This window comes from Pseudomonas sp. PD9R (assembly GCF_019200975.1).
GTDB lineage: Bacteria > Pseudomonadota > Gammaproteobacteria > Pseudomonadales > Pseudomonadaceae > Aquipseudomonas.
Window position 1 is genome coordinate 288,357 of record NZ_JAHTMR010000004.1, and the last position, 57,671, is coordinate 346,027.

General features: G+C 53.0%; 43 protein-coding genes and 1 pseudogene (2 of these 44 cut by a window edge). 23 read left to right on the plus strand and 21 right to left on the minus strand.

Going from position 1 to position 57,671, the window contains the following annotated elements:
• A protein-coding gene (locus tag KUF73_RS11410) for an AAA family ATPase (protein ID WP_218438143.1) crosses the window boundary here: on the plus strand, positions 1-1,850 show its 3' portion. Its footprint begins 406 nt before the window's first position; only the last 1,850 of its 2,256 coding nucleotides appear in the window; its start codon lies beyond the left edge, outside the window; it ends in the stop codon at positions 1,848-1,850.
• Positions 1,847-4,234 (plus strand): UvrD-helicase domain-containing protein, encoded by a 2,388-nt coding sequence (locus KUF73_RS31680; RefSeq protein ID WP_371135448.1) that lies wholly within the window; start codon positions 1,847-1,849, stop codon positions 4,232-4,234. The genes KUF73_RS11410 and KUF73_RS31680 overlap by 4 nt, the downstream gene beginning before the upstream one ends.
• Before the next feature lie 241 nt (positions 4,235-4,475).
• Here KUF73_RS31680 and KUF73_RS11425 read toward each other — a convergent pair whose 3' ends face one another.
• The 6 genes from KUF73_RS11425 to KUF73_RS11450 all read right to left on the minus strand — a co-directional run bounded on the left by KUF73_RS11425 (position 4,476) and on the right by KUF73_RS11450 (position 9,887).
• The gene (locus KUF73_RS11425; protein ID WP_218438144.1) at positions 4,476-5,240 is read right to left on the minus strand and encodes an SDR family oxidoreductase; all 765 of its coding nucleotides are present in this window, start codon (positions 5,238-5,240) and stop codon (positions 4,476-4,478) included.
• Positions 5,241-5,268: 28 nt separating this feature from the next.
• Positions 5,269-6,105 carry an aldo/keto reductase gene (locus KUF73_RS11430; RefSeq protein WP_218438145.1) on the minus strand — a complete coding sequence of 279 codons (837 nt, stop codon included), beginning with the start codon at positions 6,103-6,105 and terminating at the stop codon, positions 5,269-5,271.
• A 31-nt stretch (positions 6,106-6,136) separates the two neighbouring features.
• Entirely contained in the window at positions 6,137-7,078 is a 942-nt protein-coding gene (locus tag KUF73_RS11435; RefSeq protein WP_218438146.1) for a nuclear transport factor 2 family protein, read from the minus strand.
• Between the two features lie 42 nt (positions 7,079-7,120).
• Entirely contained in the window at positions 7,121-8,314 is a 1,194-nt protein-coding gene (locus KUF73_RS11440) for an MFS transporter (RefSeq protein ID WP_256345579.1), read from the minus strand.
• Positions 8,311-9,306, minus strand: coding sequence for a TIGR03571 family LLM class oxidoreductase (locus tag KUF73_RS11445; RefSeq protein ID WP_218438147.1), 996 nt, complete (start codon positions 9,304-9,306; stop codon positions 8,311-8,313). The genes KUF73_RS11440 and KUF73_RS11445 overlap by 4 nt, the downstream gene beginning before the upstream one ends.
• Before the next feature lie 119 nt (positions 9,307-9,425).
• A complete protein-coding gene (locus KUF73_RS11450) occupies positions 9,426-9,887 on the minus strand; it encodes a nuclear transport factor 2 family protein (protein ID WP_218438148.1) in 462 nt (153 codons plus the stop codon).
• 58 nt (positions 9,888-9,945) lie between these two features.
• Between KUF73_RS11450 and KUF73_RS11455 the strand changes: the two genes are divergently transcribed.
• The 6 genes from KUF73_RS11455 to KUF73_RS11480 all read left to right on the plus strand — a co-directional run bounded on the left by KUF73_RS11455 (position 9,946) and on the right by KUF73_RS11480 (position 16,876).
• Positions 9,946-10,836, plus strand: a complete 891-nt coding sequence (locus KUF73_RS11455) for a LysR family transcriptional regulator (protein ID WP_218438149.1) — start codon at positions 9,946-9,948, stop codon at positions 10,834-10,836.
• Positions 10,837-10,939: 103 nt separating this feature from the next.
• A complete protein-coding gene (locus KUF73_RS11460) occupies positions 10,940-11,758 on the plus strand; it encodes an Asp/Glu racemase (RefSeq protein WP_305516103.1) in 819 nt (272 codons plus the stop codon).
• Between the two features lie 60 nt (positions 11,759-11,818).
• Positions 11,819-12,565 carry an SDR family oxidoreductase gene (locus KUF73_RS11465; protein ID WP_218438150.1) on the plus strand — a complete coding sequence of 249 codons (747 nt, stop codon included), beginning with the start codon at positions 11,819-11,821 and terminating at the stop codon, positions 12,563-12,565.
• Positions 12,566-12,919: 354 nt separating this feature from the next.
• Positions 12,920-14,599 (plus strand): GMC family oxidoreductase, encoded by a 1,680-nt coding sequence (locus KUF73_RS11470; RefSeq protein ID WP_218438151.1) that lies wholly within the window; start codon positions 12,920-12,922, stop codon positions 14,597-14,599.
• Positions 14,600-14,756: 157 nt separating this feature from the next.
• The gene (locus tag KUF73_RS11475) at positions 14,757-15,722 is read left to right on the plus strand and encodes a PDR/VanB family oxidoreductase (RefSeq protein ID WP_218438152.1); all 966 of its coding nucleotides are present in this window, start codon (positions 14,757-14,759) and stop codon (positions 15,720-15,722) included.
• Positions 15,723-15,811: 89 nt separating this feature from the next.
• A complete protein-coding gene (locus KUF73_RS11480) occupies positions 15,812-16,876 on the plus strand; it encodes an aromatic ring-hydroxylating dioxygenase subunit alpha (RefSeq protein ID WP_218438153.1) in 1,065 nt (354 codons plus the stop codon).
• A gap of 105 nt (positions 16,877-16,981) precedes the next feature.
• Here the strand turns inward: KUF73_RS11480 and KUF73_RS11485 are convergent, their stop codons facing one another.
• The 4 genes from KUF73_RS11485 to KUF73_RS11500 form a co-directional block, all read right to left on the minus strand.
• Positions 16,982-17,308: a LysR family transcriptional regulator gene (locus KUF73_RS11485; protein ID WP_218438154.1), complete on the minus strand. Its 327-nt coding sequence runs from the start codon at positions 17,306-17,308 to the stop codon at positions 16,982-16,984.
• Positions 17,309-17,391: 83 nt separating this feature from the next.
• A complete protein-coding gene (locus KUF73_RS11490) occupies positions 17,392-18,840 on the minus strand; it encodes an aldehyde dehydrogenase family protein (protein ID WP_256345581.1) in 1,449 nt (482 codons plus the stop codon).
• A 40-nt stretch (positions 18,841-18,880) separates the two neighbouring features.
• Entirely contained in the window at positions 18,881-19,660 is a 780-nt protein-coding gene (locus tag KUF73_RS11495) for a class II aldolase/adducin family protein (RefSeq protein WP_218438156.1), read from the minus strand.
• 228 nt (positions 19,661-19,888) lie between these two features.
• The gene (locus KUF73_RS11500) at positions 19,889-20,881 is read right to left on the minus strand and encodes a LysR family transcriptional regulator (RefSeq protein ID WP_256345582.1); all 993 of its coding nucleotides are present in this window, start codon (positions 20,879-20,881) and stop codon (positions 19,889-19,891) included.
• Between the two features lie 175 nt (positions 20,882-21,056).
• On the opposite strand from KUF73_RS11500, the gene KUF73_RS11505 reads away from it, so the two are divergent.
• From KUF73_RS11505 to KUF73_RS11515, 3 genes are all read left to right on the plus strand, one after another.
• On the plus strand, positions 21,057-22,016 hold the full coding sequence (locus tag KUF73_RS11505) for an MBL fold metallo-hydrolase (RefSeq protein ID WP_218438157.1): 960 nt from the start codon (positions 21,057-21,059) through the stop codon (positions 22,014-22,016).
• A 267-nt stretch (positions 22,017-22,283) separates the two neighbouring features.
• Positions 22,284-23,603 (plus strand): OprD family porin, encoded by a 1,320-nt coding sequence (locus KUF73_RS11510; protein ID WP_218438158.1) that lies wholly within the window; start codon positions 22,284-22,286, stop codon positions 23,601-23,603.
• Positions 23,604-23,937: 334 nt separating this feature from the next.
• Positions 23,938-25,287 carry a hypothetical protein gene (locus KUF73_RS11515; RefSeq protein WP_218438159.1) on the plus strand — a complete coding sequence of 450 codons (1,350 nt, stop codon included), beginning with the start codon at positions 23,938-23,940 and terminating at the stop codon, positions 25,285-25,287.
• Positions 25,288-25,909: 622 nt separating this feature from the next.
• On the opposite strand, the gene KUF73_RS11520 is transcribed toward KUF73_RS11515, so the two are convergent.
• The 3 genes from KUF73_RS11520 to KUF73_RS11530 all read right to left on the minus strand — a co-directional run bounded on the left by KUF73_RS11520 (position 25,910) and on the right by KUF73_RS11530 (position 32,320).
• Positions 25,910-27,148, minus strand: coding sequence for a hypothetical protein (locus KUF73_RS11520; protein ID WP_218438160.1), 1,239 nt, complete (start codon positions 27,146-27,148; stop codon positions 25,910-25,912).
• Positions 27,149-27,441: 293 nt separating this feature from the next.
• A complete protein-coding gene (locus tag KUF73_RS11525; RefSeq protein ID WP_218438161.1) occupies positions 27,442-28,752 on the minus strand; it encodes a hypothetical protein in 1,311 nt (436 codons plus the stop codon).
• Positions 28,742-32,320, minus strand: a complete 3,579-nt coding sequence (locus KUF73_RS11530) for a S8 family serine peptidase (RefSeq protein WP_218438162.1) — start codon at positions 32,318-32,320, stop codon at positions 28,742-28,744. Before KUF73_RS11530 ends, KUF73_RS11525 begins: the two co-directional genes overlap by 11 nt.
• A gap of 284 nt (positions 32,321-32,604) precedes the next feature.
• On the opposite strand from KUF73_RS11530, the gene KUF73_RS11535 reads away from it, so the two are divergent.
• Positions 32,605-32,991, plus strand: a complete 387-nt coding sequence (locus tag KUF73_RS11535; protein WP_218438163.1) for a hypothetical protein — start codon at positions 32,605-32,607, stop codon at positions 32,989-32,991.
• 124 nt (positions 32,992-33,115) lie between these two features.
• Here KUF73_RS11535 and KUF73_RS11540 read toward each other — a convergent pair whose 3' ends face one another.
• Complete coding sequence (locus tag KUF73_RS11540) at positions 33,116-34,621, minus strand: hypothetical protein (protein ID WP_218438164.1); 1,506 nt, start codon at positions 34,619-34,621, stop codon at positions 33,116-33,118.
• A 223-nt stretch (positions 34,622-34,844) separates the two neighbouring features.
• Here KUF73_RS11540 and KUF73_RS11545 point away from each other — a divergent pair, with 223 nt between their 5' ends.
• Together KUF73_RS11545 and KUF73_RS11550 are read left to right on the plus strand one after the other, a co-directional pair.
• Positions 34,845-36,002, plus strand: a complete 1,158-nt coding sequence (locus tag KUF73_RS11545) for a DUF2235 domain-containing protein (RefSeq protein ID WP_218438165.1) — start codon at positions 34,845-34,847, stop codon at positions 36,000-36,002.
• Positions 36,003-36,290: 288 nt separating this feature from the next.
• On the plus strand, positions 36,291-37,007 hold the full coding sequence (locus KUF73_RS11550; RefSeq protein ID WP_218438166.1) for a hypothetical protein: 717 nt from the start codon (positions 36,291-36,293) through the stop codon (positions 37,005-37,007).
• 96 nt (positions 37,008-37,103) lie between these two features.
• Here KUF73_RS11550 and KUF73_RS11555 read toward each other — a convergent pair whose 3' ends face one another.
• A complete protein-coding gene (locus tag KUF73_RS11555; protein ID WP_218438167.1) occupies positions 37,104-38,042 on the minus strand; it encodes a LysR substrate-binding domain-containing protein in 939 nt (312 codons plus the stop codon).
• Positions 38,043-38,216: 174 nt separating this feature from the next.
• On the opposite strand from KUF73_RS11555, the gene gtdA reads away from it, so the two are divergent.
• The 5 genes from gtdA to KUF73_RS11580 all read left to right on the plus strand — a co-directional run bounded on the left by gtdA (position 38,217) and on the right by KUF73_RS11580 (position 43,342).
• Positions 38,217-39,266: a gentisate 1,2-dioxygenase gene (gtdA, locus tag KUF73_RS11560; protein WP_218438168.1), complete on the plus strand. Its 1,050-nt coding sequence runs from the start codon at positions 38,217-38,219 to the stop codon at positions 39,264-39,266.
• Positions 39,267-39,295: 29 nt separating this feature from the next.
• Entirely contained in the window at positions 39,296-39,991 is a 696-nt protein-coding gene (locus tag KUF73_RS11565) for a fumarylacetoacetate hydrolase family protein (protein ID WP_218438169.1), read from the plus strand.
• Positions 39,992-40,073: 82 nt separating this feature from the next.
• Positions 40,074-41,453 (plus strand): aromatic acid/H+ symport family MFS transporter, encoded by a 1,380-nt coding sequence (locus tag KUF73_RS11570; RefSeq protein WP_218438170.1) that lies wholly within the window; start codon positions 40,074-40,076, stop codon positions 41,451-41,453.
• Between the two features lie 27 nt (positions 41,454-41,480).
• Entirely contained in the window at positions 41,481-42,122 is a 642-nt protein-coding gene (gene maiA / locus KUF73_RS11575; RefSeq protein WP_218438171.1) for a maleylacetoacetate isomerase, read from the plus strand.
• Between the two features lie 23 nt (positions 42,123-42,145).
• Positions 42,146-43,342 (plus strand): 3-hydroxybenzoate 6-monooxygenase, encoded by a 1,197-nt coding sequence (locus KUF73_RS11580; RefSeq protein ID WP_218438172.1) that lies wholly within the window; start codon positions 42,146-42,148, stop codon positions 43,340-43,342.
• Between the two features lie 935 nt (positions 43,343-44,277).
• Here the strand turns inward: KUF73_RS11580 and KUF73_RS31685 are convergent.
• Both KUF73_RS31685 and KUF73_RS31690 read right to left on the minus strand, forming a co-directional pair.
• Positions 44,278-44,541: pseudogene (locus tag KUF73_RS31685) on the minus strand (transposase); the annotation flags it as partial.
• Positions 44,542-44,752: 211 nt separating this feature from the next.
• Positions 44,753-45,181, minus strand: coding sequence for a DUF6088 family protein (locus tag KUF73_RS31690; RefSeq protein ID WP_371135449.1), 429 nt, complete (start codon positions 45,179-45,181; stop codon positions 44,753-44,755).
• A gap of 1,597 nt (positions 45,182-46,778) precedes the next feature.
• Between KUF73_RS31690 and KUF73_RS11590 the strand changes: the two genes are divergently transcribed.
• The gene (locus KUF73_RS11590) at positions 46,779-47,777 is read left to right on the plus strand and encodes an integrase (protein ID WP_256345583.1); all 999 of its coding nucleotides are present in this window, start codon (positions 46,779-46,781) and stop codon (positions 47,775-47,777) included.
• 572 nt (positions 47,778-48,349) lie between these two features.
• On the opposite strand, the gene KUF73_RS11595 is transcribed toward KUF73_RS11590, so the two are convergent.
• Positions 48,350-48,853 carry a hypothetical protein gene (locus KUF73_RS11595; protein ID WP_218438174.1) on the minus strand — a complete coding sequence of 168 codons (504 nt, stop codon included), beginning with the start codon at positions 48,851-48,853 and terminating at the stop codon, positions 48,350-48,352.
• 966 nt (positions 48,854-49,819) lie between these two features.
• Positions 49,820-50,893, minus strand: coding sequence for a DNA-binding protein (locus tag KUF73_RS11600; RefSeq protein WP_256345585.1), 1,074 nt, complete (start codon positions 50,891-50,893; stop codon positions 49,820-49,822).
• A gap of 140 nt (positions 50,894-51,033) precedes the next feature.
• On the opposite strand from KUF73_RS11600, the gene KUF73_RS11605 reads away from it, so the two are divergent.
• From KUF73_RS11605 to KUF73_RS11615, 3 genes are all read left to right on the plus strand, one after another.
• A complete protein-coding gene (locus tag KUF73_RS11605; RefSeq protein ID WP_218438175.1) occupies positions 51,034-51,981 on the plus strand; it encodes a site-specific integrase in 948 nt (315 codons plus the stop codon).
• A gap of 203 nt (positions 51,982-52,184) precedes the next feature.
• Positions 52,185-53,333, plus strand: a complete 1,149-nt coding sequence (locus KUF73_RS11610) for a hypothetical protein (protein ID WP_218438176.1) — start codon at positions 52,185-52,187, stop codon at positions 53,331-53,333.
• 261 nt (positions 53,334-53,594) lie between these two features.
• On the plus strand, positions 53,595-55,199 hold the full coding sequence (locus tag KUF73_RS11615) for an LA2681 family HEPN domain-containing protein (protein WP_218438177.1): 1,605 nt from the start codon (positions 53,595-53,597) through the stop codon (positions 55,197-55,199).
• 50 nt (positions 55,200-55,249) lie between these two features.
• On the opposite strand, the gene KUF73_RS11620 is transcribed toward KUF73_RS11615, so the two are convergent.
• Positions 55,250-57,013, minus strand: coding sequence for a UvrD-helicase domain-containing protein (locus KUF73_RS11620; protein WP_218438178.1), 1,764 nt, complete (start codon positions 57,011-57,013; stop codon positions 55,250-55,252).
• A gap of 43 nt (positions 57,014-57,056) precedes the next feature.
• Positions 57,057-57,671, minus strand: the 3' end of a protein-coding gene (locus KUF73_RS11625) for an ATP-dependent endonuclease (RefSeq protein WP_218438179.1). Its footprint extends 1,290 nt past the window's final position; 615 of the gene's 1,905 nt are visible here — the last part of the coding sequence; its start codon lies beyond the right edge, outside the window — the gene reads right to left on this strand; the stop codon is at positions 57,057-57,059.

The window sequence follows — 57,671 nt, forward strand, 5'->3', positions numbered from 1 at the left end:
CCTCTCTCCAGTGGGCAGGAGGGCCGGTTGGTATCCGTTTACGTCTAGAGCCCGCATCCAGCATTGATGACTTACAGAAGCTCGCTTGGCGCTACCGTGAAGCCCGCCAACTCATTCGGACCTTGGATGCAGCTGCGAGGCCGTGGCCAACGGACCTGCTGGATTACTGGCTACGATTTCCTGGAGATCTGAGCCACGTTGTTTTGTATCGCCTGGATCCGGCAAAAGGACCGCTATCAGCAAATCCTCCAGGCAAGCCGCAGGCACTATCCACCCACGCGATGCCAATCGAACGCGTGCACCTCGCTCCGTTAATTAAGGTCAATTTTATTGCCGCACAGCGAGGTCTTGGCTCCGAGGAGGCTGATGCACGACCCGGATCCGACCCGCACCGTGTTGGGCTGTTCTCGAACCAGATGCTCCAGTATGCCCGCCGACATCTGAACAGCTCTACTCCTGGCGCTGGACATCACCCGGAATTGGTTTTGGCGGTTGCCAACGCCCAGGGCGCTCTCGATGAAAAGATTCGAACAGCCCTGGAACCATCGATCAAGGATGTCAGGAAGCTAGGTTACCCAGGCCTTCATGACCCGCAGGAGATCCACTTCCGGACACGTATCCAAACGGCGGATTTGCTCGATCACAGCACCGCTGTTCAGTACCGGCTAGATGGCCAGCCCAATGAGTTCCTTCCTGAGCATGCGATCGGCCTTGGCTATCAGAATCTCCAGTCCCTCAGTTACCAATTGGTGTCCTTCCGTGAGACCCGGCTGGCACCCGAAAAGGGAGCACCAGCAGCGGTGCATCTTGTGCTTATAGAGGAGCCAGAAGCGCATCTTCATGTTCAGGTTCAGCGAATTTTCCCCAAAAGAGCCCTTGAGCTAATTACTCCCAAGGAAACTACTGACGTTCACCTGTCCAGCCAGATTTTGCTCAGCACCCATTCAAGTCACATGGCCCACGCTGGAAGCTTCAATCGACTCCGATATGTTCGTCGTGTCCAGGCTATTACACCTGGTGAAATGCCCAGCGCTGAGGTAATCAACTTGGCCGATGCCTTCGGCACCGACACCGATACACGTACGTTTGCAGAGAGATATTTCCAAGTACAGCATACCGATCTGCTCTTTGCCGATGCCGCAATCTTCGTTGAAGGGACAGCTGAGCGGATGCTCGTGCCGTTTTTCATCGAGCGCGACTATCAGGAGTTAAATAGCCGTTACTTATCCTTCCTCGGGGTTGGCGGCAGTCATGCCCATAGGCTCAAACCACTTGTAGAGAGACTGGGTATCCCCACACTGGTGATCACGGACATTGATCCCGTCAGTGAAGCGAAAAGTGAAAAAGGTAAGACAATCTGGGTTGCGACGGCGATCTCCGATTCAGCAGCACTTTTGTCGGGGAATGACACCCTAACTCAATGGCATCCTCAGCTGACAGACTTTTCGGGCTATGCCCAACTCGCTCAAGATAAGAAAGTTTGGACCAGCCCAAAAGGCAGTCGAGTTTTGTTTGCCTGGCAGGTCCCGGTCCCGGCTGACGGCCCGTGGCCAAGTTCTTTCGAAGACTCCTTCATCCTCTCCAATCTTGACTGGTTCAAATCCAAAAACGACGCGAAGGGAGCTCTTGGAAGAGCTGCACGCGAAGCTAAGGAACATTCCGATCCCAAGGTTTTGAACGAGAACCTACACAAAATGCTCCGCGGTTCGTTCAACAAAGGTGATTTCGCTGCAACGCTATTTGAACACCTGTCTTTAGGTGAGCCGCTTACGTGTCCGAGCTATATCGCCGACGCACTCGCATGGCTCGAGGCGGAGCTAACTCCCGCCCCGACAGGGGAACAGCCATGACGCTGCAGGAGGGAAATGATAGGGATGCGGGGGTCGTCGATGAGATCACCGGTTACCTGGCCTCAATACAGCCTCGCAGCTTCTTTCTGTTCGCGGGCGCCGGTTCTGGTAAAACACGAACACTTGTTGAGACCCTACGCCGGCTTACTGGTGTTGAGCCTCACGATTCTGGAGCTCGATTTGCCGCTCAACTTCGGTCTCATGGGCAATCAATCCGTGTAATTACCTACACCAGAAATGCGGTTGCCGTGATTAACGGTCGGCTTGGAGAGAACGACCTTACGACTGTATCCACCATTCATGGTTTCTGCTGGAGTCTGATTGCTGGATTCGACGACGATATCCGAGAAGCAATGCTTGGCATCAATGCGCAGGGTCTAGAGGAGGCAAAACAGACTGCTGCAGGGCGCGCGCGAGGGCCAACACCTAAGGACGAGCGTACGATCCAGGAGCTCCAAGAGAAAGCCGAAACTATCAAAACTATTCCCCGGTTTATCTATCACCCAGACCGTAACACGTATGGCGAAGGAGCCCTGCAACATGCTCAGGTTATTGCCATAGCGGAATGGCTGCTTGCGGAGCGTCCGACCCTAAGGCGTGTATTGGCTGATCGACATCCAGTGATTCTGATCGACGAATCCCAAGACACCATGAAGGGTATGCTTGGTGCCCTTTTGAGGATAGCTGAAGAAACCCCAAAAATGCTTGCCCTGGGGTTTCTCGGTGATCACCGTCAGCGCATTTACCTTGATGGCCATCAAGACTTGCCCGGCTTGATCCCCAATGAATGGGCTCGCCCGGCATTGCAGATGAATCACCGAAGCCAAAAGCGAATTGTGGACTTAATCAACCAGATTTGGGAAACCGAAATGGATGGTCGAACACAACCGACTACGGGAGTTAGACAGCATCCACGAACAGAAAAGAATGCTGGAACAGTACGTATATTCGTGGGCGACACAAATCTGTCCGCGGACGAAAAGATTCGAGGGGAAGCTCGTTGCGCTGAGGAGATGGCTGAGGTTTCAAGCCATCGCGAATGGTGTAACCCACGTCGCGGCTATCAGGTGTTGGCTCTTGAGCACAAGCTTGCTGCCCGACGCGGTGGCTTTCTTGATGTCTTCAATGCGCTTTTGCTCATAGATCCAGACTCTACTTCCCCGCAAGGAAGTGGGGAAAACACTGGACCTGCGGCGGTGCGAATACTGCTACGCGAAGCCATGACACTTGCAGCTTGCTTTGATGATCAACGGGATATCGATGAGTTCTCCGTCATTGAGGTACTCCACCAATTTGATCGACTACGTGAGCTATCAACGGACACCGAAACCCAGAAAGAACAGCTGGCAAAGCTGAGCAATGCGGTTAAGCAGTTCGCAGTTCTATGTGCCAAAACCGAAGCTACCGTAAGGGAAATCCTTGAACCAATTATCAGCGCTGAATTGTTCAAGATAGATGATCGGCTTGCCGCAGCCTTTCGAGACACTGGTCCTCCTCCTGAAGCACCTGGCCGTGGTACCACCGAAGCTTCCGAAGACAGAAAACGACGTGGTTGGCACGCTTTATTCAAGGCGCGTTGGTGTGAAGTTGGACGTTATCGGAATTACTTGGAAGGGAACTCCAATCTGTCGACTCATCAGGTAGTTAAGGGATCCGAGTTCGAGCATGTATTGGTTGTAATGGATGATCAGGAGGCCGCGGGCTCCTTATTCTCATATGACAAGGTGTTCAGGGCGGAGCCCTTGAATGCCACCGACATAGGGAACGTAAAGAGCAACAAGGAAACCTCCATTGACCGCACATTACGCTTGTTGTACGTCACCTGCAGCCGAGCACGCGAAAGTCTTGCTCTGGTGCTCTGGTCATCAAATCCTCAGCGGGCACTTGAGGAAATCAAAGCAGGTGGCTGGTTCACGGCGTCAGAGATCAAAGCCGTTCCAGATGAGATTCCAGGTGTCAAAACCGCAGACATAGCAGAACTGATGGTGCCTGCAGCATTTGTGCTGCACCGATCTTTCTCCGAGTCTGATCGAACAGGCCTGAGCCGTGAGCAGATTTGGGAGGCGAACGATCGAGGGCTGATCAAATGCTGGGAAATTGGCCGCAGCCTGGCCCGTAAAGACCCTCATTTGGTGGCGCAATGCAAAGCTGGGACTCTGCCCATGCTGAACTGGAAAGGCGGGGTTTCTCGAGTAACAAAGAAAAAGCAAAAGTTTGGTTCTTTGCGGTACCTGGCTCAGTGGCAGGGGATTCGCGGCGATGATTTGAACATTACCTTGAATGCAGAATTCTCTCTTACCTGTAACGCAACCGGCATCGTTGTCACCTTCACGTCGGACTGGACCAAATTGGCTAATCAATCGAGCGGTTCAGAAGAGGAATAGCCGACGACTTACGTCTCCAACTTACACAGCGCTGACGAGAAAGCGCTCGTGCAAGGAGCAGGGGGCGGAGTAATCCGATTGCAAAAAGAAGTGCCGACGTTACCGTCGGCACTAGGTGTTGCGATGCATTACGTTGCATTTGTACATCGAACTACGATGTTGTGCTCGTGGCGGTCCACTAGCTCCATATCCAGCAATGCAGTCAAGGTAGAAGTGACAACTGAGCGCAAACGTTACGTCATCACCAGACTGAATCCCCACGCAGCGCCACATCGGCACCACCGTCGATGAAGATTGTCTGACCGGTCATATGACCATTCTTCTCGCTGGCCAGAAACGCCAGCAATTCTGCCGCCGCGATAGGTTCATAAGGCCCTTTCAATGGCATTGGGCAGCCGGCGTTGATCCGATCCTTGGTGGCCTGGTCTTCGAATAGGCGTGACAGTAATTCCGTCTTGACCAGACCGGGGGCAATGGCGTTCAAGGGAATCCCTGCGCCTGCCCATTCAGTGTTCAGTGCCACACGGCGAATCCAGCGTGACAGTGCCTGCTTGGTACTGGCGTAGGCGTAAGGCGCTTCTTCAGCACGGGCCAGAGCCTGAGGTTCGGTGCCGTCCAGCATCGCGTCCACTAGTTGCTGATCGAAGGCGTGAATCGACACGATGGACGATACCGCTACCGCACGAGGCTCTTTTGACTTGAGTAGTAATGGTCGCAAGCCTTCCAGCGTAGCCAGTGCGCCATAGTAATTGATCGCAACGGTGGCAGGTCCGGCGATGTCGACACCGGCTACTGCCAGTACTCCGTCGATGACGCCTTCGCTGAGCTCGGTAGCTTTATCGATCAGAATTTGACGACCTTCGGCAGTGGCAAGATCCGCAATGATCTCTGCATCGCGAATGTCGGCACCAATAACGCGATGCCCTTGGGATTCGAGTAGCTGTCTGGTGGTGCGGCCAATGCCGGACGCAGTACCGGTGATGACATAGGTTCTAGGGATGGACATGAAAACCTCTACTGACAGGGAAAATAAATCAGGCACCCAGCTCGAAATTGTCGGGATCTGGCCCGAGCCGTCCGGTCTGCGGAATATTGGAGATTTGCCGCAAGTCTTCGGCATTCAATTCGAAATTGAAGACGTCGATGTTCGCCGCAATGCGCTCGGCGTTGGTCGAGCGCGGGATAACCACATGACCGCTTTGCAAATGCCAACGCAGGATCACCTGTACGGTGCTCTTGCCGAGTCTGGCGGCGATGCGCGCCAGTGCCGGCTCATGGAGCAGCGCTCCACCTTGACCCAAAGGGCTCCAGGATTCGGTGGCGATGCCAAGCTGCCGGGAGAACTCCACCAGTGGCGCTTGAACGAAGTCCGGGTGGATCTCGATCTGGTTCACGGACGGTGTGACGCCGGTTTCACCGATAACGCGCTGCAGGTGTTCCTGATGGAAGTTGGATACGCCGATCGACCGCACACGACCTTCATCGCGTAGACGCACCATGGCTTTCCAGCTGTCCAGGTAGGCATCTTTCTTCGGCAACGGCCAATGGATCAGGAACAGATCCAGTGTTTGCAAACCAAGGCGTTTCAGGCTTTCGTCGAACGCATGCAAGGTCTGATCGAAGCCGTGATCGGCGTTCCAAAGCTTGGTGGTGATGAAGATGTCCTTGCGGGGTATTTCGCTTTCAGCGACAGCGCGACCCACCCCAGTTTCATTGCCGTAGATCACGGCCGTATCAATATGCCGATAGCCCGCCAGCAAGGCAGCTTTTGATGATGCGTAAGCCTGTTTGTCGTCGAGTTGCCAGACGCCCAGTCCCAATTGGGGGATCTGGACACCATCGTTCAGAGTGATCAGAGGAGCGTGCGTCATTGGAGTGTCCTGATTATCAAAAATTAAGGCGTCACATGTGGGGAGGGCTGGTAATCCAGCCTTCGACGTATTCGAACCAGAAAATGCGCCAGCTTTGGTTTTCCCGGCGCAACTCGATACGGTAATGGGCACCGAAAAGCGGTAGACCTTCGGCGGTCGTGGGGCGCTGAGCAATCACTCGGCCCAACAGCATCTGTGCCTGGTCACCATTGATGTCGATCCGCAATGGCACGCAAAAGTGCTGCATCCACGGCCATGCCTGTCGGAAATCCTTGAGCTGGCCCATGACCTCATGTCGACCTTTGAGATCGCCGATAGGAGGAAATGCGCCGGCGATGTCTTCAGTCAGGGTGTCGCGCATTTGCCCGAAGTCGGCCTGGTCCATGGCCCAGATGTAGCGCATGAAAACCTCGGCGACTTCATCCTGAGCAGAACCAGCGACTTTGGCCGCCGGCAGACGCACCCATGGTGAGTCCAGTTCGTTGACCAGATGAGGCGCTTTGTCGCCTTCGTCCCAGAAGCGTCGTGGTCGTGGCAGGTTCCACCGTGGGACGAGTGAGCGATCCCCGTCCAGCCAACTGAAAGACAGCTGCAGGCGTGTGAATAGCCAGCCACGGTCAGTAGCTCTCAGTTCACCCACCACTAACGCACCGAACAACAGCGCTGCTGTCGATGATTCGGACGTTGCTACGTGTCCGTACAAGTAGGCGCCAAGGACTGCGCGATTCTCGTCGAAACCTACGTAATGGTTTGTGGACGCGATTTTGATCTTGTGCGGGTGAGACCCATCCAGAGCGAGCACTTCAGCAACGGCGTTGGAACCGATCAGCGAGCCATGGGCACTGCTGGAAAACGTTGCATTAAGTTCGAATACGTTGGCTATGTGGTACGAGTCTCCGCTCGCCCAGACTGTGAGGAAGTGCTCAAACATCTCAAGGATGTTTATGCGCAGGGATGAGGCAACACTATTCATGGGAGCTCCAGGGAGAACGATATTGAGTGGGTTTTCTTGTCGTCAAGTGAGCGACGTTCGTGCCTGGCGAGCTTCCCGCCTGCTGGAGTGCGCCCCGTAAAAGGTGGCCTTGAAGGCAATCAGAAGCGTTGCCAGAACGCAGAACATCACGCCTAGCCACAGGGCTGCCGGCAACCCCAAACGCTCAATCGCCCAGCCGCCAAGACTTGAACCCAGCATCACTCCGATGTTGGCCGCAGTAATGAAAAGACTGGTGGAAAAGTCTGGCGCTTCCCTTGAAACCGAGCGCAGCCAGATCTGGCTGCTGATAAGCCCACAAGTGTGGGAGGCGCCCCAAAACAACATGATCATTGCCATGCCGGGTAGCCATTGACTGGCAAGTGCGAACAACAACAGATAAGCGACCGCTAACATCAGAGGTTGCAGCAAAGTCGCTTGAATGAGGTGGCTATCCAGTAACTTACCAATCCCAAGATTGCTCGCTACGCCACCGACTCCGAACACGACCAGCATCAGGCTGATCGCATGTGGACTGAGCCCGACCTGACGCTGCAAATATTCCGCGGCGTAGCTGTACACCGCGAACAGTGCTGTGAATGTCAGAACACCGGAAATCAGGTTCAACCACAACGCGGGTTTACGAAGAATCATCAACTGTTCGCCATACCCCGGTAGTTCCCCGGTTGGAGATGACGGGAGCAATATCAGCACGCCAAGACCCGCGAAAAAGCACACCGCTGCGCAAAACAGATAAGCCGCTTCATAACCGAACGTATTGGCGACCGCACTCATGGCCGGCACCCCCAGGATCAACCCCAAGGTTGCTCCTAGCACTGCTCGTGAAACGGCGTGTCCAGCTCGCTCAGGCGGATAAAGAGCGATCGCCGATGCAAGAGCAGCGGCGTAGAACATCGGATGAAAAATCGCGGACACCACGCGCAAACTCAACAGCAGGTCAAAGCTGTAGGTGAATGCGGAAAACAGGCTGCATATTGCAAAAGCGAAGAGCGAAACAACGACTATGTTTTTATGTCGCAACCGCGAAGAAACCAGTACTAATCCGGGACCCAGCACGGCTACCGTTAACGCAAACACCCCCATTAACAGACCCGCACGCGATGTCGAGATAGCGAAACGTTCCATGATCATGGGCAAAATACCGACCACACCGAACTCCAGGGTATACAGGCCGAACAACCCTAAAACGATGAAACCAATAGCCTTCACCGTTTTCATCGAGCTGACTCCGCTAAGCGCTGGGTGTGTGCAGGAAATAGCGGCAGGACATACCGACCCAACTCATCAAAAATGTCTTCAGGTCGACGTCGAGTCGGCTTGAGATTGAGCACCAGATGAGTAACACCGGCTTGCTCTTGTCTTTGCCAGAGTTCGATCAGCGCGTGGCGCCCGCCACGTAACACCCGACCGGGCTCTATCGGAGCATCAGGGTCGGGATCGAGATCGAACCAACAGCCATAGCCATACGGCTTATAGCCACGCTCTGCGCAGGCATCGCGCCATTGCGGAATGACATCGGTCATCCCTTGCGGGTCAAAACCGTGCCAAATCCAGGCATCGACATTCGCGGCAAGCCATTCAAGCGTTTGCCCGGCTCGGCCGGTAGCAATGTAGGGAAATCGTTTGGCAACAGGCTTTGGAATCAAGTCCAGGCTACCGTTCATGCTTCCGTGCAGTTGTGAGCGATAGCTCGGAAAGCTGTCTTCGCTGACGGTATGAATAATCTCCAGCGCTTCACGAAAACGACTTGCGCGCTGACTGAATGCTTGCCCGAACGCGGGATATTCTTCAGGTCGGTCACCGGAGGCAAGGCCCAGAAGGAAACGTCCACCGAGCAATTGATCGACACTGGCTGCCTGCTTGGCAACGATGAGTGGATCACGCAATGGTGCGACGATACCGGCAGTCCCGATGGCGATATTACGAGTCATGGCGCTTAACCATCCCGCATAAACCATCGGGTCGAGAATCTGGCCAACATCACCAAATGTCGGGTCGTAAAACGGCACGTCTCGAAGCCACAGAGCGGCAATACCCACATCATCAGCCAGCTTGGCCATGCTCGCGTGGTTAGCCATCGTGGGCCCTGCGCTATCCGGGTAACCCTCCAGTGGCGCGACGAAGCCAATGCTCAAGTGACCCGGTTTAAACACGCGGGAGAATCCCGGGTGATTGGCGAGCGCTTCTGGGAGTGCGAGTGACGAATTCATGCACTTTTCTCTAGGCGTTGGGGATTGCCAGGCTCAATTCAGGAACGGAGTGAGCCTGATATGCTTTGTTTAGATGCGGTGGCTGATTGAATGAACGACAGTTCGACCGCAAGCAGGTGTCAGCTCTGCGGCAGCGATGTAGTTTGATGACCCAGTAGCCGCCACGTGCCGGACTCCTTGCGCCAGACCACGAGGAGTAAGGTGTGCAAATGCCTGAGCACTCCACCCACGGTGGCGTCCATCTCAATAGTGCCGGTGGCCATGAATGCATCCTCACCCAAGGCGCTGACCTTTTTCAGTTGCAGTGCCGCGCTGTGGTAAATGAATGCACCATCGCGAAACTTTTTCAGGTAGCTGGCTTTGTCATCGGTAAAACCGCTGGAGTGGACGTAAACGACGTCTTCGGACAGCAGTTCTGCAAATGTATTGACGTCAGCGTCAATCATAAGACCTAATCGTCCGTTTTCCAGTTCAGTGGCGAGCTCGAACAGTAGGGTATCGGCAGCTTGATTCACGTGGCGTGTCTCCGGTGCTGAAAAAGTGATGTAGACCGGCGTGTAACCTAACCGGGTGACCGCCATAGAAAAATCGGCTAGGTGTCCCTTTACAACGGACCTCTATGTCATCAATGGAGGATTGATGGAAAGTTTGAGTGCGATTGGGGTGTTCGTGCAGGCCGCTGAAATTCGCAGTTTTGTGGCGGCGGGCAGGGCCTTGGGGATTTCGGCCTCAGCAGTGAGCAAGAGCATTTCCCGGCTCGAGGAAAAACTGGGGGTGCGCTTATTTCATCGCAGCACACGCAACATCACGTTGACGGCTGAAGGTGCATTGTTTCTGGACCGCTGCAGGCGCGTGATCGCAGAACTGGACGCCGCGGGCGATGAACTTCAGCAAACGTCCTCGACACCGCGTGGCAGTTTGCGTGTGAGCCTGCCCATGATCGGCGGGCACTTTCTGCCGGTGTTTGCAGAATTCCAGACGCTTTACCCCGAAATTCAATTGGATCTTGATTTCACTGATCGGTTGGTGGACGTCATCGGCGAAGGGTTTGATGCAGTGATTCGTAGCGGGGCCCCGAAGGACTCCAGCCTGTCCTCACGCTGTCTGGGTCGTTATCGAATGGTTGCAGTTGGTGCTCCCGCGTACTTTGCCATGCATGGAAAACCGGTAACTCCGCGAGACCTTCTGGAACATAGCTGTATTCATTTTCGCTTTCCCCAAACCGGCAAGCTGCAAAGTTGGTCGATTTGGGATGGCATGGAAGAGCAGGGAATGGACCTGCCCAAGTCAATTATCTGTAACTCTGTCGAGGGGAGGGTCTGTTTCGCCCTTAAAGGATTGGGCATCACTTACGCCGCGGATTTCATGGTGAAAGACGCGTTGTTGGCCGGGGAGCTGACCACTGTTCTGGATGAACACACTCTGGAAACCAGCGTTTTTAACCTGCTGTGGCCATCTGGGCGTTTCGTTCCGCCCAAGCTTCGTGTGTTGATTGATTTCCTCAGCAGCAAAATTCCATTTCTCTACTGAATGAGCCTTGTGTCGACATGTCAGCTTTTTATTTGACACAAACGTCAAATTTGATAGATTGATTTGACAATACTGTCGATAGATTCACGTTTCGGAGAGATTCATGACACTCATACGCCCTTTTCGCATTGGTCAGATTGTTCCGAGCTCCAACACCACCATGGAGACTGAGATTCCCGCCATGCTGCATGCGCGGGAAGCCATACTCCCCGAGCGATTTACCTTCCACTCCAGCCGTATGCGCATGCACAAAGTGACCAAGGAAGAGTTGGCCGCAATGAACAAGGAGGCGCTGCGCTGTGCTGCCGAGCTGTCGGACGCGCGTATGGATGTGATGAGCACGGCGTGCCTGGTCGCGATCATGGCAAGCGGTCGTGGGTATCACCGACAAACCGAGCGTGAGCTATTGGAAATTGCTCGTGCGAATCATTGCCTGGCAACCGTCATGACCTCTGCCGGTGCGCTGATCGAGGGCCTGAAGATCATGGGCGCGAAGCGTATCTCGCTGATGGCGCCTTACATATGTTCCTTGACGGAGTTGGTGGTGGATTACATTCAGAGCGAGGGTATTGAAGTTATTGATTCGCTCAGCTTTGAAATCCCCGACAACCTTGAGGTGGGTCAGCGTGATCCTATGCAACTTCTCAATGACGTGACGCGGTTGAACACTCAAGGCGCTGATGTAATCGTCGCTTCGGCATGCGTGCAGATGCCCTCACTTCCCGCCATACAAGCGATTGAAGACATGATGGGTATCCCGACAGTTTCTACTGCCGTATGCACGGTAAGGCGCATGCTGGATCATCTGAATCTTGATGCAATCGTGCCGAACGCCGGTTCGCTTCTCAGCGGAGTCTATCCACGGATTCCTTTTGAGCAGATTGACAGTCGCCATTCATCTTCCATTGTTGAATTGGGCTAACGTGCCCGGACGTGCAGGTTTTTACTGTTTCGACCAATAGTTGACTATAAAGGCGGAAAGATGACGGCGAAGACGATTCTTATCACGGGCGCCAGTCGCGGGATCGGCCGCGCCGTCGCGATTCTGGCAGCACAGAAGGGCTGGTCTGTCATCGTTAACTATCTTCACAACGATGTTGCTGCGCAGCGAGTTGTGGATATGGTGAGAACGCTTGGCGCTAAATCCATCAAAATCCAGGGTGATGTAGCCCGTGAAGACGATGTCATCAGAGTGTTCCGGGAAGCCTCCACGCTTGGCCCTCTGGATGGCGTCGTCATTAACGCGGGCATCGTCGCTCCACCCCTTGCGCTTGTAGATATGACGCTCGAACGACTGCAACGAATGTTCGACGTTAACGTGCTCGGCGCCTATTTATGTGCCCGTGAAGCGGCACGACAGATGATCAAAAGCCGAGGCGGAAATGGCGGCTCCATCGTGCTGGTTTCGTCGATCGCGGCGGTGTCGGGCTCCCCAAATGAATTCATTGATTACGCAGGCTCGAAAGGCGCTATAGACACGTTGACCAAGGGGCTTGCCAAGGAACTCGGTCCGCAAGGCGTTCGAGTGAATGCTGTGCGTCCCGGCCTGATCGACACCGAAATTCATGCCAACGCAGGCCAACCGGATCGCGCCAGGAGAAGAGGGCTGAATACCCCTTTGGGCCGGCCTGGTTGTGCGGAGGAAGTGGCTGAAGCCATTATCTGGCTCCTCAGCGACCTGTCTTCGTACAACACTGGAACGCTCCTCGATGTGACGGGGGGCGTCTGACTGCTCTGATGGGCAGGGAAGGCGCCGATGACTGATTGCAAATAAGGGTGTTGGTAACGAAACAAATAGGTGAATGGCTATGAAAGGGGCGATTTATATCTATTAGAAGATCGCTTAATCGTTACTCAGAATTGGAGGCAACAAAAACAAATGTTGAGCAGTGGTGGATGACCACGATTCAGCAAATTTCTGGGAGAACGTTATGTGTCTTCAAAACGCGAGCACCGGCCAGAATCGGTCGCGCAGCTTGGATCTTGCCCATTTTTTCACTGCTACCGCTTTGACTTGGAGGGTGTCTGGTGACGTGTCTGCCTCGATGACGCTTGAGCCTTTGCCAGTCGTGGAGGCAGCGCTGTGAAGACTGAGGAATTTGACTACGTCATCGTCGGTGCCGGCTCCGCTGGTTGCACACTGGCTTATCGTCTGGGAGAAAATCCCGCGTTGCGGATTCTGGTTCTGGAGGCGGGTGGGGAAGACCGTTCTTCAGTCATCAAAACCCCTTTACTGTGGGGACTGATTCTTAAAAATCGCTTGTTTGATTGGGGCTATTTTTCAGAACCCGAGGCCGCGATGGATAACCGCCGGGTTGAATGCGCCAGAGGCAAGGTCGTAGGTGGCAGTTCGTCGATCAATGGCATGGCCTATGGGCGTGGCGCTCGTGAGGACTACGACTTCTGGGCTGACGGTCTTGGACTCCCTGGTTGGTCTTATGACGACGTGCTTCCCTACTTCAAGCGTTCAGAGTCCTGGGAAGGAGGGGAAAGCGAGTTACGGGGTGGAAAAGGTCCGCTGACTGTAATGAATCTGAACTTTGAAGACCCGCTGGTAGGCGGCTTTCTCAGGGCGACCGAACGGTGTGGCTATCACTCCAACCCTGATTACAACGGCAGTTCTGTCGAAGGCTTCGGTCCTATGCAGGCAACGATTCGCAACGGTAAGCGTTGCAGTGCCGCCGTTGCGTATCTGCGTCCGGCGCTGGCGCGCCAGAACGTCACACTGATTACGGAGGCATTGGTCAGCAGGGTCGTACTCGACCAGTCGCCGTCACCCAAGGCCACCGGTGTGGAGTACACCTGCAATGGCGAGCGATTCCTCGCGAACGTGCGTCACGAAGTGATCCTGGCTGGTGGTGTGATCAACTCTCCACAATTGCTCATGCTCTCCGGGATTGGCGATCCGGTCGCACTGGCAGAACACGGAATCAAGGCGCGAGTGTCATTGCCAGGCGTAGGGCAGAATTTGCACGATCATGTGGTGTTTGATTTACGTTTCAACCGACTGAAGACAGGCACCTTGCATCGAATGATGCGATACGACCGCATCGCTCTGGATGTTGCAAAGAACTTTCTTTTTGGCAACGGTTTTTCCGGAAAAATACCGGCCGCCGCGGTCGGCTTGATCCGCACTCAAAGCCAATTGGATCTCCCGGACGCTCAGTTGATTCTCGCGGCGGGGCCGATGACCGCAGCCCCTTATTTCCATCCATTCGTTAAGCCGTATCGTGACGGCTTCGGGATAAAAGGGGTGTTCCTCACCCCCGAGAGCCGTGGGCGAGTCAGGCTTGCCAGCGCGGACCCGGCAGCGCCGATGTTGATCGAGCAGAACTTCCTGGTCACGGAGAATGATCGCCGTTCAGTGCGTGAAATGTTCAAGCGCATGCGTGAAATAGCCGCCCAGCCCTACCTCCAGGCATTTGTCGAGCAAGAAGTATGGCCTGGTGCGAACTGCAACAGCGATGACGAAATTGATGCGTTCATTCGGCGAACCGCCATTACGCTCCATCACCCTGTAGGCACTTGCAAGATGGGCTCGGATGACGACCCGATGGCCGTACTTGATGAGCAGATGCGAGTGCGAGGCGTACAGGGGCTCCGTGTGGTTGATGGCTCATCCATTCCACGGGTCATGCGTGCCGCTACCAATGCACCCATCATCATGATGGCTGAGAAGGTGAGTGACTTGATTGTTGGAAAAGAGCTGCCAGCCGTTGCTGGCAAGGCAAAGTCGTCAATGCCGTCCGCGGCGAGCGTTTAGTCCGGCCAGCACCCAATGGCGCCGCCTTCGGGCTGGGCTTGCTCGTTTGCAAGTCTGCGTGCGAAGGCGATGAAACTTAAATTTTCTGTGTTCTTGCACTTGCCTGTCGTCAGGTGGCACGAAAAGTTATCAAGCACACTCTGAGGCGTTTATGTTTATGCAAACATCCGAGCCCACGCTGACTGTGAAAGTAGCACGTCGTAGTGAGGAGACTGAGCGGGTTATATCACTAGAACTGGTCACCCTTACAGGTGAGCCATTGCCTTCTTTTGAAGCCGGTGCACATGTTGAGGTTAATGTCAGGGCAGGTGTTAATCGGCATTACTCACTGTGTAATGATCCGCGTAATCATGATCGTTATGTTTTGGGTGTATTACGCGAAACTGCTTCCCGGGGTGGATCTGAAACCATTCATGAAGAGTTTGATGTTGGTACAACTTTCAGCATTAGCCCGCCTCGAAATAACTTCGGGCTGGATGAGTCGGCAGGGCATTCGATTTTATTTGGCGGCGGTATCGGAATTACCCCTTTAATCGCGATGGCGTGGCATCTACATGCCCAAGGTGCATCGTTTGAAATGCATTACTGCGCCCGTGATCAGGTGAGTGCCGCGTTTTATGATCAGCTCAAGCAGACGCCTTTCGCAGCCCATGTCACTGGCCATTTCGATGAGGGCAACCCCAGCAAGTTCTGTAATTTCTCCGCCGTGCTGGATGCACGCGCCCCGGATCGCCATGTGTATGTGTGTGGACCTGCCGGGTTCATGGAAGCTGTTGTCAACACGGCAAAGGGCCAGGGATGGGCAGGTGACAATATTCATGTTGAGCATTTCGGTGCCCAGATAGATACCTCGGGAACAGGTTTCACCGTACACACCAAAAAAACCCGTCTCTCGCTTCAGGTGCCACCCGATAAAACCATCGCAGAAGTTCTGATTGCGGCTGGAGTCAATGTACCAATGTCCTGTGAACAAGGCGTGTGTGGAACGTGTTTGACGAAAGTGTTGGAGGGGGCGCCAGATCATAGAGATTTGTTTTTGACCGATGCTGAAAAGACTAATAACGACCAAATGACGGTGTGCTGCTCTCGCTCACATTCCCGTGAGTTGGTGCTGGATATCTGATACGTGCCACCGCGATAAAAAATAATTGTTCTGATGCCTGATTGTATTAATTGATCTTCGTATTATTCAAATAAGAAAAGGAGAGGTTCATGAAGTTTCTCTACAACGCTTGGTACCCGGCCGGATGGGCCACCGATATCGAAACAGGGAAGATGGTTGCTAAAACATTCCTTAATCAACGCATTGTGATGTTTCGAGACAGTCAGGGTGTGGTCAAGGCCCTGGAAGACCGCTGCCCTCATCGTTTCGTCCCTCTGCATCTGGGCGAATTGAAAGGCGATACGATTCAATGCGCTTACCACGGGCTCACGTTTGACTGCTCCGGCGCGTGTGTGCTGAACCCGCACGGGAACGGTGCGATTCCCAAGGCGGCAAAAGTTCGCAGTTACCCGATGGCTGAGGTCTACGGTCTGGTATGGATCTGGATGGGCGACGCGGACAAGGCAGACCAGGCACTCATCTCTGATTTCACCGAGCTTGATCCGGTGAAGAAATTCGTCGGTAAGAGTTACCTGTTGGTCAATGCGAACTACGTATTGGAAAACGACAACATCATGGACCTCAGCCATATCGAGTTTCTTCACAAAGCCTCACTGGGCAGCAGTAAGGTTTCCGAAGGGAAGATCGATGTGGTTCAGGTCGGTGACACGGTTCACTCCATGCGATCCACGAGCGCAGAAAAGCTCACTGCCGATTTGGAAAGAATGCGTGGAATTCCGCCCGGGCAATTGGTCGATCGATGGCTGGATGTTCGCTGGAATGCGCCAGCCAGTATGTTGTTGACGACGGGCTTTACCTATACCGGGAGACCAAAGGAGGAGGGACGTGAATTATTCTCGACTCACCTGTTCACGCCCGAAACGGAGTCGACTACCCATTATTGGTTTGGCATCGCCTTTCCTCGCTCCATGGGGCCGGAAGGGGAAACGTTAGCTGAGCAGAACATCAAGTGGCTGATTCAACCCTTCTCCAAAGAAGACATGCCGATGCTGGAAGCGCAGCAGCAGACAATCGGTGATCGGGATTTCTGGTCGTTAAATCCCGTGCTTCTGCCGAGCGATGGTGGAGCAGTGAGGGCTCGTCGAGTCCTGGACAGGCTTATCAAAGAAGAGCAGGAAAGTTTGGGTTTGGTGGCGAGTACCGAGCTGTCCTGAGCATGGATAACTGATATTGCCTTGAATACAGCCCTTTGGAATGAATGTTCCAAAGGGCTTTTTATTGGTGGGTCGAATACTATCTGTACGCGAAGCATGAGCACTTCAGTGCGTGGTGCACTGGTCTTCACCTGCTTCGGGACAGGGCTGGCTATTTTCTTTACAGATGGCGTTTTCAATACTGTTCATGGCAGGCGCCAGGACCTCTGCCAATGCCAGGGCTTTGGCTGTTGGGCGCATCTGTTTACCTTCCCGGATAAAGAGGGGGTCGTTGAAGTGTTTTCTCAATCGCACAAGCGCGCCGCTGACTGCAGGTTGACCCAGCCCCAGGCGTTGCGCAGATTTGGAAACATTGCACTCGTTGTACATCACCAAAAAAGTGACCAGCAAGTTCAGGTTGAAGTCGGCCAATGCAAGTTTGTGTGTGTTCATGGTCGTTGAGAGATCACCTCGGAAACAATCGGCGTCGGACGTTCTTCTGCCGCGCAGCCGTGGGGCTGCACGGAAAAAATCAGTCAAAGTAAAATGTTGATGACTTTGGTTTCAAGGTAGCTGCGTAACTCCTCGACGCCTTCTTCGCGATCGACACCGCTGTTTTTAAACCCGCCCCACGGCACCCCGATGTAATGTGCATTGCTGCCATTGATGAAGATGCTGCCAACCCTCAGGCGTTTGGCCGTGTTGAGTGCGGTTTTAATATCGTTGGTCCAGATGGCCGCTGACAGTCCGAACGTGGTGTCGTTTGCCATGGCAATGACTTGGTCGAGATCACGCCATTTGGACACCGACAAAATGGGCCCGAAAACCTCTTCTTTCCATAAGCGCATGTCTGGCGACACGTCGGCATAGACCGTTGGCTCAACCCAGAAGCCTTTTGCAAACTCCGCGGATTGCGGACGTTTGCCCCCCGTCATCAGTCGCGCGCCGGCAGTCTGCTGCGGGTCCAGAAAGCTCATGACATGGTCCCAGCTCTTTTTCGAGTTTATGGGGCCCATGCCGGTGCTGGTGAGCATTGGATCACCGAGCTTGATCGCACTGACTCTCTGCACGATTCGGTCGAGTACCGCTTCGTAGATATCCTCATGGATCAATACGCGAGAATTCGAACCACAGGATTGCCCCTGCCAGTCGAAGTTCATGCCCCGCACAGCACTGTCGGCTACTGCGTCCAAATCCACATCCGGGAAGATGATCATTGGATTTTTGCCACCCAGTTCCAAGGTGACATGTTTCACCCCCGACTCTGCGGCATTGCGTTGAATGGCTTGACCGGTCGGCACAGAGCCAATCAAGGCAATACGCTTCACGTCTGGGTGGCGCACGAGTGCATCGCCTACCGTGGCACCTGGACCGTTCACAATGTTGAAGACACCTCGGGGGAGTACTTCTTTTGCAATCTCACCCAGGATAAGAACGGAAAGGGCACTGGTTTCAGGCGGTTTGACGACAACTGCGTTTCCGGCAACCAATGCCGCTGCGGTTCGTGCGACAGAGAACATCGCAGGGTGGTTGTAAGCTGCAATTCTTGCTACCACGCCGTAAGGTTCGTGAACGGTCATGTGCAGATGCTGGCGAGTAGAGGGGATGGTTTCACCCTTCATACTGTAGGCCAAACCGGCGTAATAATTAAGGCTTCTGACGGTCTCGTTGAGGCTGGCCAATGTTGGCAAATAGGTATTGCCTGAGTCGAGTACTTCAATTCTGGAAATTTCTTCGGCTCTTTGTTTCAACCGCACGCCAAACTCTCGTAGCAGCTCTCCGCGCTCTTCACCTGTTTTAGCAGCCCACTCCGGCCATGCGTCCCGAGCCGCTGCGACTGCGCGATCAACATCCTTTCTGCTGCCAATAGCAACCTGGCCTATAACCTCTTCATTGGCAGGGTTGATCGAGTCTTCCCAGCCGCCTTCGCCTTCTACTAATTCACCATCGATCAGCAGGCGACCGACAATATTTGGGCTAGTCAAAATGATTCTCCGCATTGTTTTTAGACGAGAAGGTGTTGAGTTATTTGACGCGGGTAGTCACCCGAGATTTCCATAAATCCCAAGGGCGTTGTATTTGGGTCTCGACGTTGATACGCGATGTTTGCGCTTCCTCCTGGCTCAGGTACACCACCCGACCCAGGCGTAATGCATCGCGCTGCAGGTTGGCGTTCACTTCGGCGTAAACGGCCCGATAAACAGCGTGTTTGATCGAGGGGCCGACGGTGGTGGAACCGTGTCCGCGCATCAATACAAAGGATGCTTCACCCAGAGAGTCGGCCAGCGCGCGTCCCAGCTCGTTGCTGCGTACAAGGAGGTCGGAAGCGGTACCTGCGGTGTCTCGAATCTCAAACACTGGTACGCCTTGGCCGAGGAAACCACTCATATGACAAACCGGTTGAAACTTGACATCACTGACCACCGTGAACGGAAGAACGGTGGGTGAATGACTGTGGACAATCGCCATGACGTCAGGACGAGCGCGATAAATCTGACCGTGAATGAACCGCTCCAGATAGACCGCTCTGCCGTGGGCATTGACCGGTGTTCCATCCAAATGAAATTCGATGATGTCTTCAAGGCTTACAGTGGCTGGGGCCATATTACGCGACAGCAAAAAGCGTTCAGGGTCTTTATCGTGGCGAACACTGACATGGCCGAAAGCGTCGACAATGCCTTGGTCGAAAAGGATGTGATTTGCACTTACCAGATCATCAAGCAATTCGGCGGCAGGTGCCGGGGCAGGAGACCCAAGGTCATTAATGATGGAAGATATTTTGTTCGGATTATCTAAATTGCACATGAGTTGCTTCCAGGTTGCGATTCGGAGGCGATCAGGTGGGCACAACGCCCAGAGTGGCCGATCGTCGCCTCAGAATAGGAAGCACGTGGAGAGGCGTCTATTAGGTAGGATTGGCTATATTCATAGCCATTCAAGTATGGAAAAAGCGCTGGTTATGGCGCTGTTTTCCATTTGATCTGATTCGGCTTGCGAAGCGAGTCATCAGTCACCTTTGACGGTGGAGTCTAATCAGATTTGAACCAATGGCGATTTGGCTGGCCGCAAGCACTTACATGTCCAGACTTCGCTTTCGGGCGTTTGTGTCGACAGGACAATATGGTGAATCAGCGCGGCTTGGTAGGTAGAGAACAGCTTGTCTTCACGGTGCACCAAATGTACCTGCATGTTGAAACGAAAATCAGGCAGGTCCAGCAGTTTCAGCGTGCCTTGTTCGATCTCCGATTGGACCGATGAATGCAACATGAAACACACACCGAGGTCATTTCTGACCGCGTGCTTGATCGCTTCCGGATGACCGAACTCAAGAATGATATTGCGATTTTCCAAGCCTTTTTTACGCAGCAGGTCGTCTTCTACCTTACGACGGACCGTATTCTGCGGCGCACTGATAAATGCGGCTTTTTTCAGACTGGCCAACAGGTTGACCTCATCCAGCCATCGAGTTTCAGGGGCGCAGACCAGGACCAAGGGCTCGTTCCAGAGATAGTGTGTCGTCAATCGGTCCAGGTCCTGGTTCGGCTCCAGGAGCGTTACAGCGAAATCGCACCCACCGGTACGAGTAGCGTCCAGGGCGGCGGTTGGATTGGAGACCTGGACAGTGACCACCCCCTCTGCATGCTGGCGCGAGAACTCTGAAATAAGCGGCGGCAACGAGTAAGAACCGACCGACATCGACGTCGCGACGACGGCGTTACCTCGAGAGCCAGATTCAACCCCAGCCAGTTCACGTTCCATTTCGCGCGTGCGGGTAATGACCTCCACCGCCCATCGATGAATACGGTGGCCAGCATCCGTCAGGGCGATGTTGCGTCCCACGCGCTCGACCAGCGCACATCCAATTTTGGCCTCCATGCTGCGTAAATGTGCAGTGACGACCGGCTGTGTCACACACAACTGATCTGCTGCCCGGGTGACACTCCCGAGTTCAGCAACGGTGCAAAAAACTTCAAGCTTCTGAAAAGTGAGGTAAGGGTCAAATCCGCGCATAAACACCTTATTCATCGTCGATGAGCTATGGGAAAGTGCTTTATTAACTATTAGAAGCTATGTGAGAGGTTACCCAGAATCGGGATAGACAACAACCGCAGGGCGATCACTCATGCGCTGGCGGTTGTTGATCGAGCAATTAGTCCGCGTCACTACGTCTGCTACAACGATGAATCGGAGAATAAAAATAATGAAATCTGATGTTCAAGGTTGTAACCACCTCGGTCATGCCCATCACAACGATTGTCCAGCACTCAGCCAGATAGTCAGGGGGAGGGTTGGCGCAGTTGAAATAATACGACTCTACGACACATCCCTGTTGGGAGAGACGGCCCAATCATGGTTTCCTGACTTCGATCGTGAACTTGTCGAGGCGCATGAGCATTGGCTGGCACCCAATCACTATGATCCCGAAAGCGGGCGTATTTTCATGCCAGTGCATAGCTGGATCGTTCGTACCGACAAACACACGATTTTGATCGACAGTTGTGTCGGCAATCACAAAGTACGACCTGGTTTGTCTGAAATGCATCAGCTGAATACCGGCTATCTCAAACGGATGAAGTCGCTCGGCGTCCAGCCCGAGGATATTGATTTCGTGATGTGCTCACACTTACACGCAGACCATACAGGCTGGAATACACAGCTGGTGAATGGTACTTGGGTTCCGACATTCCCAAATGCCAAATATGTGATTTCGCAAATCGAACATGATCATACGGAAAGATTGGCCCGCGATAGTTCTTTAGGGGCGCCCGCGTGGTTTACGAACATGTATAACGATAGTGTGTTGCCGATCATCGAAGCAGGGCAGGCAACGTTTTTCGATGATACATATGCCCTGGATGATACTTTTCTCATCAGGCATGCCCCAGGACATTCCGCAGGGCATGTGCGAATTGAGTTGAAGTCAGGTGATCAATACGGCGTGTTTTGTGGCGACATGATTCATTCCCCCATTCAGGTTCCCTTCTGGCACTGGAGCAGCAGAGTTTGCGAGGATCCAGCCCAGGCCGCACGCAGTCGTCACGAATTGCTGTCTTTTTGTGTAGAGAATAATGCGCTTCTTCTACCCGGTCATTTTGAAGATCCCTATATCGGTAGAATTATCGATAACGCTGGAACCTTCGGTATCCGCTTTGGGTGGTGACTTCAGGCAGGGTGTCTACTGCGGCTCATGCTGAGAAATGCAGCCGCATGGCCCCCTATTGTTTGATGGATAAAAGTAAATCCAATAACAAAAACAACAGGAAATCCAAGATGATCTCTATAGCCGGCCTCAATCCTCGGTAAAGCCTATCCGTACACGCTTCAAAACACGTCGTGAAAGATTTCGGCGCTATTTGGTATGGGCGCTGGAATTGAACTGACGATGATTTTAAATCCTGAACAATTCCAAGAAACAGGATAGATCGGCATGCTTATTACCCAATCAAAGTGGTTGTTGATATTGCTGTGGGCGAGCGTTTCATCTGTAACGATGGCGCAAAATCAAAGTGAGGCTGAGGGGTTTATTGAAGACAGTCATGTCGGGCTGTTTATGCGTAACTTCTACTTTAATCGGGATTTTCGTAGCGACTATGGTCCCGGTAAGGTAGCTCAGGAGTGGGCGCAGGGTTTAACACTCTCCTTTCGTTCGGGCTATACACAGGGATTGTTTGGTTTCGGCGTGGATACCTTCGCCAATATAGGTCTGAAACTGGATGGCGGTGCGGGCCGGCCACCCCTTCTATTATTAGCGAGAGACAGCAACGGCAACCCGGAAAACGAATATTCAGAAGTCGGTGCTGCTTTGAAAATGCGCTTGTCTGACACAGAACTGAAAGCAGGTGATTTAGCGCCTTACAATCCGGTCATGGCGATTGCAACTTCTCGACTTTTCCCCGCCAGCGCCCAAGGTCTGCAGGTGGTGAGCAGTGATATACCAGGCTTGCGTTTGGATGCCGGGCATTTCACGTCGGGCAATGATGTCAACTCAACAAACAGAGATGGTCCATTGAAAGCGTTTTATGCCCAGCGCGACGCGAGCAGTATTGACTATGTCGGTGGTTGGTACAAAGTCAATAGTCAACTCACGCTAGGGGCTTTCGCCGCTAATTATGCAGACATCTGGAATCAGTACTACCTGAGCGCGGCACTGAATCTTCCAATCAACGACCTGCAAGCCATCGGCCTGCAATTGACGGCCTACCATACCGATGACAGTGGCAAGAGCATTGCTGGCAATATCAACAATACGACATGGTCAGCGGAATTGGCGTACAGCGTCGGCATTCAGAAATTCACGCTGGCCAGGCAACAGGTTCATGGAGATGAGCCGTTCGATTATTTAGGGTTTGCATCAATGCCGGGTGATGCCATCGGCTTCCTCGCCAATAAGGCCCAGAATCTGGACTTCAACCTTCCTAACGAGCGGTCCTGGCAGTTGCGCTATAACCTCGATCTGGTGAGCTTTGGGGCGCCAGGGTTGACCTTCATGGCGCGCTACATAACCAGCGAAGGCATCGACGGCAGTCATTACGGCGGTGGTGCCTATTCCAGGTACCAGACCGTAACGGATGGCAGTCGCTGGGAGCGCGACCTGGAAGTGGCATACGTGGTGCAAAGTGGTCCGGCGAAAGATCTTGTTATTCGTGTGGGAAAATCTGCACATCGCGCCGACGCGAGTGTGCAGCGTGTCGATCTGCCGAGCCTGGATGAAACGAGGGTTATGATTGAGTATCCCTTGTCTTTCTAAGGCTCCACATTAATTTGATTTGGATTGAACGCCATGGTGTACACATTTGTTGTGAAACCGTGGCTTTCGTGACTGCGTGCTTGCAAGGCATTGATCAGACATTCGCATTCGAGTTGATAAGCGTGCACGGTAGTCAATCGGATATTTAGTTGACGGGACGCCAGTATTTGACTACGGCAAAAAATTCATCGCACAAAGTGCGTCATTGCGTTAATTCGGTACTAGAATAGGTGCACTGGCTATCAGGCGACGACTAAGCGGAATCATCTCCCGCTTGCGCGAAAGCTGGGAACATCAATTAGAGGAACGGCTACTGCTATGAGATAGGAATGAAATGGATGAGTTATTGAAAACAATACGAAACAGTCATTACCTTCTATTGCTCGCATGCCTTGCGCTTATTTTACTTAGCTATTCTGCATATCTGACTCGGATCTATCAATCCGCGAGTGATGAAGTAATTGCATTTGAAAAACTCAAAATTCAACGCTTTTTCGAATTTAAGAACTGGGATATTCCAGTCGGCGGCCCAAATACATCATTGGGTGGCATGATCTCGCACTCCATGCCAAAATTTATGCAGGAGCTTTTTTCTGCCGGGTTTGGTAACGCTTTTTTTGATAATAAACAGTATTATCTTGAAATGGAAAAAAGCTCTAAGGAAGTCCTTATAAAAACGACTGAGCAAGCAGGGGTTAACTTTGTAGATGGATTCAATTTTCGTGATACACAATTCCTTCCTTTCTCCGATCCGCGTAAAACCATTTATATCACCGATGCAATGACGCTGCAGGAAATATACGACACGCTTACATCAAGAGAAGCTCGAAGCCCATTCGAGCTCTTCGTTCCAAGTGATGAGCAATTGAAAGAGAAACTCAGCGAATGGTTGCCGGCATATAAGTCGAAGAAGCTTGGAATTGGAGCGGTCTATTTTGATGAAATTAAACCTGTCCTTGACGTTCAGACAGCAACAATGGTGCCAGCTGGCGTGCTTGTCATCTGTTCGGCGAGCATTGTCCCACCACAGGAGCCGCGGCGCTGCTCTGTCGCCAATACAAAAGCGGATACCAAAGAGGAGAGAATATTCGCATTGTCAGAAGTGCGAGGAGAAAGTGTGCCCATTATCGGTTCGAGTCTCGAAGACTGGATTGCCAATCAGGAGATCACGAAGCAGTTCGCTTTTTACAGGGGAAAGGGAGACGTCAGGCTGGACTATTTCAGAAACCTTCGTTTGATTTGGTCTGAAGTGCGTTTTATGACTATTGAAAAAGCGAAGGCATATCTGAGTGACCGTCGCGCCACCTATACTCAGGACTTGCCAATCGAGGGGCTGAAGGCATCGGGACAATCGGCCCTGGTTCTAGGTCCAATACTGTTAATTTGCTTGCTCGTTCATTTGCGATCGCACTTGTGGCATTTGCGATGCATGAAAGATGATGTTCCGGAATTTCCTTGGATCGGCTTCTATAATGGATTAACTGATAAGCTATTTACGGCAGGGAGCATTGTATTGTTACCGTTCATAGCATGTATCCTTGAGGCCATATTTTTCACTTATTTCACCGCGCTTTTGTGGATTTGTGGGATCTCTGCTCCGCTACTTCTTTATCTCGGAATATTATCGATTCGAGATCTGAAGGAAATTCGCAATCGACGTGAGGCCTCTGAGAAAATAATCTGACCGGGTTTAAAAGAAAATGTACCTTAGTGGTGAGACGCCAACAGGATGTAGGACTCGATTCGTGTCCTCACTTGGAGCGCACTCGCAGCCATGCGAAGGAGGACGGACAAGCCCCTGCGGCGACACGCGAACGTCGACTATTGGTCGATTGCTGCCTGTCGCGGATGGTCGCAAGCGACTGTGGATTGAACCGCTCTCTCTAAGTCGGGTTGCTCGTCAAACCAGAATAACGATTTCAGGTCAAGGGTGCTGTTTCATCCCGGCTATCGCCATGAAACATAGCGTTAGTTTGGACGGTAATAAACCATTGCAGATAGCCCGTTCACAACTGTTGTATACGAAGTAAAACCGGCGTTGTTTGCTTCGGTTTGCCGCCTCTGTACATTATTTGCGCTTATGTCAATTAACAAATTGATCTTTGATGTTAGTCTTACGGTCCGACAAAGGACCAGGATTTTATGTGTATGGGCTGTGTCAGCCCAATATTTCACGGGTTCCCAATGTCGTGCTTGGCCTGCTAAGAGTAGCTCTTCAAAAATAGCCTCATCTTCTTGCATGTGTTGAATGTCTATTAAGTGACATTGTATGTTGGCATCTTTTCCAAAAATCATAGGAGCTCTCCTTATTGTTTGATTGGTAATGGGGTGGCAGGATTGTCGACCTGTGGGGTCCGTGTAGAGGCTTTCGCTACCTCTGTTGCCTGACTACGAAGGCTTTGGTAAAGCTGGGGCTTTTCTATCAGGTCCTCTACGCTACCTACCTCCAATAGCCTGCCAGAAGGCAATATCAGATACTCCATAGCCAGGTAACCTACGACCAATGGAGTAGTAAAATTTTCATCCATGGTCACGCCACGCGCCGTACGAGAGGCTACTTTAAAGGACGCTCCCGGAAGAATGTAGCCTCCATATTTAGTCTCCGATTCAAGGTTCGCTATTTGCTGTTTAATAGCTTGCAGCTGTTGCTCAGTCTTGAGTTTGTTAACGGTTGCAATGTCTGTTTCCAAAGCTGCTATTTCAGAATCCGTAGTCGTGGGGTTCGAAATTGGTGGCGCTGGTGGGGGCGATGCAACGACAGCACCTTTCTTAAGTTCTACCTGCTTATTGAGATACGTAATTAAAGAATTGTACTGTTCCTCGGAGGCACTCAATAGGCCGGGCGTATTAGCTCCTGCCCCGACGTCAGTTTGTGTACCGACCGCCTCACTGAAAGCAAGTGTTACGGTTGCACCCTGAATGCTGTAAATGCGTGTGATAACCCGAAGTACCGTTGGGCTATTGTTGTTATATTTTGAGGCAAGCAGGTTTTGATTTTTGGCAGCCCATCTACTAATGATCGACTGCATTGTTCTGTCGCTAAGTCCCTGATTGGAAGCGCCCTTAAATACCACAGACCCCGTGGCGCTTTGGGCTCCAGAGGCGGACAGTGCCACCGGGACGGAGTTTAGTGGTATCGCCAGCCCGAGGGCGCCCCTCTTGTCGACAGAGAACGTGTAGCTAGGAAAGGCTGTGCCGGGCGCACGATTAAAAGAAACATCATTTGTTTTTTTAAATCCATTTGCATATTGGGTGTCATATTCTGATGCGGTTATGGGAATCCTATCGTATCGATTTATGAGAGGTAGAAAGCCTTTCGCCTCCCAAGTTGCAATTTCTGTATCTACATCGTTTTTTGAAATGTATACATCACCAGGCCGGATATCTTCATCTAGCGGGTAGACAGGCATTATCTGGCTTGCTCTGATTGTCATGCTCCAATCTTTAGCGACCTTTTCTAAAGCCTCGCGCGGAGGCGTTGAAACGCAGCCTACCAAGATGGCACTCAAAGTGAATAAAATCCCTCTAGCAAATCGTTTTTTCATATAAGCTTTCCTTACTCATCTAAATTCATAATGCCGATATAGCTTGGACGCCTTTTGGGATGCGTGTCTTACTAACTGCTACTTGTTTATTCTGGGGTATGCGGCAAGCGATCAGTTTAAAAAAATTTAGAAGCCAATTGCATGTCTTCTTCAGCCGTTGATGGCGGATGAGTCATTGGGCGGTTATCCAACTTGATTTGTTGCCAGATTCAAAGCTCACTTTTCAATGGTGGTTTGTGTTTAATTTTCTTGAAAAATATAAATTTTAACTGAAAGAAGTAGGGTGGACTGCTTCATAGGTCAATCTCAAAATAGAGGGGATCACTACGCAAACCTTTCAATGTTGCGGCCTTACTGGGTGAGCGGTCAGTTCGAAGGGTATAGCCACGAGCTTTCGTTGCCTGCTCCAAAGCGTCCATCAAGGTTTTGAAGGGGAGATCTCCCCATTTGCGCTTCAGTGCCATGTCATGGTCGACCGGTACCACGGCTATTGCCAGATTCGTCATCAGATCAATTCCGCTTTCGCGGGCGGTGGCGTTGGAGCTGCCGTGATGTCCAACCTTGTAAAAAATAGTGCGGCGCAGCAGGTCAGGGCCAGTGACTCGCGTACCTTTCTGATCAGTCCATGCGAGATTGCCCCAAGAGAGCCAGTTGCCTACCTGCGCATCGGCTGCGAAGAGCAAAACCTCTCCATCATTCAGTTCGACGGCCATCACCAGGCTCGTATTGTTGACGACGTTGTCGAGTTGCAGAGCAAGGCTAGTGGCATCGTCTAACCAGGCATCGTCAATGCGTCTCCAGTCCTGCTGATTCCAGTAGCGCTCCTGAAAAAATGCAACCGTCTGTGCCACCTGGGTGGGAATGTTGTAGGGACGGGAAAAAGGTAACTGCGACTCGTCTTCGTTGATTGCTGGAGTGAGATATTGATTAAAGGCATCCAAGGCCATTTTGTAGGTGGTCTTGTCGCCCGGGGTTTTAGGCGCGTTCATGTTTCTCAGCTTGTCCTCGTCGCGCGGCGGGCCAAGTACATAAATTCTTGCGCCAAAACTTTTTAGATCATGAGGTTTGTCCTTCGGATCACAGTACCTTACGTTCGCGGACTTGCTGCGCACTGCTTCAAGTGCGGATTGGGTGGTTATACGTGCCGAGGCACCGAAGAAACCGAGCAACTCAAGCAAGGGATGCTCGACGTCCGGAGTGTCCATGTGAAGGCGCAAGGCGGCCGATTGCAGCATGGCAAGCGCTTGGTCGTTATCCTTTTTCAGGGCGTTGGCTTGTTTGTCGTCAGGGTTCTCCGTCCAGGCCATCCAGACTTCATCGACGTTCAACTTTGCAAAACTATCCTTCGCCTGCATAAAGCCAGAGAGGTGATCCCAATGTTTGTGGGTGGCCACCAAAAGATCAATTTTGCCGCCGCTTTCCTTCAGGATATCGTCCATCACATCCGTCATCATTTTCGTGGCGTTGGAGGTTCCGATGATGACGCCGCAATCGATCAGAATTCTGTAGGTCGCCCCTTCTTCTCCGTACAGTGTCACAAGGTGGCAGTCGCCCAATCCATGACGATAAATCCGTACCGTGGCACGAGGCTGTTTAGTGCTCATGACCACCTCCGTCGATGCTTCGGTGTACGAGCGCGAAAGGTTCATTGGCCATCGCCCGAAGACCGCGGTACTTGTCCTGCATGGATTGCGTGCGCTGATCCTGGAATTGCTGTTGATGCGCAAGACGTGCCGGCTGATTGATACGCTTGCGCACCACATAGGTCACCTGCCGACTGTTCAGGTCGATGACCAACGTGACGCCACCACGAAATATATTGCCGCTGCCATCCTTCGCATGGAGGGATTGGGTCAACTCAACGACCATTTGCGATAGCAGCTGCCCGTCCGGCCCCACACGCCGCAAAGGCCGCACCGAATGAACCTCGATCCCGCGCATGTCGCATGCAACTGTACGGTCGCCAATTTGAAGCTGAAAATTCCGGTTCGCGTGGCGATACAGCCCGAGTGCTGACAGTTCGGCTTCACTCACGTGCTTGGGGCTCATCAACCAGCCATGGAATTCCTTGGCGTTGTCCCGCGATGTCTTCCATGCCGATTCGCGATGTGTCTGAAGCGTCCATTGAAGGCTCAGTTTCGGCAGCAATTCATTCAGCGTACTCAGGGGTTCCAGGGGCGGTTCCCAGCGCAATGTATCAACTGAATAGCTGCGCAAGCCTTCGGGGTAAATTCCGCGAGCCATAAACGCGGAAGAGAACGCAACGCGGTAGCCGTAAGGATCTGAGGGCACCAAGTCATGATCAGCACTTACCAATGCTCTCAGGAAATCACCAAATGTGATGTCTACCGGAGGGCAGTAGTCCAGTGCCCGTATGCATATGGTGAGAATGTGCCTGGCTACGGTGCTGGCCACGTCTGTAAGTGCATCGACAAGGTCACTCTGGAGTGCACCTTGGGGTAGAACTTCTGAGCCGTGGGTGGCAAGCCGGATAGGCGCTTGGGCTCGTCTGGTGTAGACCTGCAAGAATGCATCGAACACCGCCGACACCAGCACCGCTCCCCGATCGTGGGCCTCAGTCTGACTCTGGTAATCATTCGATTTCGGCAAACGGCGTGTCCAGGTCGGTTGACTGTCGGCGTTCACGCTGCCAGTGCCAATAGCATCCCTCAACGCCTTGTAGTGACCGGTGGCTTGGCCGAATTGCACTGCCAGCCAAGCCAGCATCGACTGTTGGCTGAGATCCCCACGAGAGTGCGCAAGCAACTCCCGAAGTGAGTCGCGCAGGGTGAAATGCTGGAAGAGGGCAACAATGTCGGCAAACCCTTCGTGAAAGGCCAGCACATCTGGATTGGTCGGTTCTATGAAACGCCGATGCAGCCCGTCGAGCAACGCATGGGTCGTTTCATGCGCGACGATATCGTGGGAGAGCGCAGTGAACACATACTCACTGGCCACACCACTATTACCGTCGGATGAACTGAAGTAGCCCATCAAGAGCGCTTTACGCTGAGGGCTGTAGTAGGCATTGGACTCGCGTAAGGCATGCGGATAGATACGCAGGCGTTGAACGTAATCCGACTTTATACCGACGAAACGTGGCGCCCAAAGTGCAACGCGACCCAATGCATTTTCGAAATGACGGATCGTTTTCATGGCAACGGCATACGCCATTTGTTGATGGAACTGTGGGTTCGCCTCGGAAGGTTGTAGGCCGTCGGTAGCCAAAAGACGCGGATCGTTTAGATCTACCGGTGCGTAACAGCAGCCACTGGCGGGATCGACATCCACGACTTCCAAGTACTCACCGATTGGCCCTGGTAGCAGATCAGTCTCCCACGGTATTTGTAGCGTTGTTTCGTTAATGCCGACTGTTTCCAGGGTGCGGCCTAGCAATGGATCGTAGGCGTAAACACGCAGCCTGCGTGACACCGGTGTGGGTGGCACGGGTAGTAATGCGTGCTGAAGGTGCTGATCGCCAATGCCAGTATTTGGCATTGGCGTCGCTTGCGATTTTGAAGGTGTTTGATGTGGTCCGGACGGCGAATTGGAATGCCCTAGTTGCAGGGCTCGCCGTAGCGCTTGGGACGCTTTGGAGTGTTGAGATAGTGCTTGGGCAAGGACAACACGCTGAGCAAGGCTGAGGGTGTCCGGATCGACATCAGGATCTGGCAGGATCGCCTGAATTGCAGCGGACTGGGAAAGCTGTAAGGCCTCTAGCTCGAGCATTTTTTGCTGCGTGTTTCCAAACTGCGTCATGCCAAGTCCAGTCAGGACCCGCAGAAAAGGGAACGAGACGGCATCGACTTGTTCTTTTTTGTTTTCCAGGGCCGCGGCGGTCGGTGCGGCGACACCATAAGCGTCAAGTGCTCGTAGCTCCCCGTGTCCCAATCTGGAAAAATCAGTGTTGTTCGCAGTGATGAACAACGCTGTACGAACGGCTTCCACCCGCATCCATTTGTCTGGGTAAGCGTTCCACTTTGTCCAGTTTTTTTGAATCCAGATAGCGGCAGCGGCCGCTATCTGTGGTGTGGCCGAGGAGGTGCCGCCGCCGTTCCAATCAACCGTGTTTGAACAACCTAGTTTTGCTCGCGGTATGTTCGGTGTGTACGCTGCCATCGCCGTTCGCATTTTGCTGTCCGGTCCATAGTTGCCGGCCATCAATGTGACTGGAAGATCAGCATAAGGTTTGTGATTTGCCATCACGCCACACGCCGCAATGACCCGATTGAACCTAGCCGGATAGACGATGTGGTGAGTGGGTGCATTGCCGAAGTTATTGCCTGCTGCGGTGATCAGCACCACACCTTCTTCATAAAGGGCGTTGACCTCTTCCGCCCACAGCTGGCTGGGTAACCCGCCCATACTCATCGTCACAACCTGAACGGCTGTTTTGGGATCCTGGCAAAGGTCTCGGACATACCTTAGTGCGTTGACGATGGCGCTGTTGTAGAACAACTCGACCCGGTTGGCCACACGAATGGGGACAACCTTCACAAAAGGGGCTGCACCAAGGCGGGTCGTGCCGGGTAATGGATTTCCGGCAAGTACACTCATTGTTGCTGTGCCGTGACCAAGATTGTTCACCAGACCGGACGAATCGTCAGTGGCGTCATTGGGACGATCCGCATCTACAAAATTACGCTCCAGGTTGTGTTCCAGATTGACCGGCAGGCATATGTGGTGGGGGTCATATCCGGTGTCCAAATGCGCCACCCGTACCTTGGCGGGCGCAACGGTACCGATTTTCGCCAGCAGACTGTCGAACTGACCGTGTTGAGGGTCCTGATACCAGAACTTGTTCGTTTCCCATGGATATTTCTCTTCTTGTTCTTCAGGCGAGCAAGAAGCACCCAGCGCCAACGCTTGATCTTCCCGGGAACCGGAGAGCCAGGTTTGGGCAAAGTCGGGCTCGGCAAATTCGGGATGTGGCGCTCCGCTGATACCCATGCCGCCGGATACCAATGCATGACAGACATCCCAAGGGTTGAGGGTGTCGAGTGGGATACTGGGCTCGACCAGATGCCATACGGGCTGCGCCGCTATACCGGGTTGTGCCTGCGAATTAGATTGGTATAGGGGGAGGACATTAAGTCGTTTGCCAGCCAAGGATAGCTTCGCGCTATTTGGCGCAGGCAGCATTTTGACGAGGAATCGTTGGACGCTAGGCATGGGCCGGGGCTCCGCGCGCTGCAGTACAGTCCATTGCGGCACCGCTGAAGCCGCATCCACAATCGCGCTCACTACTGGCTGTTTGCGATTGCACGTATCAGCGTAGACACGCTTTTGGCATTACGGCCAGTACGGCAGTAACCAGTCGTCGGGAATGTTGAACGAACGGCGCAAGAACCTGCCGTTTTCGACGCTTCCAGGGGCGGGCCGGTTGTCAGTCTGGCAGCGCAGCAATTCTGATCTAGCCTGAGATGAATGCGCCTTGATTGCTCCGGAGAAGCAGCATGGAAGTAGGACAAACCTCCCAAGCTACGATTTATGCCCGTGTCCCGTGGAACGACACCAAAATTGATCTGGTTGAGGGTAGCCTTTACCGCTTTACGGCTGACGGTACATGGTGGGATCTCGTCATTCGCACCGACGCTGATGGTTATCCCACAAAGGTTTGGCCCCAGGCCTATTACGAATCTCAGCGTCCGGTACCCGATGCGCTTTGGTTCTGTTTGGTCGGTGTAGTCAAAGAGACGGATGGGCCTGCATTTGTCATAGGTCGTCGCAACGAGATAGAGGCGAGCAGGAGCGGTCGTCTTTTTTGCTGTGCGAACGACGCTCCGAATTTCTACTTCAATAACTTTGGCAAGGTACAGCTGGAAGTGGAGCGAATTCGGTAGTGCCCGATTCGTCTAAGGGGAAAAGGGGATGCGTTCGTGATGAACTAATGACTCTGCCATGGTTTGGTCGCTGAGTGCGAGTTGCAACTCACCGTCGGAACGCATGATGGGTTTTTTCGCTAGCCTACGCCTGGGTCGGGGTTTGACACATTCCACTACATGGCGTGCTTAGTAAGGTAGGGGGGCTATCCCAGCCGATCAGCACACCGCCTCTAATACCACCTTTCTGATGCTCGCACGTCGCCAGAACGTCTCCACCGGGGACCCACTCTCCGGGTTTGGAATTATTCCATCTGTTGTGGTTCCAGACATTGTTGTGCTTGTTGTTGTGTATGGCGATGCCCTGATCCGTCGGGTGCCGAACTCTCGTCCCGCCGTGCCTGTTATCAGGACCGAATGAATAAATCAGGCGTTTATAAATAGCACCGGTCGGAGGTGTGGGAACGAGAGTGTTTGGGTCAAGGTCTGCTCCATGGTGCGGTACCACGATTCCCACCGGTGACTCTGGAAGCAGTTCATTGACGAAGTACAGATAGTCGCAATCACCGGTTAGCAACCAACTTCTATGAGGCCGCTGGTTTATCTCCTCCACTGCCAGCACGATGCCGGTGTCGTTGCGGTCTGGCCCCTTACCCAGGATGAATTTGATTTGCCTGTCATCCAGTAGCTGAGCGATGCCTACGTCTCCGACAGGTGCGCTGTATATGAAAAATTTTCCTCCATTGATAAGAACATCGTAGGCAAAGGCCACATGCACCGGGCCAACGGTCTGATCGGGGGCGACCCAGGTTTGCTCCAGTGCGGGATACTTGTCACCGACTACACATGCATAAGCGCCTGCCCAATGGTCAGCATCCCAATGGGAAAGTACGATGGGAGGCTTGGCGCTAAAGCAAAAGAACAAAGGATAGGGAGTCGTACGTTGATTTCTGTAAACGCCAGCACCCAAATCATAGTAAAGCGTTGGTATCCGACTGTCTGACAAAATCGCATTAGCGTTGCCCTGTCCCACATCATAGACCGCCAGCAAGTCGGCCTCTTTGTCGGAGAGCAAATCTTTGAAATCCTTTTTGGGCAGTTTGGGGAGGTGGGCCAGAGAAAATATTCCCGTTAACGCATTACCTTTTTGAACTGATGGCATCTTGCCTTTGATATGGACCGCCGTGGGAGGCGTAAACATACTGGTATAGAGGTCAGCTGGGCTGCTGTCGGGTTGCTTGTCGTTAAACACTGCAAATTCGAACCAACTTTTTTCCAAAAACGCTACCCTTTTGAGAAGGCGAAATCTGTCTTTTAGGGGATCGGGTAGGTTAAAAAACTCATCCAGATCTTCACCGTGTCGTATTTCTAGCTCGAGTCGAAACACTGGCATGGTGTCAAAAGGGTTTTGGGCTTTGTGGCGCGGTGTTTCTTCCCATTTTTTCCAGGCTTTCGAACGTTCCTCAGGACGGTCCAAATCAAAGATATGATTCTGAGATCCTTGCTGGTCCAGCCAATTTGCGTCGACAAGATCGAATGCAAGCAAAAAATGACCCGATGCGGCCTCCGTTTCGAAGTGATCGAGCCGAGCATAGGCGCGCTGCAGATTTGGTTGAGCTTGGTATTCGTATCCGCGGAAATGAGGGTTCATCTGTCAGTACCTCACCAAAAAGAGTTGCGAGTGCTGACGACTCAACAGCAACGCCAGATTACGCACATTCAGTGATTCGTTCGCTTTAACTGGCTATTCAGAGAACGCTGATCTATCTATGTTTCCAACACGTTTATTAATCGTAGCAACCTACACCAATTGTGCCAGCACCGAATTCTTTGCGAGTGTCGGGACATCCAGCAGCGTAGCGGGGGGGGGCGGTATGGCACGACAACTGGTCATTTTCCTGGACGGTACCGGAAATCGTTTCAGTCACTGTCCCACCAACATAATCAGGTTGGTACGTTCGTTGTCGGACGATCCTAAACAGGTGCTCACCTACTACGATCAGGGGGTCGGTACGTTTGGTTTGAAAGAAACACTTTTCGAGTGGCAAAAAATTCCATCGCGGATATTCGGTCTGGCTTTCGGATGGGGAATCAAGCGCACGATCGAAGGGGCGTATCGCTTCATTGCTGAAAATCTAAGAGACGATGACGAACTGTATATATTTGGTTTTTCTCGCGGTGCCTACGCGGCCAGAGCGCTGGCTGCAGTGATACGTGCGGTAGGGGTGGTACCAAGCCATCAAGCGCATCTTTTTGAGTACGGTTGGTCGATACTCATGGCGCGGAACGGGAAGGAGAACAAGCCTGACTTCAAGCTGCAGGAGCGTTTCAAATCTACGTTCAGCCGGCGAGTAAATGTGCATTTTTTAGGCTTGTTCGATACGGTCAAATCCGTCGGCTGGGTTTACGATCCTGTGAGCATTCCTTTCACCATCAATAACCGAAATGTAGAGATAGTTCGCCACGCGATGTCGGTGGACGAAAAGAGAAGTTTTTTCCGCCAGCATCTTTGGACGGACGATGCCCCCCGAACCGATGTCAAACAAGTCTGGTTTCCAGGAGTTCACTCGGACGTCGGAGGAGGGTACGCGGCAAATGAAGCACAGTTGGCACTTGGGGCGTTCCGTTGGATGTTGGGCGAAGCAATGGCAGTGGGATTGCATGTTGATCTGAACAAAGCCAGGAAACAGATGATCATGATCAGCGGCAGTGTTCGAGACGCTTGCGGACCGATGCATGATTCCATGACCGACGGTTGGAAGGTTGCTGAATGGGTACCTCGACTTATTTGGGATTGGAGCAAGTCCAAGCGCGTATTGCGAATCGGGCAAATGCCACCGTTTGGGAAGCCCAAGCCGCGTTTTATTGCGTTGGATGCTTTGCTTCATAGCTCGCTGGAGGAGCGTTTGAATGGCGTACCTGCATACAACCCTCCTAACCTACAAAGGCCATTGGTGAGGCCGGTGGTTGATCCATTGGAGAAGTCATACACGGTGGTGAGTGACCATATAAGTGTTGCTGGCCTGCCATGACATCGTAGGTCGTTGGGGCTTGCCTGGTCGGGTTCAAGGTGCGCTTCCAACAGAGTGGGTATTTCAACGTATCCGTGCTCACGGATCTTTTCTACGAGTTGGACACTGATCGGTAATACGCTTAATACTGAAAAATTCTAAGTGTAGCTACCCCCGAGTAGTCGAAGGGTGATCTAACCTAAAATTGCGTTATTGATCTTAATTTTGGCATTCATTTGCTGGCTCGAAATTTACCATCAGCTGGGTTTGATTCCTGTCGCGTAGATTTGCTTGGAGGACAGCGTTCTTATGAGCAATACAAGCGATTTGCTGCCGCTTCTGATTGGAGTGTTTGTGGTGGCAACTTTGATGGAGTCAGCGTTGACGACGTTGTTTCAATGGCGTCTTTACCTCGAGTTTTTCAATGGAAGAGCCGTCAAGACGCTAATCATGATTGTCGTTGGCTATGCCGTCGTTCGTCAGTTCAACTACGACTTATTCGCTCGAATCATAGGAATGGCTGGTGGAGAGGGCAATCCAGGCTTTTTATCAAAATTTCTTTCTGCTTGCGTTCTCGCAGGTGGTAGCGCAGCCATATATCAACTTTTTAAAACGTTGGGTTTACGCCCACCCGTTGAGTCTCTACAAGAAAAACCAGCTCCAGCGGCGGGCAAGGCGTGGGTCTCCGTGCGGATTATACGCAAGCGGGCAGTGGGGGAGATCGGAATCCATATTGAGGAAATTGCTGCCCAGGATGTTACTACGCCGCTCCAACCCCCAATTGCTGGTGTCATTGATGAGCATACAAGTATCTGGCGGCGTTTTAGGGGAGTGTTTTTTGCAGACTCTATGCGTCTACCTGCGTACGGTGGAAGAACACTTGAAACCGCTAAAGTTTATCGTTTAATCGCGACTGGAGTTGCCATGCAGGACAATCTAAATGACCCTCCTTTACCATTCGAATATGAGATTTATTTGGGACGCTTTGCCGAGCGTGCGATCGTCGATTTCGTATTTACTGTCTGACAGTGTTGTTATCTGAAAAAACGCAGTGCTGACGTAAATCATCGCAAATGTATCTTCACCAGACGGATCATGAGCAAATTGATATCAATTGGGTGATCACGTGAGATGCAATTGTGTAGATGCCTGACTAGACGCCGCGTAACGCAAACTCTCCAGCAGATTCGGCAGGCTTGGATCAGGATGAATTTCATCACGCCAACACATGCCTAACGAGCCTGTCGCGTCGAGCTCGAAGGGGAGCGGTACGACCAGGCCTCGCTGAGTGAAGTGTTCCGCCACACGCTCCGAAGCAATTGACAGCATGTCGCTGTATTGCAAAAGCCAAAGATTGCCGACCAAGGATGACGATTCTATTCGATACGGCAAGGGACCTCGGCCAGCGCTTGTCAGTGCCATGTCCAGCTTGCTGCGAATCGGAGTGCCCGCTGGCCACACAATCCAGTCGCAAGCGTACAACTCATCCCACGTGAGATTCTCGACATGAGTCAGCGGGTGATCAGGCCTGCAGATCACCTTCATCGCTTCGTCATAGAGCATTTCGCTGCGCAGGTTTTTGCGTGGTGCGTAGTTATCGAGCCGGCCGACCACTAAATCCAGTTCGCCCAGCTCAAGCCTGTCGAGCAATGTGTTCATCGTACTTTCTTGCAGTTCCACCTGCGCCTTGGGGTGTAGACGCAGGAACTGCATGATGGCAGCGGGCACCAGGTTTGGCGCTGAAGCTGGCGAAGTACCGATAGCCACGCGGTACGAACTGCCATCCAGCAAAGCCGCGAGATTGTGCTGCGCACGATCCATTTCACTGAGCACGCGATGCGCGTGCCCCAACAGCATATTGCCGTGGACGGTCGTCTTCAGACCTCGAGCATGCCGTTCAAAGAGCGGGGCGCCGACATTCTCTTCCAGTTCCTTGAGCCATTTCGAAAGGGCAGGTTGCGTGCTGAAGGAGATTCGCGCGGCCTCGCTAATGCTTCCCGTTTCAGCAAGCGTCACCAGCAATTGCAGATGTTGCACCCGAATTCGACGCGTCCAGTCCATTTGCCTTGTATGCCTTTATGGGTATGGGTGCATCAAAAAATAACATTATTCGGATATGTCTAACTACTTAATACTTCAGCCGTGCCCACCGCTCCACTCGCCAGGCAACGAGGGCACAACGCTTGAGCCGCAGATGTCGGGCTCGACTACCGGTCATTTCTCATAGGTGCTCCTGTGAATAATAAAACCAACGATGTTCGTGCCGAGTTTTACCAGCGCATCGACAAGCACCATCTTTTCCCGTTGTGGGAGCAATTGCACAACCTGGTCCCCAAAGAGCCTGCCGACGCCTGCGTTGGCGCCTTGTGGCGTTATCGGGAGTTGCGTCCGTACTTGACCGAAGCGGGTCGATTGATCACCGCCGAGGAAGCAGTCCGCCGAGTGTTGGTGCTTGAGAACCCGGCCATTCGAGGTTCGGCGTCCATCACCACCAGCCTCTATGCCGGGCTGCAAATGATCCTGCCGGGCGAAATCGCTCCAAGCCACCGTCACAGCCAATCCGCGCTGCGCTTTGTGGTGGAGGGACGCGGTGCGTATACGGCGGTTGACGGCGAGCGCACCACCATGGAGCCGGGTGACTTCATCATTACGCCGTCCTGGACCTGGCACGACCATGGCAACCCGACAGAGGCCGAAGGTGGCGAGCCAGTGATTTGGCTCGACGGCCTGGACATCCCGATGGTGCGTTTCTTTGGTGCCGGCTTTGCAGAGAACTACGAAGAACCCGTTCAGCCACTGACACGGCCTGAAGGCAACAGCCTCGCGCGCTATGGCATGAATCTGCTACCGGTGCGGCATGCATCGCGGTCAAAGACATCACCCATTTTCAACTACCCCTATGCGCGCACCCGCGAGGCGCTCGACACCCTGCTACGTCAGGATCAGGTCGATCCGTGGGATGGGGTGAAGATGCGTTACATCAACCCGCAGACGGGCGGGTGGGCGATGCCGACGATTGCGGCGTTCATGCAAATTCTTCCCCGTGGCTTCAGTGGCCAGACCTATCGCAATACCGACGCCAGCGTTTTTTCCGTAGTGGAAGGCAAGGGCAGCGTCAGCATTGCCGGGCAGCGCCATGAGTTTGAAGCGCGCGACATTTTCGTGGTGCCCAGTTGGGCAGCTGTGAGTTTTCAGGCCAGTGATGATTGCGTGCTGTTCAGCTTCTCCGACCGTCCGGTGCAGGAAGCGCTGGGTATCCTCCGTGAATCCCGCGAAACCCGCTAATTCCCTTTCGTTTTCATCAGGAAATGACCATGACTTACGTTGTTGAACCTCAAGCGGTCACCGCGCTGCACATCCATGGCAGTGACGATGCTTTCCCGGTACGCCGCGTTTATTGCGTAGGCCGAAACTACGCCGCCCATGCGCGAGAAATGGGTTTCGATCCTGACCGCGAGCCACCTTTTTTCTTCTGCAAACCCGCTGACTCGGTGGTGCCGGTCCAGCCGGGCCAGACCCTGGAACTGCAATACCCGCGAGAAACCAGCAATTACCACTACGAGATCGAATTAGTCGTGGCGATTGGCAATGGAGGGCGCGATATTTCCCCGGATCAGGCTTACGAGCACGTGTGGGGCTATGCCGTGGGTCTGGATATGACCCGCCGTGACCTGCAAATGAAAATGCGCGAGATGGGGCGCCCCTGGGAAATCGGCAAGGCATTCGATCAATCGGCACCCATCGGACCGCTGACCCCGGCAGCCGCGGGACACCCAAAAAGCGCGGCCATCTGGTTGCAGGTCGATGGCCAGGACAAACAACGCAGCGATATCGACAAGCTGATTTGGTCGGTCCCGGAAACCATCAGCTACCTGTCTCGTTTCTTCGAGCTTCAACCCGGCGATCTGATCATGACCGGCACACCTGAAGGTGTGGGCGCGGTCGTGGCAGGTGAGTTGATGACGGGGGGGGTGGATCACCTCGGCGAACTCAGCGTTCGCATTGTTTAATCACTGTCGGTTTGCCTGCCGGTTTTTCTCAAGTTCTGTATTCGCGCGCCACACAGGTTGTTGTGGCGTGCTGGAGCCGATCATGTCTTCCACTGACAAAAACAACAGTGTGGATGTACAGGATTTCATTGATAACCAGCGCGTGGCTGCCTATCAGTGGCTGATTCTGCTGCTGTGTTTTCTCGTTACGGCGCTCGATGGCCTGGACACCGCCGCCGTCGGGTTTATCGCACCAGCCTTGCGTGATGAGTGGGGCCTGTCGCCCTCACAACTCAACCCGGTCATGGGTGCAGCGCTGCTGGGTTTGATGCTGGGAGCGTTCGCCGCAGGTCCGTTGGCCGATCGGGTAGGGCGCAAGACGGTGTTGCTGTTTTCAGTGCTGTTCTTTGGCTTCTGGAGTCTGGCATCTGCCTGGGCTGGCAATGTCGAGAGCCTGGCAGTCTTGCGTTTTCTGACCGGCCTGGGGCTGGGCGGGGCGATGCCGAACGCTATTACGCTCACTTCGGAGTACTGCCCGGCGCGTCGTCGTTCCCTGATGATCACCAGCATGTTCTGTGGCTTTACCTTGGGCTCTGCACTGGGCGGCATCGTGGCGGCCCACATGGTTCCGCTTTATGGCTGGCGTAGCGTGTTGGCGCTGGGTGGTGCGCTTCCGCTGTTGTTGCTGCCGCTGTTGGTTTGGCTGTTGCCCGAGTCTGTGCGGTTTCTGGTCCTGCGAGGATCGACTCATTCGCGTGTAGAAAGGATTCTGCGGCGCATCGCGCCATTACCCTCGACCTGGAATGGCCGTTTTGAATTGGGGGAATCCGTGAGTGGGAAAGGGCGAGCGCAATCGCCGATCCGATTGATTCTGCGCGGTGAACTGAGCCTGGGCACTGTGCTGTTATGGGCTTCGTTCTTCATGAGCTTGTTGATCATTTACTTGATGACCAACTGGTTGCCGATGCTGATCAAGGACACCGGCCTGAACCTCAGCCAGGCCGCGCTCATGGGGGCGATGTTTCAAGTGGGCGGCACCCTGGGTGCCGTGATGCTCGGAAATGCCATGGACCGATTCGACGCTTGGCGCGTGCTCGCCTTCGCCTACCTTTGCGGAGCGGGGTTTCTGTGGGCGATCGGACAGGTCTATCAACACTTCTATCCGCTGATTGCTTGTGTTGCGGCCATGGGGTTCTGCATCAGTGGTTCTCAGGTGGGCGCCAATGCCCTCGCGTCCAACTTTTATCCCACGGCCAGTCGTGCCACAGGCGTGGCATGGGCCCACGGCGTCGGACGGATCGGTTCGATTGTCGGCACCTTGGGCGGCGGTGTGATGCTCGGTCTGGGCCTGGGTTTCAACGAGATATTTACGCTTTTGATGCTGCCCGCGCTGCTGGCGGCCGGTGCGGTCTTTCGCATGGGCAGGCGCTACCGAAAAGTGGCGACCCCTCTCGCCCTGAATCAAGCCTCGACACCTCTCTGACCGTGTACCTAGTCACAGGAATTCAAAATGCAGCTTTACAGTTTTTTCTTCAGCTCCACCTCGTACAGGGTACGAATCGCCCTGGCTCTGAAAGGTCTCGACTATCAATACCACGGGGTCAATCTGCGGGCAGGGGAGCAGCGTTCAGCGGCGTATCTGCAGCTCAACCCTTCGGGCAGCGTGCCATTGCTTGTCACTGACGAGGGCGTGGCGATCAGTCAGTCACTGGCAATCATCGACTATCTGGACGCTGTTCAACCCGCTTCGCGGCTCATCCCAAGCGATCCCATCGCCAGGGCTCGGGTGCTGGAGGTCGCCAGCTTGATTGGTTGCGATATTCACCCGATCAACAACCTGCGGGTGTTGGGTTATCTGCAAAAAAACCTGAGCGTTACGGACGCGCAAAAAAGTACTTGGTACCAGCACTGGGTCGAGCAGGGCATGGAGGCGCTGGAAGCGTTACTGCACCGACACGGCCACGGGTCTTATTGCTTCGGCGACGAGCCCACGCTGCCTGACTGTTGCCTGGTGCCACAGGTCGCTAATGCCCTGCGGATGGGGTGTGATATGGAGCGCTTTGAATTAGTCATGGCGATTTATCGTCATTGCCTGGTTCACCCGGCTTTCATGCTCGCCGAGCCCAGCAACCAACCTGACTACATTGCCTGATAAGCCGGATAACGGAGAACATGATGAACATCGCACAAAAACAAAAAGTAATCGTTGTGGGTGGTGGTATTGGTGGTCTGGCTGCTGCGTTGGCATTGACTCGTCAGGGGCTGGAAGTCCTGCTGCTCGAACAAGCTGACACGATTGCCGAGATCGGTGCCGGCATTCAGCTGGGACCTAATGCCTACGCGGCGCTGGATGCCCTTGGCGTCGGCGAAGCCGCACGTCGTCGTTCGGTATTCACCGATCACATCATCATGATGGACGCCGTCGATGCCAGTGAGGTCGTGCGTATTGAGGTGGGCGAAGCGTTCCGTCAGCAGTTCGGCAATCCCTACGGAGTGATACATCGTGCGGACATTCATCTGTCCATCCTGGAAGCGGTCGAGAAAGACCCGCTGATCCAGTTCCGCACCTCGACGCGTATTGTCAGCATGGACGTCAGCGAGAGTCGGGTTGTATTGGTTGATAGCCACGGTAATCGCCACGAAGGCGATGCGGTCATCGGCTGTGATGGTGTGAAGTCGGTTGTCCGGGAAAACCTGCTGGGTGATGCCCCGCGGGTGACCGGACACGTCGTTTATAGGGCCGTTGTCGATGCGGCGAACATGCCGCCTGAGTTACGTGTCAATGCACCGATGCTTTGGGCTGGCCCTCATTGCCACCTGGTCCATTACCCGCTGCGCGCCGGAGAACAGTACAACCTGGTGGTGACGTTCCACAGTCGCGAGCAGGAGGAGTGGGGTGTGCGCGATGGCAGCAAAGAGGAAGTGCTTTCTTATTTTGAAGGCATCCACGCTGTCCCACGGCAACTCTTGGACACACCGACATCCTGGCGTCGCTGGGCGACGGCAGATCGCGAACCCGTGGAGCGCTGGGGGAACGCCAGGGCCACCTTGCTTGGGGATGCGGCTCATCCAATGACGCAGTACATGGCTCAAGGCGCGTGTATGGCTCTGGAGGATGCCGTGACACTGGGTGAAGCCGTTAAGGCCTGCGATGGAAACCTTCAGGCTTCCTTCAGCCTGTACGAATCGGTACGGATACCACGCACTGCGCGAGTCGTGTGGTCGACCCGTGAAATGGGCCGTCTCTACCATGCCAAAGGTGTCGAGCGAACTGTGCGCAATTCGCTTTGGGCGGGGCGTACACAACCGGAGTTTTATGCTGCACTGAATTGGCTGTATCGGTGGAGTGTTGCTCAATGCCTGGAGGTCTGACGCCGGGGGACAACACTCCTCGAATTTAAGACAGTCCCAATCGCCACTGGCGCATCTCCTATCAATCGCTTGGCTGTGAGTTCAAGGTCTCTGCTCAATCTGCACACGAAGCCTGTTTCCACAGTACTGAATGTGTTGTGTCGACCTATTGAATCCACAGCCAAGAGACAGAGGGACTGAGTGGAATTCATAAGGCGACAGTCATTAAGTAGTTTGGCGGAACGCGACCTGCATCCAGACGGGAATTTCACTATCTACGAGCTGCTTGAATTCAGACGGGGTTATCTTGGCTTTGATACGGGCAATGACAGTAAGCTTCCGACCAAGTCACCTAAGCATACGGATTATGCCCGTTGGGCCGCGTCGACTGGATCAAGCTCATGATCGCCGCAGCCCGTTTTCCGCTGCGTAGCGATCCGGCGAAGAGCCAGTTCTTGCGGCTAAGAGCCCTCTGAACCGGGGGCTGAGGGATGATCGGGGGTGAATCTAGGTGATCCAGGAGGTGACAGCAGGATTGACATAGCGATTATGGATTGACTATCGTTCATCTGCGCCTAGGCGTGAACCACAGGGTGGTTACAGGGATCTTCGGATCGCACCCCTCTTCTGATGAAAGTCAGATGGCCCAGTGCCAGGTAACAGCGTCCTGCCCCGTCGAACGCATGCAATCGACGGCTGAGAATCCCGCCTAGAGCGGGATTCGTCGTTTCTGGCCCTTCAACTACCCGGAAGTAAATATCGAAATTTCTGGCATGTAAATATCCAAAACCGTGTAACCCCTTCCGGTTTTGGATATTTACTTCCAACACGTCGCTGTGTGAAATCTGCATAAGCGTCCGGCAGTCACACCGTAAGCGTCTGCCGAACACACCTTGCGTGGTTACCGGCGCGCATGTCCATTGGTTCAGTGGCAAGCCAGATGGCGTCGATGCGGATCACTGGGCAAGCTCACGGACAAAGCGTGCGCATCCTTCAGGATCGGAAGTTGGCCATTTCACCGTGATTGATTGCTCACCAACGGACAGCTCAATGATCGCCAACGCCTCAGCCGGCCGTTTAGGCGAAGCCCTCAAAGGAACAAACGCCGGCAGCGCCGCTGCTGACTGATCCCGATAAAGCGGCAGCCACTTGCGAATGACGTTGGCGTTGATGCCGTGGGTGATGGCAACGCTGGAGATGGTCGCACCGGGTTCCAGGCATTCCTGAACAACTTAGGCTTGAACGGTTTGGGGTAGGAGCTTCGTTGGCGCATGGAAATCCTGACATTAAGGGCTATCGCGTCCGCTTAAAAATACGCGGACACCATCGCCCTTAATGCTGGAGTTCGTAAGGTGTGTTGGCTGGACGCTTACCAATGACAGTGTCATTTACCCCCTTTTTGCCTAAGTAGAAGAGGGCGCAAAGCGCTAATCAAGCGTGGGTACCGGCATGCTGCAGTTTCCGAGGGGCGACGTGGAGCAAGCGTACATGCCTCGCCCCAATTTTTACTTGGCGACTCGCACCGCTTGTGTAAAAAACGGGTTTGATTTGCATCTGGGTACTCAACCCGAAAGCCCTGACCGCTTCTGCGCCATGCACCTGAATAATCTCGCGATTACGTCTAGCGACTATTCGGAGAACTGATTGGGTACTTGGTCGCACGTAACCAGCGAAATGACTGAGCTTTGGTCGCATATAAATACCGCGACTCAATCGCTCCAACTTACCTAATGCAGCCATGCGAGATAAGGTTTTGGCCACAGCTGTGCGAGAACCTGCGTCAACAAATCGACCGATGCCGAATGGTTGCCCTTTGGGAGTGTACTTGATGCGTTTGACGATATTGGCGGTAACAGACATACCACTTACCAGTTTTGCGCAAAAAACTAGCAAGCTCCTGCTTTTTTCAAAGGCTTAGCTCTCGAGACGGCGTCGCAGGGATTTAGACATATCTACCTTCGGTCGTAGAGCTCAAGAAGGGGGGAGTGAGCCCATTCTTCATTTGTTCCTCCACCTTTCCAGCTAGCAAAAAATTGGCTGGGCAGGGACGAGCCTAGGGCTATTATGAGAAAAAATTGAGGCCTAAAATTAACTCAACTAAATAGATGTTTAGTTGAGCTAGCTAATGATTTCACGTAGAGGTCGTTACGTTGCCATTGGCGGTAGACCACCTACAAGAGCACATATCTCTTGTCAGGGCGCTTTGATGTGGTCCCCCCCTAATCTCGCGGGGTGCCAAAAACTGGAAGTCACGACTGACAGAGCAGCGTGAGTAATGATAAATGTAACCGTTCCAAGCGGCAAATCCCGGAGTTGGAACAGCATTACAGAGCGTTGAAACCCCAGACGCGCCAGGCAAATCAAGGCGAACATGCAGGATCAGAATTACTCTGTTAACTTGTTTTTTGACTTGTTAACCACCGTAGTTAACAAGTCAAAATTGTGGTTAACAACGGTACCGGATTGGCATTTTACTGAGCTTTTAATCTAGCCAGATTCAGGAGAGTTTCCAGGGTGTTTGGCGGGAGGAAAGCTAGAAAGCCTACAAACGCGAGGTGTTCACCGCCAAACCGTAAGTATTTGCAAGTAAATCAGGCGGCGCTTTTGCACGTGTGGCAGCCCTTGAAATCGGCGCACCAACTCCACGCTGAACGCTTCAGATTTCACACAGCGACGTGTTTTCGGATGGACTCGCCGCGTAAGTAATGCCGTAAACGAGCGAGCTGGTCCCAAAAAAGCTACTTCAATCAAATCTGGATCCGCTGCTCATGACGTAGAATCATGAACGATGACGGTCACAAAGGCCGCGCCAGGGCCTGTAGCGCGCTGATGATTGCCGGACAAGTGATCTGTAAGCAAATCCATGAACGTGAGGCGAAAGGCTCGATTTACACGATTACTTCACATTTTTTACACGATTACTTCTGAGAACTGTTGCGGTTGATAAATTTAGCAATTACTCGTACATGGTTGTTTTTCACTCGATAAGTCACTGTTTTTCTTAAATATCCAGTGAACCGTTAAAAAGTCCAGATAACTGCTGACGGCCACAAAATCTGTCCAGCAACGACCCCCACGGTGAACCCCATGGGTGCGCATAATGTATATTATGTTAAATGATGTGTCAGGGCGGAACCTTTATAAAGGTGTTCATTTCCACCAACCCCCGGTTGCTTTTCCACAAAACTCCGGTTCCCAAAAAATCAGGCTCTTGCCGTCCCATCCTCACGCCCTCCCTTAGATAGCTCTGTCACGAAACTCCGATTCCGTTTCTCACGCTCCCAAGACTGGCTAGTGCGAAGTACGTCTGCTTAACGTAGATTCACCACTACAATTTTAGCTCGCGAGTTTATCTATGACGCGGCCATTCATCCCGTTCCCGATCTTTCCTCCATACAGTCACTGGCGACCTAATCGCGAAACCAGTTTCCCTGGCAATCTCCAAGTCTCAGCTCGCTTGAGCGAAGTCAGCCCGTTGAGTCATCCCTTCATTAGTACCTGGTACGTCGACCGGTTCATCAATTGGAGCGCTCACAATTGGAGTTCACTGAATCCCCACCGGAAGTACAACATCTGCATCCATGGTCTGGAAAAGATGCTCAACTGGAGCTTCGCAAGCGATCTCTATTTGCTCGATTGGACGCGTACGGACTTCGAGAACTACTCGGACTTTATCCGAAGCCCACCTAGCGACTGGGTCTCTCCTGGGAAACAAGCCCGATTCCAGGGAAGCCCTGCCATGGACTTCCGAGATTGGCCGATCAACCCGAACTGGAAGCTCTTCCAAAGCGACCGTGCCGCTGATTCCTCCAACGAAATCGACGAGAACGTGTGGAAACGCGAGATTCGATGCATCACGCAATTCATGGATTTTTACCTCAAGGACGTGTCCGCTAATCGGGAAAATATTGCTTTAGAAAAGCTCGAATCCCTAGTTTTCAAGGTATCAGTGTCCCGAGGCAGCATCTCGGACGAAGTCATGGAATGGATACTCCCGAGTCTTCCGCTAAGCACCCATCACTCTCACCTGATTGCGATGTACCTGACGATAGCGCGGTACTCTGCCCGCCACATGTGGCAAGTGCTGGGTGACGCTTCAAGTCCTGGGTGTGTAAATCAGTTCAGTCGAAATACTCAAGGCATCTGGTTGGAAACGCACCCCAAAACTGGCGTTTCAACCCCGTTGCCGCCGGCGTTTGGCTGGGTATTCGAGCGGTACCTTTCTTACCTAAATATAGATGCCAAGCAGCCATTGCCTGCTTTAAGCCTGTTTCCCAAGGAGAACACGGCCGGCGCCTACGACCTAAGGGCCCTCTGGCGCATGACTTGCGCGATCAGGGAGAAACTTGCGGACATGGCGCAGGCCTCAGAAAAACCTACTATCTCCCAAGCGTCTGAAAACATCCGGCGAATGACTGCAGCCATGGTGTCGAGCCGCTTGATCGGTGAGGCCTAGGCATATTTTGCTGCAGGCACCCTCACCCGTTCCTTGGCTATCAGCCTAAAAAGAGGCAAGTCCTCGCTCTACTAGATTGAGCCAAGGATGTTATACGAGGGATAGGTGTTCATTTTCGCCATTCCGGGTCGTTTTTTTCAGGAATCTGTGTCGGATAGAATATCAACTACTTAGCAAAGAGAGATGTATTCCCGAAACTAACGCTGGCAATGATTAGAAGATCACAACCTTGCCGGAAGGCGCACGGCCGTCAGACGATTAGTTCGACTGTCACAAACGTATTATATAACACTTCTCTCCACGCGCCAGGGATAAGCGTGGAACCTCAATAGCAGATAAAGCCCCGTCGTTGTTGTTCAGCAGACGACCAATTTTTTACGGTGAACCATTATGTCGTCCCACTCAGCAAAAATGCTAACTCTGAATTGGACTTCAGGTTCCCCTCAGCAGAGCATTCACTACCATCGACTCTACATAGGTACGGATAAGTACTAATTACTGATGTTCGATTCACGTGCTCAGCCCTACTGCTTGGAGTGCTGAACACATGAGCACCTTCAATACTATCTATACTAATTCCGAGGGAAGCGGTGGCCGCGCTGACGCCACAGTTCAACAAGCGGAGGATTTTTAGGCGATGGTCGGGGATGTCCGCGGAGGGACTGTGATAGGATCAAAAATACGTTTTTCAGAATGCGCTCGATTTCGCTATTTAGAACTACTCTACTATCCCCAGCATGCTTTGGATGCAAACCATGATCTTTCATTGCTTTCAAAAAGCTGGCATTACTGAGCTCAAGCGAACTGTCAACGCTGAGGTAGAGTCGGTTACCAGCTAAGTGGCGTCCCAAAGAATTCCGAACATACTTGGTAGGCATGGCTTTCAGTCGCCGAGTCTGAATCTGAAAGTTTTTAGCGATCGGTGCTTCCTGAATTGAGAAACTGATAACACTTTGAGTTAATTTATCGACCGCGAGTGTGACAACTGGCTTGAACGGGAGCTGGTTGAGCTTGTACGGGATTCTACTTAGGGGTATGCCACCGTTTAATGAGCGAACTTGATTTTTCTTATTCATTCTTGTTTCCTCTAGTTCGAATAGCAGTTTCTTACTCCAGATCACTAGCCTAGGATTTTTTCCTGAAGAGTCAAGGTGCGGATTTCAACTTCAAGAGCTTAGTAAAAGGGCGAAATAGTTAAATTACGTTTCCAGCGCGTAACGAGGGGAGATTTCGCTAGTCCGTAGTTTTTTTCAATCGGCGTGTTGTCAATTCGTAGTAAATGTTTTATGGGTGTGTGCTAGTAGAGACAAATCAATAGGTTAGATGGTGAGATAGTCGTTAGTGCTGGCTGTTATTTTGTAATCAATTGCCAGTCAGGCAATATTTCCAATTTAATCTTTGCTTTGAGACCTAAAACAATATAGTTATATTGTCAGAAACCCCCGCCTAGTTTTGAGTATTTAATTATTAAGGGTGTGGTTTGTTATTGCATTTTAATATGTGTGATTCGTCGTATATGGTGAGAGCTCAAAAAACAGCCATAAACATGCCCAAACTACTGTTGCGCTTTCAGATGACTGATCGACGCCCTATCGACAAAAATGTGAACGTCCGAAGCCTGGTGGGGGTGAACGGCCGCGCTCGCGGAATCAGGATCGCCAGATTCGTGACAAGCGCAGAGATGCAGGTATGACACGTAGTAAGTAACGCCTCGCGACTCCTTTCCTGACGCTGGGCGGTGCCCTTTCAACATCAACTTCAACTTCAACTTCAACTTCACGCAAATTTTCTGCCTACAGACTTGTCTCGCATCTGCAACAAAAACTCTCGGTCAGGTGCCCCGCCTCGTTGCATGCCCTTACTCAAAAAGCACGCTGATTGTCAGGTTTTCTCATGCACAGCTCGTCACAGCCTTACTTTTCGAATAACACTCTCCGGAGCGCGGCTCTACCCGTTGCTGTAGATGTCCAGCAACCGCATACTCTCTAAGTTTCTGAAGCGCGTCCCGAAATCCGGATGCGCGTGGTTCATTTAGATGCATATCACTCTTGGCGTTGATCATCAGCTCGCTCACTCTGTGATTGTTTCTTTTCGTGTTGAAGTTGCTTCAGTTTTTGCTGGAGCTGGTCGAGCTCATGCTGAGTCGTTTCCAGAAGCGACTGTGCATTTTTGGCTCGTGTATCGGCCTGAGTGACAGATTCACGTAGGGAGGCTGATTCTTCGCGGGAGTTAGCGAGTTGATCGATAAGCTGCTCTTTAGCCCCCTCTTCTCTAGCTGACGCGATGGCCAAGGCATTGAGATCACCTGTGAGCCGCGCAATGGTGGCGTCTTGGGTGGTCATTATCTTGGTCTGCTGTCGGGAGTCACTGAGCAGTCGTTCGTTGTCTCGATTCAAGCGGCTGAGCTCATCCTGTTTCACCGAAAGTGTCTGTTGCAACTGACGGTGCTCAACCTGGATTTGTTGGAGCTGGCCTTCATGACGGCGCTGTTCTTGTTCACGCTGATCTTTCACTGCCGTGCGGTAGTGCTCGAGTGCATCACGAGCATGCAGGTGCTTTTCTTCCAGCGAGCGAATTTGCTCGTCTTTCTCGTTCACCCGCACTTCCAGGTCAGCACAACTTTGACTTAGGCGCGCGTTGCGAGTGAGCTCGGATTGCAAGCTGCTTTGGCATGTACTCAATTCACTTGCCTGGACGTCGAACGCTGCCTGAAGGTTGCCGTGCTGGCGCTGCAAATCCGCTAAGGCGGCTTGAGTTTGCGCTAGCTGTTCATTCACGGAAGCTCGGTGCTTATCGAGCTCGGTTCGAGCCTCGGCTACTTCTTCGGCGCCTTCCTCGAGCAAGCGATCCAACAATTGGCCAACCAGCCTACTGAGCTCATCACTCAAGCGTTCGCGGCGCTCCTTTGGCAGCGGCCCCCCTTTTCCAAGTTCGCCTAGATACCGGGCGATGGTGGTCATCGAGCCTGTATTTCCAAGCTCGACCCGCACTGCGTTGATGCTGGGGTTTACACCACGTGCAATCAGCGCATCCCGCGCTTTTTGAACGATTGCCTTGTTGATACCGCCGCGTGCCATGACATCTCCTACGATTTCGTAGTGTAAAACGTAATACATAATTACATCTTACATTAGACAAAAAATGTAGTCACATAAATCGAATTTCTATGATCAAATAATGGAGGCTTATCGCATCATAAAGCTAATTTTTGTATTTCCATCACTGGAAAAATTACGTTTCGCGTAGAAGGGTCGAGATGAACAAGGCTGATCGGTACCTGCAGGCCGGTACCCGGGATAACACCCGGCGTAGTTACCGCGCCGCCGTAGAGCATTTCGAAGTGACCTGGGGAGGCTTTCTGCCGGCGACTGGCGATGGCATCGTGCGTTACCTGGCCGAGTACGCGGATAAGCACACCATCAGCACACTAAAGCAGCGTCTAGCTGCCCTAGCTCAGTGGCACATCACGCAGGGATTTCCAGATCCAACAAAAACGCCGAACGTGCGGCAGATGCTTAAAGGCATAAGGACATTGCATCCAGCCCAAGAAAAACAGGCGGCCCCTCTCCTCCTGAACCACCTAGAGCTGGCAGTGAGCTGGCTTGAACGCGAAGCGAGTCTTGCGGCTGAGCGGAATGACTACCGAAGCGTGATGAAATGTCGACGCGACATTGCCCTGGTGTTGATCGGATTCTGGCGGGGGTTTCGCGGAGACGAGCTGGCACGACTCCAAGTCGAGCATACTCAGGCAGAAGCCGGCGCCGGCATTACGTTCTATCTGCCTTACACCAAAGGTGATCGACAGCACCAAGGGACGGCGTTCCACACCCCTGCCCTTAAGAAACTGTGTCCAGTCCAGGCTTACATCAACTGGATCACCGTGGCCGGCATTGCCCATGGGCCTGTTTTCAGAAAGATCGACCGCTGGGGCAACCTTGCTGATGAGGGCATCAATTCCAACAGCTTGATCCCGATGCTCCGTCGTATCTTCACTCAGGCAGGTGTGCCATCGGACATCTACAGTAGCCACTCAATGCGGCGCGGGTTTGCCACATGGGCTTCCGCTAATGGTTGGGATATCAAGTCTCTGATGAGCTATGTTGGCTGGAAGGACATCAAGTCAGCGCTGAGGTACGTTGATGCGGGCTCCTCTTTTGGCGGCCTTGCGTTGAAGTCGTCAGCGCCTAAAGTGGAAATCCTTTAAGGTCGTCTTTCAATATCGTTTTGGGCCGTGCCCCGTCGTGGACGACTGTCGTAAACCACGACCTGTCTATCGACGAGGCGTGGCCCTGCGAGCTTCCATCCTCTCGCCCTCCGACCTTCCTGGTCTGCGCGCTCCGCTTTCCAACCATTTTTGACATAGGAAGACCAGATAGAATCCGTCATTTTGATGAAGAGGGAATGCGTATGCCTGAAGTTGATGGCAACAATGTTGAAGACAAGGAACAATCTGACCACCCCTATCAAACAGCAGAACAATACTACGCCATGGTAAGGGCTTACCGCAGACGGGAGCGTGCTGCCAGATTCCGAGAGAAGAATCCTTTGGCATGGTATTTCGACGAGTTCCCAGCTCAAGACATGTACAAAAACACTCTAGCTGATCAGCGCTCCACTAGGCAGGAGGTTCGGTATCACTGGTTGAGGCAGCGGACAGGTTGGATCTTCTGGTCTCAGCTAAAGACTACCACTGCAGTCCGATTTGCAGCTTTTGGAGGATTGGTTAGCGCATTTTACCAAGCTGCTCCCGGTTTACACGGTGAGACTGGAGACACAGCCGCCACATTCGGGTGGCTTCTACTGGCGGGGCTGACCTACTTAGTAGCTGTGCTTTGGTATGAAATCTGGTGCCCTCTTTTATTAAAACAAGCCCTCTCCTCAAAACCTGGACTACTCGCAAACCAATCTAGTGCCTGGCTTCGCACCTTGGTGGAGGATGAGTTACGACGGTGGTGGAGCAAGCGTGATTGGTGGCCACATCCTGACCTGCTAGATGGGCAAATGACCGAAGACAAGACGGCTATCGTGATCATGTCCGGATATGGAGTGCCAGCATTCGCCGGATTCGACAGTTACGCCTGTGCTCATATTGAGCGTGCCCTTTTCGAATATCGCAATTTGCTTAAGGTCACCATCTGGCGGAAAGGCGATCACTCATCTGACTTGCGGGAGTTCACGCCACAGCGCAGCTACGAGGGCAACCGACCCTTGATGCGCCGCCTGACTATTCGCGCTCTCAACGAGTACGACATTCAAGGTAATCCAAAATTGAAGGTTGGGGATCTGGTATTGGATTGGCGCAGATGCCCTCTCAACATTTCTTCCAACCTCCCGAGTCGAAGCTCCGTAAACATTCGCTACGAAGCTGAAGGGTTAGATCACTTGTTTTCAGATCACACAGGGGCTTTAGCGTTTGCTCAAACGATTGCATTTTGGCAGAACTCGATGCATCCGATTCGTCGACTAATCCTAATGGCGCTGTACCTCATGAGCGGTGTCTTCTTTGTTTCGTTTGTAGTTCTTCAACTTCAGATTCTGCTTCCTAAAATGTTTTGACTTTTCTCTGTAGGTTCGATAATCACTAGAAAAAATGCTGACAGCATCAGCAGGGTAATCGTCCTACCGTGTTACGCAACGAAAAACGAGCGACGGCGATGGTGGTTTTGAGCCAGTCGGCACGGCGACTGGTCATGATCCCTATGCCCTCCCGTTAAGCATTGATGTCGAGCAATCCGGTACTGCTTGAAGTGAATTAGGGGGCGCGGAATGGCTTCAGGGAAGTTAAGCTGATCAGATTCTCGATAGCAGTGATCAATCATGGAAGATTTCGCCCACCGTTATGCACAGCAGGGATACGAACCCGAAGTAAAAGACCGACATCACCTGCTGCAGGCATTAACTGAACAGATCGACAGTCCGGACTCTCCTCCTCGCCTTCGACACCTTTATGAAGCATTGATCGACGCTGCTGGTGATGCCGGTGATGAAAGCATTTTACGGCAAGCGACCCAGCTAGCTGAGGCGATAGCGGCCCGCGTCGAACCGGAAGACACGTGCCTTATTCATTACTCGTGCTCTAACGCTTGGGGACTGCTGAGGAGATTTGAAGTTCAGTCATGGGAGGATGACACTCTTGACCATCCTACTCTGCTGGAACAGCTTTTTTTCCTACGGGCCGCGATTCAGCACGAAGGCTTCAAACAGCTGGCACCAATGCTCCGGGCCAAAATCCATTGCAATCTAGGCAACGCGCTTAAGGCATGCGGGCGGTGGATCGAGGCACTGACCGAATGGCGTAACGCCTTGGTCGACAATCCGATTCTGGGTATGGCCCTCGGCAACCTCGGTATAGGCTTGGCGCAGTACGGCAGAGCGCTATATGACCCTGGTCACACCTACTGGCTTCTTGTGCACGCGCGGCGCAAGTTGGAAGCTGCGATTGCAGGTGGTGTGGGTCGCGATGGCGCCACATATCCCGAGGCCATCGAGTTTTTCAAGCTGCACCACGCTAGGCTTGTAGAGGAAGTTGACGACGAAGATGACGCTGAGTTGTTTGAGAACAGCTTGGGCACTTCGAAGGAGGAGCGCCGTTACCGCCAGTGGTGTCTTGAGTCAGAGCTTTTCCTCAATCCCATGAATGACCTGGGAGCCTTACCCGTCGCCGCTTACGACGTTATGAGTTTGCCAGATCATGATGCTCAAGTCGGGATTACCTATCTCGGCTTTTTTAACCAGCTCAAGCAGGAATATGGCTTCGCTCGTCATTGCCTTTACCAAGGCGAGTATGCAAAGCCAGCGCATATGGCTGACAAGGGCTTGTCTTTGGCTTTCAACTGTGACTACGCGCTCTATGGCATTGGGCTCGAACAGATCAAGACTGCCTATCGCAGCGCCTACTCGCTCCTGGATAAAGTCGCCTACTTCATCAACGCTTACTGGAAGCTGGGCATACCCCAGCACTCTGTGGGCTTTCGGGCTGTCTGGTTCAAGCTGGGCAAGAATAGCCGGCCGATTGAGCCACGGGTTGTTCGCGATGAGTTCAGATCCACGCCCAACCTTCCACTTCGCGCGTTGTATTGGGTATCCCAGGACATCTACTCTAAGGTGCTCAAGGATGTGGCTCGACCTGACGCGCAGGCGCTCGATGACTTGAGAAATCACCTCGAGCACAAGTACGCCAAGGTCGTCGATTGCTGCCATTGGATTGGTGAGCCGTCAGAGCTCTGGAAGGATCATTTGGCATACGTGCTCGATAGAGACGATCTTGCAGCCAAGACACTGCTCATGCTGAAGCAGTCTCGCGCCGCCCTGATCTATCTCTGTCTGGCCATGCATTTCGAAGAGTCTCAGGCGAAACATGACCGGGATGAGTTGGTTGTCCAGTTCCAGGTGCGGGATTATCCAGACGATCTGAAAACCTGACGGCACTGCCGGCTGCCCCGCTTGTATCGGTGTCTTCTGTGGGGAAGGTTTTAGCGAGGTGGTTGCGGCACCTCGAACCCCAACTGCGCCAGCACAGGTCGATCCTCTGCTTTGAGCTTTTTCACCGCCCATATCAGCATATGCTGGGGCCTGGAGCTCGCCACATAAGCGAACCTCGCTGCTTCTGATCCGCGATCCCGCAACCAGTCTTGCCAATGGGACTGATGAACCCCGGGCTGTTGTGATGAAACCACCACGGTGACATCGTGAGTTTCGCCTTTCACCTGGTGAATTGTTTCGTAGCGCAACGTGTCCGGTGGCCCCTCCAGCACCTCTTGGCTCACCACTCGCACGGAGACAGGCTTGTCACCCTGCCCCTTGCGAGCCACAAGGTTCAAATCTTTCAGGGCATCCAGCTCCTCTCGTAACTCCGCAGGTACGAAAGGCTGATCTGGGAGCTGTCGGATCGCCAGCTTCGCCGTGCGCACCCAAGCAGACCAGGTCTGATCGGACTTGCCAGCACCATTAGCGACCATGAATTTCAGGCTTTCATGGAGGAACTTCCGCCAAAAAAGCTTGGACTCCATGACAATGGGGCAATAGGGGCCGACCTTGGTGACCTGCAGCTGGAGTTTGTCGGCCAGCCACTTTGCAAACGTCCTCAGGCTTTGCTTGATGTCCTTGAGGTTACCTGTGCTGGCGCTGATGCACGCGACTGCCAATAGTTCGATGCCTTCGAAGGTCTCACCATTACGCAAACGCTGCAGGGTCGTATGACCCCGGGCCACCAGTACCACTTTGGTGTACCCCTGTGTCATGGTGCGAATCGTAGGCAGCAGCTCAGAGGGACACACTTCATATTCGAGTATCCGTGGTTGCAGGGAAGCAATATCTGCATTGCCCCTGATCCCTTCGCCGCCAAGGATGTTGGTACACACATCGACTATGACCTGTCCACTCCGCCAGTTCGCCTTGAGCTCATACGGGGCGAATTTCAGCTTGATCATGAGGTCGGTGACATTCTCAGGGTTCGACTTGCGAAAGCCATAGATTGACTGGTTCAGATCACCCACGAAATGGAACGCCATACCGAACCGTGCGAGATGCTCCACGATTCGCAGTTGCTCTGCAGAGAGATCCTGGCATTCGTCCACGATGACCAGAGGAAACCGGCGCGCGATCCGCGAAAAATAGGGGTCGAATTTCCTATCCTTGAATGCCTTCAGGGCAAGCATGTCGATGTCACCAAAGGTGGCAAAACCTCCTCGCCACAGCCGCTTCTTAGTGGCAATGAGATCTTCGAAGGTAACCTGATTAAGGGTTTCGGCGTTCAGTTGCTTATCGAGGCCGCGTTCGCCAGTGGAAAATACGAACTTGGTCGTTCCAAGGTCGTAGTCGTATTTGCACGCAGAGATCCAACGATCGCAAATGCTATTTCGCGTGCGATAGATGTTTGCTGCTTTGTCCAGAATCCGAATGCGAAAGTCACCCTCCTTGCCGGTATATCCAGTCATCTCACTGGCAATGCTCGCCACCAGCCGGTTCAGCACAAAGCTGTCGAACGTAGCGATTAGATGAGGTTTGCCGATCGGCTCCCCCAGGTACCGATGAACCCTGCTCCTGAGTTCGTCCGTGGCACTGTTGGAGAACGTCAGCACTGCGATGCCCGATGGTGAACGAGACCATTCTTGGACAATTCTGGCCACCATCGCGGCAACCACTTCCGTCTTTCCGCTGCCCGGGCAGGCCTTGAGGTAAACGTGCCTGTCGAGCGGTGAGGCGAGATAATCCAACTGCTCCTGGGTGAAGTTCATTGGGGGAGCACCCTGCGTGGGGTTTCTTCAGCAACTCGAGCGATCATGCCTGTCCCACTTCCAGTCCACAGGCCCAAAGGATAGCCAGTCGGATGTACTCCGGCACGACGAAATCAGCTGGGCGCGCCAAGAGCGCATCCGCGAGCGCTTGGGCGTACAACCCCTTGCCAATCTCTTCGGAGTCGAGCCTGGCGAGCAAAGCGCCAGCAAAAGGGGCTTTGTCAGCAGAGGACATGGAGGCGAAATCCCGTTTTGCATCTTCCCTCAAATTCCCGGCCACCTTGCCATCCTGAACGGGCCAGAGATCTGCTGCCACATTCAACATGGTCGTGAGGTTGCCGCCCTCCAGCGCAATATCGTACTCGAAGGTCTTGTACTTGCCGGCGAACAACCGAGCGAATTGAGACTGATTGATCTGCCCCTGAAGCTCCAATGCCGGATTGTTTCCCAGCCGGTGATCTTCGGCATGCGGAAGGAATGGAACTTGTTTTTCCCCGCCTTCGCCATCGTCAATGGTCGAGAAAGATTTGGGAGGGTCATTGTCCGTGAGTCCGGCGCACCTGATAGGCACATTACCACCAGGCTGGGCGCCCGTGACATCGCAGAACAGCTGCATGAAATGCTTGAAATAGATACCGCCAAGGTTGATGACGGACAC

Coding starts and splice junctions, on each gene's coding strand:
- KUF73_RS11545 (WP_218438165.1), top strand. CDS start 34,845: ATGGCACGACAACTGGTCATTTTCCTGGACGGTACCGGAAATCGTTTC.
- KUF73_RS11520 (WP_218438160.1), bottom strand. CDS start 27,148: ATGAAAAAACGATTTGCTAGAGGGATTTTATTCACTTTGAGTGCCATC.
- KUF73_RS11460 (WP_305516103.1), top strand. CDS start 10,940: ATGACACTCATACGCCCTTTTCGCATTGGTCAGATTGTTCCGAGCTCC.
- KUF73_RS11600 (WP_256345585.1), bottom strand. CDS start 50,893: ATGTATTACGTTTTACACTACGAAATCGTAGGAGATGTCATGGCACGC.
- KUF73_RS11430 (WP_218438145.1), bottom strand. CDS start 6,105: ATGACGCACGCTCCTCTGATCACTCTGAACGATGGTGTCCAGATCCCC.
- KUF73_RS11440 (WP_256345579.1), bottom strand. CDS start 8,314: ATGAAAACGGTGAAGGCTATTGGTTTCATCGTTTTAGGGTTGTTCGGC.
- KUF73_RS11595 (WP_218438174.1), bottom strand. CDS start 48,853: ATGAATAAGAAAAATCAAGTTCGCTCATTAAACGGTGGCATACCCCTA.
- KUF73_RS11480 (WP_218438153.1), top strand. CDS start 15,812: ATGAAGTTTCTCTACAACGCTTGGTACCCGGCCGGATGGGCCACCGAT.
- KUF73_RS11485 (WP_218438154.1), bottom strand. CDS start 17,308: ATGAACACACACAAACTTGCATTGGCCGACTTCAACCTGAACTTGCTG.
- KUF73_RS11525 (WP_218438161.1), bottom strand. CDS start 28,752: ATGAGCACTAAACAGCCTCGTGCCACGGTACGGATTTATCGTCATGGA.
- KUF73_RS11565 (WP_218438169.1), top strand. CDS start 39,296: ATGACTTACGTTGTTGAACCTCAAGCGGTCACCGCGCTGCACATCCAT.
- KUF73_RS11580 (WP_218438172.1), top strand. CDS start 42,146: ATGAACATCGCACAAAAACAAAAAGTAATCGTTGTGGGTGGTGGTATT.
- KUF73_RS11550 (WP_218438166.1), top strand. CDS start 36,291: ATGAGCAATACAAGCGATTTGCTGCCGCTTCTGATTGGAGTGTTTGTG.
- KUF73_RS11500 (WP_256345582.1), bottom strand. CDS start 20,881: ATGAATAAGGTGTTTATGCGCGGATTTGACCCTTACCTCACTTTTCAG.
- KUF73_RS11495 (WP_218438156.1), bottom strand. CDS start 19,660: ATGTGCAATTTAGATAATCCGAACAAAATATCTTCCATCATTAATGAC.
- KUF73_RS11515 (WP_218438159.1), top strand. CDS start 23,938: ATGGATGAGTTATTGAAAACAATACGAAACAGTCATTACCTTCTATTG.
- KUF73_RS11615 (WP_218438177.1), top strand. CDS start 53,595: ATGGAAGATTTCGCCCACCGTTATGCACAGCAGGGATACGAACCCGAA.
- KUF73_RS11610 (WP_218438176.1), top strand. CDS start 52,185: ATGCCTGAAGTTGATGGCAACAATGTTGAAGACAAGGAACAATCTGAC.
- KUF73_RS11465 (WP_218438150.1), top strand. CDS start 11,819: ATGACGGCGAAGACGATTCTTATCACGGGCGCCAGTCGCGGGATCGGC.
- KUF73_RS11435 (WP_218438146.1), bottom strand. CDS start 7,078: ATGAATAGTGTTGCCTCATCCCTGCGCATAAACATCCTTGAGATGTTT.
- KUF73_RS11445 (WP_218438147.1), bottom strand. CDS start 9,306: ATGAATTCGTCACTCGCACTCCCAGAAGCGCTCGCCAATCACCCGGGA.
- KUF73_RS11425 (WP_218438144.1), bottom strand. CDS start 5,240: ATGTCCATCCCTAGAACCTATGTCATCACCGGTACTGCGTCCGGCATT.
- KUF73_RS11505 (WP_218438157.1), top strand. CDS start 21,057: ATGAAATCTGATGTTCAAGGTTGTAACCACCTCGGTCATGCCCATCAC.
- KUF73_RS11450 (WP_218438148.1), bottom strand. CDS start 9,887: ATGGCGGTCACCCGGTTAGGTTACACGCCGGTCTACATCACTTTTTCA.
- KUF73_RS11540 (WP_218438164.1), bottom strand. CDS start 34,621: ATGAACCCTCATTTCCGCGGATACGAATACCAAGCTCAACCAAATCTG.
- KUF73_RS31690 (WP_371135449.1), bottom strand. CDS start 45,181: ATGTCTGTTACCGCCAATATCGTCAAACGCATCAAGTACACTCCCAAA.
- KUF73_RS11530 (WP_218438162.1), bottom strand. CDS start 32,320: ATGCCTAGCGTCCAACGATTCCTCGTCAAAATGCTGCCTGCGCCAAAT.
- KUF73_RS11605 (WP_218438175.1), top strand. CDS start 51,034: ATGAACAAGGCTGATCGGTACCTGCAGGCCGGTACCCGGGATAACACC.
- KUF73_RS11455 (WP_218438149.1), top strand. CDS start 9,946: ATGGAAAGTTTGAGTGCGATTGGGGTGTTCGTGCAGGCCGCTGAAATT.
- maiA (WP_218438171.1), top strand. CDS start 41,481: ATGCAGCTTTACAGTTTTTTCTTCAGCTCCACCTCGTACAGGGTACGA.
- KUF73_RS31680 (WP_371135448.1), top strand. CDS start 1,847: ATGACGCTGCAGGAGGGAAATGATAGGGATGCGGGGGTCGTCGATGAG.
- KUF73_RS11510 (WP_218438158.1), top strand. CDS start 22,284: ATGCTTATTACCCAATCAAAGTGGTTGTTGATATTGCTGTGGGCGAGC.
- KUF73_RS11535 (WP_218438163.1), top strand. CDS start 32,605: ATGGAAGTAGGACAAACCTCCCAAGCTACGATTTATGCCCGTGTCCCG.
- KUF73_RS11475 (WP_218438152.1), top strand. CDS start 14,757: ATGCAAACATCCGAGCCCACGCTGACTGTGAAAGTAGCACGTCGTAGT.
- KUF73_RS11555 (WP_218438167.1), bottom strand. CDS start 38,042: ATGGACTGGACGCGTCGAATTCGGGTGCAACATCTGCAATTGCTGGTG.
- KUF73_RS11570 (WP_218438170.1), top strand. CDS start 40,074: ATGTCTTCCACTGACAAAAACAACAGTGTGGATGTACAGGATTTCATT.
- KUF73_RS11620 (WP_218438178.1), bottom strand. CDS start 57,013: ATGAACTTCACCCAGGAGCAGTTGGATTATCTCGCCTCACCGCTCGAC.